The sequence below is a fragment of the Moraxella sp. I5G genome, from assembly GCF_055193055.1.
The window spans coordinates 1-57671 of record NZ_JBUXLH010000010.1 but is presented as its reverse complement, the minus strand read 5'-3'; the positions used below and the strand labels follow the sequence as shown (position 1 = coordinate 57671).

Here is a 57671-nt window from a genome sequence, read left to right as displayed (position 1 = left end):
GTTGATTGCATCGGCATTGGCTTCACCATCACTAGCAATTACACCATTGACATCCACCACTGCCAAATGCGGCTCATGAGCGCCAATTGGCAAGTTTGGCGAATGCGCTGTTGAACAACCGCGCCCAAACGCAAGTAAAATAAAAATAATGTAAGCAAAGGTTAATAATTTAAAAAAAATCCCCCATCGACGAGCCTTTCTTTGTTCATCAATGCTTGCCATCAGGGTTTTTTCCAATAATTGCCACTCCTTGCCAGCTGGTGGTGTTTGCAAATGTGAAAAAGGTTTTTGTCCAGATGCAGAATTATTTTGGGTGGGTTTATCGGGATTTGGAGGCCATGCCATAATAATATTACCTAATTAAAATGCTTATTTTACCAAAACCATCAAAAAATGACAGCCCACATTAGGGCAATATTTCTGCCATTATTTGTTGAGCTTTTTGATGATTTTGACTGGTATTTTTATCGGTAAACATCATACTGGCTGGATTTGCTCGCGCCAGTATCTCGGATGTCATCGCACCTTGAGTGTGAGTTATCCATACATCCGTACTGTCTATGCTGTTTTGGGCGGTTGGCACTGGACAAATTTTATCAAATATTTGCCAAACCTTCTTATCAGCCGCTCCATTGATAATAATCTGATAAGTTTGTTTATCATCCAAATTATCATGAATTATCAATGCATTTTTAATTGTTGGTTTTTGGTTACTGATTATTTTTAAACTACAGCCCCAAACCATTTGATTGTCAATCTCCTGCCAACCTGTAATTGCCCGCACACTTAAACCATCGCCTTGCCAAACTTGCCCATCAGCACAAGCACTCATTGCAAGTGTACTTTGATTTTCAAAAGCGCCTGCCTGCCAATAACGGTGAATAGGAATCTTTGAGTTTAATTGATTGATAACATCAAAAAACTGCTTACTTGGCGTCTGCATTACTACCCCTGTTAGGTGCGTAATCCCTTGCTTTTTAAGATTTTCTAATAAAATTTTTCCATGCTTGGCATTAATACGTCCTGAAAAATCTGCCACAAATAACCAAACCGCCTGATTATTGACACTGGCAGGGTCAGCGTCTTTTTGACGCATTAAGATTTGACTAATACCATAGTCATCACTTGGCAGCACCTGAATGTCAAAGTCGCTTATTTGAGTTGGTTTATTTATTGCCATCATTGCCAAAACTGATAATGCAATCCAAGTAAAACGCTTATTAAAGATTGGTATGACAAAAGGTATGATTGCCAACACACCAAATAAAATAGCAATACTGCCCAGTTGATGATAAATCCATAAATCTTGATTAAAGGCAGTTAAAAACGCCGTTATATCGTGAAACTTACCCAGTATTAATGCTGATAAATCCCATAATAAAGTCGCTAAAGATGGCATTACACTATAAATCATTCCTGCCATAAGATTGATAGGCACAATGATTGCGCCAAACAAACCCACCGCGAATAAATTAACCCCAAGTCCCCACAAAGACACCTTACCAAATAGCAATACTGATATTGGTAACATGGTGATAAAAAGCCAGGTTTGCAGTTTTATTAAATCCACAACTTGCTGTTTGATATTAAATGCTTTTTTATCATTGACTGTATTATTTTCATAACGCATCAAAAGCAGTACTGCTACAAAAGACAGCCAAAATCCCGCCTGCCACACCACAAATGGGTCTAACCATATCATCACCAAAGCGGTTACCGCCAAAATTTGATGTGTAGCAAAAGGCATTGCCAAACGTCTAGCCATCACTGCTGCAATCAGCATATAAACCGTGCGCATTGCGGGAACTTCAAAGCCTGTAAACATTGCATAAATCAGACTCACCCCTATCATGACACAAAGTCTAAGTGTATTACTAGAAACAAACAGATACAAATTATAAAACCATTTATTGGTTACAAAAACAACCAATAAGGCCAAACAAATTGCCAAAAATACCACATGGGTTCCAGAAATTGCCAGCAAATGTGAAATACCTGCTGTTTGGTACAAATCTTTTGTATCTTTATTAATTAACGCTCTATCGCCTGTTAATAGACTTAATGTTACAGCTTTGGCTTGACGCTGGTCTTCTGATAGGTTATGCCAGCCTTGATAAAAATGATTGCGCAGTGTTTGACGCAGTGTTTGCAAATAAATATCTACACCTGATGCTTGTGCAGAAACTATCTTATCTTCAACCGATAAAATTTTTGCATTGGCGTGAATATGACGAGTTGCCAACCATCGATAGCCATCAAAACCTGTTGCCCCAATTTCTTTGCTAACAGGCGAGATAACTAGCGTCATCGTCGTTTGAGTATTTGGAACTAGCTGATTGAGTACCAAAAATTCTGATTGAGATTTTGCTGTGTTTGATTTTTTATTTGAAAGTTGGTCTTTTTTAGCATTTGCCGTCAAAAGCACTGTAAGTTCTTTGGGCAATGTGATATTTTTCTTAACGTTAGGAGCTTCTGGCGTATAAAATGGATTTTCGCTATTATATGCATTTTGAGCATATCGATGGGTATTATCAGCAAATTTTAAGTCGCTAATAACCGCTTTTTGACGATAATGAGTGCCTAATTTTTCATCATACACACTGTCGCTAATTTCTAAGATGCGGACAGTCGCTGTAACAGTATAACTTTCTTTGGGAATTTTTTGATAAAAGTCTTGGTAAATAACCAACGTCTGAATGACAAACAAGCCCAAAAAACCAAGCATGCTAAAAATAAAGCCACCAAACGATAGATTTTTTATCAAACCTACAGTTGTTTTACTTTTTTGCCAAAATTTTTGTGATAAAAGCGCACAAACTATCCACAAAAAGCTTAATAACCAAAATACACTGTTTGTTTGGATAACGTCTGATGACAAAAAACCAATGGTTGATACACCCAAATCAGCTGATGCTGTTAATACGCCAAAAACCAGTAAAACCACCAAAATAAAGATAAGCCAAATCATCTTAATCCTGTGTCAATAGCGCTTGTATCAGCATCAAATCCTGTGGATAGGTCAATTTGATGTTTATATGTTTGCTAGGCACAATTGCGATTTTTTCACCCATCATTTCAAAACCGCTGGCTTCATCTGTAATTATAAGATTTTTAGCAATGACGGTTTGTAGCATTTTTTCTAAGGCTTTAAGGTGGAAAATTTGTGGAGTTTGCGCTGCCCATAATTGACTTCGGTCAATGGTATGACTGATGGTATGATTTTCAACAAACTTAATGGTATCTGTAACGGGGCTTGCCAGTATTGCACCTATCAAATTAGGAGTTTTTTGGATTTTGGCTATCAAGGCTGCTAAATCAGGCAACGCCAAACAAGGACGGGCTGCATCATGAATCAGCACCCAGTCATCATCGCCCGCCCCACGCTCAATAATGGCTTTTACACCATTTTGAACTGATAAAAATCGCTCACAGCCACCACAAGCAAAATAAATTGGGTGGGAAAACTCAAAAGATAGGTTTGAGGCAACTTTATCATCTGGAGCAATTACAATTGTTAAATCAGTAATCTGGGGGTGATTTAATCGGGCGACACTGTGCTGCAAAATGGTTTTGTCTTGTGTTTTTAAATATTGTTTTGGAACCTCTGTCCCAAAACGACTGCCTTTACCTGCAGCAACAATTAAGGCGTGAATTGGGGTAGCAAAATTTTGGGGAGAATTTGGAGGGTAAAAATTAGTTCTCAGGTTTGTCATCGGTTAACGTATCTTCATCAATAGGTTCATTAGCAACCGATGTATCAGCACTCGGCTCATCATCATAAACTACCGATGAAGCGACAGAAACCTGTACAAATGTTTCTCCGGGTTTAATAAAACCCAAATCCATACGTGCATGTTCTTCAATGGCAGATGTGCCAAATTTTAAATCAGAAATATCTGCCTGAAGCGCATGATTGATATACTCTTGGCGTTTGTTAATAGCTTCTTGCCTTCTAACTTGTGATTTTAATTCTTCTAATTGAAAGTAACCAAACTCACCACGCCAATATTGATACTGTAATAATAAAACTGCCAGTATCGCGCACGCAATCAGCAAAGAATACCCAACAAAACTTGGCAACAAACGAATTTTTTGCCGTTTTTTAATGGATAATTTTTCGCCAACTAAGCCCAATACTGGCAATTTCATAATAGTTAGCCTCGCAAACCAATAAACTCAAGTTTACCGCGGAATGCTGCTGTTACTTGCTGTTCAATACGAAGTAATTGATTGTATTTAGCAACACGGTCAGAACGGCACAGTGAACCTGTTTTAATTTGACCAGCTGCTGTTCCAACTGCCAAATCAGCAATGGTAGCATCTTCTGTTTCACCAGAACGATGACTGATGATAGTGGCATAACCATTTTGTTTGGCTAAATAAATGGCATCCAATGTTTCACTTAATGTGCCGATTTGGTTAAATTTAATTAAAATCGCATTGGCAATATGTTTATCAATACCTTCTTGTAAAATTTTAGGATTAGTAACAAACAAATCATCGCCAACTAATTGAACTTTATCACCAATCAGTTTGGTTAGATACGCCCAACCATCCCAATCACTTTCATCAAGTCCATCTTCAATAGAAATAATTGGATACTGACGAGTTAAGGATGCCAAATAATCAGCAAAACCTTGACTGTTAAAGGCTTTATTACCTTCCCCTGCCAAAATATATTGACCATTTTTATAAAATTCAGAGGCTGCACAATCAAGTGCTAGATAAATATCTTTTCCAGCAGTATAACCTGCTTTTTCAATCGCTTGCATGATGACTGTAATGGCTTCTTCATTGCTGCGTAAATTTGGAGCAAATCCACCTTCATCGCCAACAGCAGTATTAAGTCCTTGAGCTTTTAAAACAGATTTTAGACTGTGGAAAATTTCCGTTCCTGCACGTAATGCCTCAGAAAAGCTACTAAAACCAACAGGTTCAATCATAAATTCTTGAATATCAACGGTGTTATCTGCATGAGCCCCACCGTTTAAAATATTCATCATTGGCACAGGCATGGATAAAGAAGTCTGCCCGCGTAAATTAGCGATATACTGATGCAAAGGCAGATTTTGAGAAATTGCAGCAGCTTTAGCGGCAGCAAGTGATACAGCAAGGGTTGCATTGGCCCCAAGATTACCTTTATTATCTGTACCGTCCAGGTCAATTAAAATACGGTCAATTTCACTTTGATTGGCAGCATCAATATCCAAAAGCGCGCTACGAATCTGGCTGTTGGCATTAGTTACTGCTTTTTTGACGCCTTTACCCAAATAACGAGATTTGTCGCCATCTCTTAACTCCAATGCTTCTCTTGAACCAGTAGAAGCCCCGCTGGGCGCAGCAGCACGCCCACACACGCCATTAGCTAGAATAACATCCGCTTCAATCGTAGGATTACCACGGGAGTCTAGAATTTCACGAGCTACAATATCTTTAATGGTGGCAACGTTTTTGGTGTCTTCAGCGTACATAATTTATCCTTAACACAAGTTTAAGCATCATAAATAAACCTAAATTATCTGGATTTATTCTAACACAAAAATCCATTAAAATCACGAAACAATGCCTAGGTGGACACCTAATAAATTTAGCTGCTTGCTTATTAAGTAATCAAAACCATTTATCAAGCAATCAATCAATAAAATCATTGGGTGTCAAGTACTTCAAAACCTTTTACCAAAGTATCTAATTTTTTGATTTGACGTAAAAACGGTTCAAGTTGAGACAAACGCAGTGCGCAAGGTCCATCACATTTGGCTTTATCAGGGTCAGGATGGGCTTCTAAAAACAGTCCAGCTAGTCCTGTTGCCATACCTGCTCTGGCAAGTGTGGTAATTTGATGGCGTCTACCGCCTGCACTGTCTACTCTCGCCCCCGGCTCTTGTAAGGCGTGCGTTACATCAAAAAACACAGGCACATTCATCGCCTTCATGGTGTCAAAGCCTAGCATATCCACCACAAGATTATTATAGCCAAAGGCACTACCACGCTCACACAAAATCACCTTATCATTGCCTGCTTCTAGGCATTTATTAATGATGTGCCGCATTTCATGCGGGGCTAAAAATTGAGCTTTTTTGATGTTGATAATTGCCCCTGTCTTTGCCATTGCGGCTACCAAATCTGTCTGACGACTTAAAAAGGCGGGAAGCTGAATAATATCGGCAACTTCAGCAACGGGTGCAGCTTGATAAGGCTCATGTACATCTGTAATAATTGGTACGCCATATTTTTCTTTAATATCATTTAGCCAAGTCAAACCTGTATCCATTCCAGGACCGCGAAATGAATTTAAACTTGAACGATTAGCTTTATCAAAACTGGCTTTAAAAACATAACCAATATTTAATTTTTGACAAATTTCAATATAGCACTCAGCAATCTCAAATGCCAATTCCTTGCTTTCTAATACGTTCATACCACCAAACAACACAAATGGTTTGTCATTGGCAATAGTAATGTCATTGAGCTGGATTTGAGATTTTGCAGTTAATGAATTCATTGTTTAAATCCCTTGGTATGTGTTGTTAATAAATCTAAATAGCGGTGTGTTGTTATTTTAAAAAATGGTTTTTTTAATAATGAGTTTACTTTATGCAAAGCGTCAATTTGATTTTGTTCGATTCCTGTAAACAATAAATCATTATTATCAATCTCAAAAACATCAGCAAATTCTTCTAAAATTATATTCAGTTCTGGATTATTTAAATCATCATCTGTTAAACAGCTTTGCCCACAAAACATTCGCTCATACTGAATTAGATAATGAATATGATTGTTCATTTTTTCATTATTAAAAAATACGTCTTTGCTATCCACTAATAAAGGTGCAGCATTATCTGTATAATAAGAATTTGGGCAATATGGATAATATTTATCATCCATACCATCATACAAATCAAGCCCAAACCTTTCTTTGTTTAGTTCTTCTTTATGAATCAAATCAACACCAAAACGATGACCGTTCATTTTATCCAACAATGTCATAAAATCATCGTCAGATAGCTTTTTGATCGTATCAAAATACGCTGGGTTTTTTTCAAATTCATAAACAAAATCATTGAAATTATCAAAATTTTGATTAAGTGTTTTATTTATCCAATCAAGACAATCATCGCTGATTTTTTCATAACAAGTATCACCAATATCGCAAAAAGCACTACGCTCTTTGTATATCCATGTTGTTTTAGCAAAATCAAGGCTGTCAAAAGCCTTGATAACTGTATAGTTGAATGTATCAATGACATAACCATCGTAATCGTTATGATAATACTCAAACTCTTTTAAAATATAAAAATCCAAAATAAATAACCTATTTTTGGCAATCGATTGCTGCCTTAATAAAACTATTAAATAAAGGATGCCCCCCGCGTGGTGAACTGGTAAATTCTGGATGGTATTGCACCGCAATAAACCAAGGGTGACCATCAAGCTCAACAGACTCTACTAGATTCTGTTTGGTAGAATAGCCAGAAATTTTCATACCCGCCTGCTCTAAAGGCTCAATGTAGCGATTATTCATCTCATAACGATGACGATGACGCTCATTGATGGTATTTGCTCCATAAATTTTAGCAAGATGGCTACCAGTAACCAATTTGGCTTCTTGTTTGCCCAATCGCATAGTACCACCTAAATCGCTGTCATCACTGCGGATTTGAAGCTCACCTTTTTCATCAAACCACTCGGTAATCAGCCCAATAATAGGATTGGCAGTTTTGCGATCAAACTCAGTAGAATTGGCTTCCAATCCTAAAACATTGCGCGCGTATTCAATGACTGCAAGCTGCATACCCAAACAAATACCTAAAAATGGTTTATTGTGCGTACGCGCATACTCAATCGCCATCATTTTACCAACAGTACCACGCTCACCAAAGCCGCCCGGCACCAATATCGCATCACACGATTTTAATTCATCCATCAAATGGCTTTGGGTTTCTAATTTTTCAGCATCAATGTAGTGAATTTTAACTTTGGTTTTATTATGAATGCCCGCATGGAGCAGTGCCTCATTAACTGATTTATAAGCATCTGGCAATTCCACATACTTACCAACCATTGCCACTACAATTTCACCTTGGGCATTTAAAAGCCCTTCAATCACTTTATCCCAATCAGACAGGTCAGCTTCTTTTGCATTGATGCCAAAGCGCTCACAAATCAAATCATCTAAATTTTGCTCATAAAAACGACGTGGGATTTGGTAGATGCTTTTTGCATCCTCACACAAAATTACCGCGCGTGCTTCTACATTGGTAAATAACGCAATTTTTTGACGGTTGTCTTCAGAAATTGGCTGCTCACTACGGCAAATCAATACGTCGGGTTGTAAGCCAATGGAGCGGAGTTCTTTTACAGAATGTTGGGTTGGTTTTGTTTTAGATTCGCCAGCAGATGCAATGTAAGGCACTAGCGTTAGATGCATTAACATAGCATTATCTCTGCCAAGTTCAACTTGCATTTGGCGAACTGCTTCCATAAATGGTAAACTTTCAATGTCGCCCACTGTACCACCAATTTCAATGATGGCAATATCATAACCTTCGCCCGATGCACGTATTTTATGTTTAATTTCATCAGTAATATGAGGGATGACTTGTACCGTTCCACCCAAATAATCACCACGTCGTTCTTTGGCAAGTACCGTTTGATAAATGCGCCCTGATGTAAAATTGTTGGCACGTGTCATTTTAGAATGACGTAAAAAACGCTCATAATAACCCAAATCCAAATCAGTCTCTGCGCCGTCTTCGGTAACAAATACTTCACCGTGTTGAAAAGGACTCATCGTACCTGGGTCAACGTTAATATAAGGGTCCATTTTTGTCATGGTAACTTTTAATCCACGAGCCTCCAACACCGCTGCCAAAGAAGCTGCAGCAATGCCTTTACCCAAAGAAGATACCACACCACCGGTTACAAAAATAAATTTCGTCATAGCTATTCATCAATTACTGGTAAAGCCGAATTTTACTAAAATTTGTCAAAAAAATATAGGGGCTAGGAAGATTTTAGCCAAAAAGATTCACAATCAAATAAACAATTCAGTGCTGTCATACATACAGAAGTAAAAAAAGACTTGCCAAATTTAGCAAGTCTTTTTAGTTGAGTTGAAATTTACCGAACACTTTAATCATCGCGTTGCTCTTTGATGATTTTTAAAGTTGGGTACGATAATACAATGTCATATCTGTAGCCATTTTTGCGAGCAGCGATTTCTAAAGCTTTTTGACCCAAATGTTGCTCTGCATCAATTTTTTCTACTTGATAGCCACGCGCCTGTAACATACTGCGTGCTCTAGCAACATTGCCTTGATAATCGTGGTCGCCACGAATCTCTTGCTTTATAGAGTTGCTAGCGTAAACTGGCTGCACCATCAAAGGCAAACATAAACTTACAGTTAAGGTGCTGGTGGCTAAGGTGTTTGCAAATAACTTTTTCATAATTGCCTCCAATAAAAAGTGTTGTAAGTATCTGCTAACTGCCATTCTAACAAGGAAAAATAGCCACCTCAAGCTAAACTACATGATGCTAAACATTTGTTACCTAAAATAACAAAACCCTTATAAAACAATCGTATAGAACACAAATTTTAGCCAAAATTTAGGCAATTTTTTGGTGTTATTCAAGACTGGCAAACAAATCATATTCGCTTGCTTCATCAATTGTAACGGTTAAAAATTGACCAACTTTTACACGTTCATCAATATTATCTACATACACATGACCATCAATTTCTGGTGCATCAGCATAACTGCGACAAATGGCGATGTTTTCTTCAACATCAATTTCATCCACCAAAACAGTGAACGTTTTACCAACTTTTTCCTGTAATTTTTCTTCACTGATGGTTTGAGCAACCTCCATAAAACGCTGATAACGTTCCTGTTTAACCGATTCTGGTACAGGATTTGGTAAGTGATTAGCCTGCGCCCCCTCCACTTCTGAATAAGTAAAGCAGCCCACACGGTCAAGACGTGCTTTTCTTAGCCAGTCTAAAAGATATTCAAAGTCTTCTTCGGTTTCGCCCGGAAAACCCACCACAAAGGTTGAGCGAATGGCAATATCAGGACAAATCGCTCGCCATTTTTCAATACGCTCCAATACATTTTCACTATGGGCTGGGCGCTTCATTGCCTTTAATACGGAAGGACTTGCATGTTGAAATGGAATGTCTAAATATGGCAAAAGTCCGCCTACCGCTCTGGCGTCTGCCATTAACTCAACCACATTATCCACGTGTGGGTAAGGGTAAACGTAATGCAAACGCACCCAAATGCCCAATTTTGCTAGTAGCTGGCACATATCCAAAAATTTGGTTTTTACAGGTTCGCCCTGCCAAAATGTCATCTTATATTTTAAATCCACGCCATAGGCTGAAGTATCTTGAGAAATGATTAACAATTCTTTAACGCCAGCATTTTTTAAGGCAACCGCTTCTCGCATTACCTCATCAATTGTGCGTGAAACCAAATCGCCTCGCAATGATGGAATGATACAAAAGGTACAGCGATGATTACAACTTTCAGAAATTTTCAAATATGCGTAATGACTTGGGGTAAGTTTAATCCCGGCGTCATTGATAAGGTCAATTTTTGGGTCATATGTTTTATCTTTAACTGGTTTTGGAACATGGAGTGTAACGGCACTAATCACCTCTTGATAGGCATGGGCTCCTGTTACTGCAAGCACAGCAGGGTGCATGCTACGAATTTTTTCGGCATCTTTACCCAAACAGCCTGTTACAACCACTTTGCCATTTTTATTAATCGCCTCACCAATAGCATCAAGGCTTTCTTGCACTGCAGACTCAATAAATCCACATGTATTAACCACCACCAAATCTGCCCCATTGTAATCATGGGCGACTTGATAGCCTTCTTTAGTAAGCTCAGTGATAATACGTTCACTATCTACCAATGCTTTAGGACAACCCAAAGACACAAAACCTATTTTTGGAGCTTTATGGCTACCTGCCTGTGTAATAAAATCACTGCTTTGGCTGATGGTACGATTTTGATTATGGTTGGCTTTATGATGAGATGAGTTTGGAATGTAAGTTTCTACGGTCATGGCGTTTAGCTAGAGATAAAATAAAGGCGGATTTTAATAATTTTGGGGAATTTTGGCAAGTGTTATGATTTTTAGAATTGTAAGAAAAACTTAATGTAATATTAAGGATTTTAATAAATTATTGAATGTTGTGGAATATGATTTATTTGTTAGTATTTTCAATTTTTATGTTAACTTTGTGAGCTTATAAGCCACCTATGCGGTGTATAACAACTAAGCCAATAAATTCACCAAATGTATTGGATACATATAACTTAGTAGGTTCATTACCAATTCCTACATAAGTCATAAGTGCCTCTGGTAAATTTGATACTACTCTGAAAGCATATTTACAATACTCATCTTGTACGATTAGTTCGTAATATCTATCAGTCGTAATAATCTTATTATTTGGGAATAGATTGACTACGTGATTAAACATTGGGTTAGTAGAGAAGGGTAATAGGTGTTTATCTCTAATAGGTTTAAATAAATTACTTTTAACTATCTTAGCAATACATTCTTCGTATTCTCGTTTACGGAGTAAGATACTATCTAATAGGTCATTGTATAATAACCCATATAGGGTAGCATCATCATAAAGTAGTTCAGTATCATTCAATATTACAGAGAGTTTCTCTAGGTAATGTTCACCGAATTTACCACTATGAGTAAGTCGTACTAGTATGTACGTAAACCCATTAGTTAGTGTATACTTAATACCATTATTAATATTAGCATTATAGAATATTAAGTAATAGGCTTCTTCCTTATCTACTAGATAGACATCGCATAAGTCAAGGATATCGTTATCATTCACATGACGAATTACTAGGTCATGGGGATTAGCAAATCCTTTACCATGTAGCGAATTAAGATACCTAACGAATATCCAGTTTAACTCTTCTGGAATATCATTATCTAATTCGTTCTCAGTTCTAAAGTAAGCATCAATCTCTATATCTAAAGAAATTAAACTGATATCATCATCAGTATTTAGGATACAGATACGTACGATATATCTACCTTCTTTATCTTCTAAGGTGATTCTATCAGCACCTGTGTCAATATATATCTTATTAGCTATAGCATAGTCTGTCGTAGCTTCTAATACTGCTGTAGGGACTGGTATATAAACCGTTTCTGTGGATAACATGTTAGGATTAATAGTCATAAATAAACTCCATTGAAAAAGAAAATTAATGTTAAAAAAAAAACAAGAGTACAATGTATTTCTACTGTACTCTTGTCTGATATTGTTAAGGATTGTTGTATACGGGTAGTTCTCCATTTACCTCTGGAAACAAATCGTTCATGCGTAGTTCAGGGAACTCCCACATATTTGTAACTAATGTTTTAGTGTGTTTAACACCTTCATTAGTAACTTCGATTAGTAATCGATTATAACTATTAGTATTGTATACAAAATGACGTTGCTCAAAAAGCATTTCTAAGCCACCTATGTGGTGTATAACATCGCTGAACTGCAAAACGCAAACTCTTACCGTTTTCTAAGCCACCTATGCGGTGTATAACTTCATTTCCGTGCCATCGTTTTTATAGACTTTGTTTTCTAAGCCACCTATGCGGTGTGTAACACCGTCACCATGCACAGAAATTTCGGATATTTTTTCTAAGCCACCTATGCGGTGTGTAACCAATGCTTGTGTTATATGCTGTTTCATGGTTTTTTCTAAGCCACCTATGCGGTGTATAACATCTTTCGTCTTGATTATATCTACCACAAAAACTTTCTAAGCCACCTATGCGGTGTATAACAGAGAGCGAGCCAACCAATTTTTAGTTTTGAGTTTCTAAGCCACCTATGCGGTGTATAACATCAAGACGGTTACGATTAGCAAAACCGCCACATTTCTAAGCCACCTATGCGGTGTATAACGTACGAACAAGGCGTAATCTCATACCCTAGAACTTTCTAAGCCACCTATGCGGTGTATAACAGTTATCCACCCCATCAAGAAACCGTCTTTATTTTCTAAGCCACCTATGCGGTGTATAACAACAGTTACAAAAATGCACTATGTGAGCAAGCATTTCTAAGCCACCTATGCGGTGTGTAACCAACCAACAAACACGAGATTACAGGCTTACAATTTCTAAGCCACCTATGCGGTGTGTAACTTAGCCCTAAAAGCAATCATTGCTGATTCAAATTTCTAAGCCACCTATGCGGTGTGTAACTATATAAGCACTGTTAAGATATGTTCCAGCAGTTTCTAAGCCACCTATGCGGTGTGTAACACATATTCATAAATTATTCACCGTGATTAATATTTTCTAAGCCACCTATGCGGTGTGTAACGAAATGGTTATTGAAACTAAAGTACCAATTAAATTTCTAAGCCACCTATGCGGTGTGTAACCCGGAGAGTCAAAGACTTTCCGATTATAGAAGATTTCTAAGCCACCTATGCGGTGTGTAACCCAGTGCGTACGCGTATTTCAGAACCAGTTGTTTTCTAAGCCACCTATGCGGTGTGTAACGATGATAATGGTCTGATGACTACACTTACATATTTCTAAGCCACCTATGCGGTGTGTAACCTCTACTAACGAGAGAGTAGAATTACCAATTCTTTCTAAGCCACCTATGCGGTGTGTAACGAAAAGAACGAAATGTTCGAAGCCCATACGTTTTTCTAAGCCACCTATGCGGTGTGTAACCAACAGAAGTAGATATGATTGTAGGTATGATTTTTCTAAGCCACCTATGCGGTGTGTAACCGATGGTAGTGTAAACTGTAAAACCCTTGAGCTTTCTAAGCCACCTATGCGGTGTGTAACACAATCACGTATGCTTATTTCGTCACCACTAAATTTCTAAGCCACCTATGCGGTGTGTAACAAATGTAGATCTAACTGAGCAAATCCGTGTTTTTTTCTAAGCCACCTATGCGGTGTGTAACATCTATTATAGATTTAATATTCAAACGCAGTCTTTTCTAAGCCACCTATGCGGTGTGTAACGGCCAAGACTATGCTAGGGGTTTGGGTAAAGTATTTCTAAGCCACCTATGCGGTGTGTAACTCGAATCTATCGTGTTATATGACCCCCGAAGATTTCTAAGCCACCTATGCGGTGTGTAACATCCGTGTATCCATTATATCGATGGGTTTGACTTTCTAAGCCACCTATGCGGTGTGTAACTTTAAACGTAAAGTGAAGACAATTCTAATATCTTTCTAAGCCACCTATGCGGTGTGTAACAAGAACAGGTAAAAGACATACAAGCATACATATTTCTAAGCCACCTATGCGGTGTGTAACGAGTCGAACGAAATGTTCGAAGCTAAAACACTTTTCTAAGCCACCTATGCGGTGTGTAACATAGATTCTTTAGTTATCGTCATTCCAACTATTTTCTAAGCCACCTATGCGGTGTGTAACAAAATCCAGCCTGCTGATACGCTTGTAAAACATTTCTAAGCCACCTATGCGGTGTGTAACGTCCGCTCGCCGCTTGTATCTTGATGATGGATTTTTCTAAGCCACCTATGCGGTGTGTAACCTATACGTTTGACCATAAAATTATTGAGACAGTTTTCTAAGCCACCTATGCGGTGTGTAACGCGGGCGTTTTGCTCAGCAGTTAAAGCCGCTTTTTCTAAGCCACCTATGCGGTGTGTAACTGAAGAGATACGCGTTTCAATACCTTTGCTATTTTCTAAGCCACCTATGCGGTGTGTAACGGCAAGGGCGATAAGCCATTTTAAAATTGCAATTTCTAAGCCACCTATGCGGTGTGTAACTTTTTCCCACTGCAGGCTTATTTAGACTCATCTTTCTAAGCCACCTATGCGGTGTGTAACAACTGCCAGTATCTCCTCAAATCGTTTTGCGTTTTTCTAAGCCACCTATGCGGTGTGTAACTCAGTACGAATTAAAAGCACAAAGACAGTCTTTTTTCTAAGCCACCTATGCGGTGTGTAACTTAGAAAAAATGTAGATGACACAGAATCAGTACTTTCTAAGCCACCTATGCGGTGTGTAACGTTACCCGCAAGGACAAAAATGAAATGTTCGATTTCTAAGCCACCTATGCGGTGTGTAACATTCAGTTTATTTTTTTTTGGTTAGGTATCTTTCTAAGCCACCTATGCGGTGTGTAACATACATCAATCTCCCAAACCATTTCGGTATTATTTCTAAGCCACCTATGCGGTGTGTAACTTTGATGTACGTCAAGTGTTATCATCCCATGATTTCTAAGCCACCTATGCGGTGTGTAACGCATACGCGTATTTCCTTACTAATGATGGTAATTTCTAAGCCACCTATGCGGTGTGTAACTGCAGTGGATTCCTGCAATCTTTGTCAATGGTTTTCTAAGCCACCTATGCGGTGTGTAACACGTGAAATGATGCAGGCGTGGGCAGATTATCTTTTCTAAGCCACCTATGCGGTGTGTAACAGCGTCTCATCAAGTCGGGCGCGTTTGGGTTTTTTTCTAAGCCACCTATGCGGTGTGTAACGTGCAAACAATACTTTAAAGACATTACCCAGTGTTTCTAAGCCACCTATGCGGTGTGTAACTAATTCGGACGAACAAAAGGTGATTTTAAAATTTTCTAAGCCACCTATGCGGTGTGTAACGCGTACTTCCGAACAAAAGATGGAAGAGAGTTTTTCTAAGCCACCTATGCGGTGTGTAACATCTAATATCGTAGCTGCGATATTGATAAATATTTCTAAGCCACCTATGCGGTGTGTAACAGCCACCCATTGGGCAGGCGTGCCAGCTTTAGCTTTCTAAGCCACCTATGCGGTGTGTAACAAAACTAAAAAATGTGTATGACAACATCTCATTTTCTAAGCCACCTATGCGGTGTGTAACATCCAAGCTGGCGATGATTATCGCATCACCTTTTTTCTAAGCCACCTATGCGGTGTGTAACATCCATGTTTGGGCTTGAGAACTAGACAAGATTTTCTAAGCCACCTATGCGGTGTGTAACGTTATCGCGTACGCTCACTTTGTGACTCGCGAATTTCTAAGCCACCTATGCGGTGTGTAACATGGGTTGGGTTTTTCATCATGCCAGAGCGTGTTTTCTAAGCCACCTATGCGGTGTGTAACGTTAATTAGCTGTTGGCGCTCGTACCAAAGAGCTTTCTAAGCCACCTATGCGGTGTGTAACTGTTTCAACTAGAAACTACCTTAAGTATTACTTTTCTAAGCCACCTATGCGGTGTGTAACTTAGCGAGCATGTCAAACTGACAAAACGCTCGTTTTCTAAGCCACCTATGCGGTGTGTAACATGCACTGATAAGCCAGACGTCCAAAAAGACGTTTCTAAGCCACCTATGCGGTGTGTAACAGTGATTATATCAAAAAAACTTCAATAATATCAAGCCTGAACATTGATTTTAAGTAATTTAACCAATGATTTTTTGTTTATTTTTAAGTTATTGATTCTTAAAAAATTTTTTTATAGATAAAATTTTTTGGTAAAAATAAGTTTTATAGAAACATTTTAGGTAGACGAAAAAAAACCTGCTCTAAAGCAGGTTTTATATATGGTGGGGACGGAGAGACTCGAACTCCTTAATAACTAAGTAAACAGTTCACCAATTAATCGTGTTGCTAATAAATCATCACTTACATCTAATCCCATAAATATACTAGAATCTAATGGATTACCAAATCTATTAATCCAAAGTGAGTTCATTACACTTTCACTTCCTAAACTTTCAACTAGATTATGTTGTAATAAAGCTGTAATAGGTGCTTTTAAAATTAGTTTACCAAGCATATATTGGATTCTTAAATAATACTTAGTAAAGTTTGCTAAACCAATTCTATTTAAATAATCCAATGTTTTATTAGTTGGTACATCATAATTAATAAAGGATAGATTGGATTGATAAATGGCTTTATCTAAGTCCATACCTTTTTGTTGTAAATGATTGGCTAGAACATACTTAGCAGACAAATCACTAAATGATGTAGCTTCTGTTAAAAAGTTATGTACTGTAGAACCTTTATTAATTACTACTTCATTAAATACAGTTTTTAAAGGTGTAGGAATTTTTTTAGTGTATTTTTCTATGTACTCTTCAAAAGGTGTTTTATATTTACCATCATTTTCTAAATCGGTATTTATATCTTCAACAATCGTACTCATCAAACCATATTCCATATACTTGTGCATTGGATTTTTTTCTAATAATTGATTAAGTGTTTTAATCTGTCTTTTTATCTGACCAATATTAATATTACTTCTTTTGGTTTTTAATTCAGCTTCTAATTCAGATAATTTAATAGCATATTTTTTGTAGTTTTTAATATTACGCCAAGCAAATGTAGTGTCTGTGATTACTTTGATTGGATTAATACCCTGTAACATCAATAAAGATAAATTAGATAGTATGTTACCTAAAGCTACTTTACCACTTCTAACTACAATAATATCTTTAATTAAAGTCATCAGTTTTTGTACAACTTGTTCAAGTTGTAATACTCTTTTTCTAGCATTTTCTTTAAATAACATTTTAGAAAAATCAACTAATAATTTTTCAAATAAATTTAATCTTTTTTCTGGTTCATATACTTTATCAAAAGACTCAACTAATGAGTATGCTTGAAAACCAAAGGTAGCGTTATACATATTCTTATGAATAGGTATTAGATTACCCCTACCATAAGCCTTTTGTAGTTCTTTTCTAAATGTATAAGGTATCATTCTAACCATTGCTTGTACACTAGGGTCAATACTTTCAAGATTTAAGAAAATATACTCATCAGGTGCTTTACTAAAGTGTTCTTTAGTATCTTTCACTAATGCTTTAGCAACATCAATCTGATGGTTTCTGATTGCTGGTTTAAATACCAAATCACTTGCTTGTGTTGCTAGTAATAAATCAAAATCATTATTACGTTCTAAATAGGTATCTTTAGTTCTACCTTCCATCTCATAATGGTAATTTAAAATACTACCATCACTTCTATAAGTTGCTTGTAAACTACCTGTAGTTGTTCTTGGATTAACATCTTCTACATTAAATTTAGCTCTATGTCTGCGGTACTTCAGAATATCTTGTGTAGTGTCTGAAATTTTTTGATTATCAACACCTGCTGTATAGACAATAGAACCTTTACCATGTGTGTCATATAAATCCAAAGCACCTGATACATACTTATTAGATGAGTAGTTGGTGTGTATCATTAAATATCTAGGTATTGATTTGTCATTGTTATCTTGTTTTAACTTTGTTGTGTGTACAAAACCTTGTTCTTTTAATTGGTGTATTTCATCATCAGTAGTAGCAAATACTAACTTTCTATTAGGGTGTGTAATTTCAACAGTATAGCCTTTAACATAGTTATACTTATTGTATTCAAAATCTTCTTTAGACTGCTTAACAAGCTGTTCATGCAGTCTCATGGTATCTATTAACCCTTGTTTTTCATTTTTGGTTAATAAAGTTACATCAATAATATGATTTTCTTCTACATGGTTTAGAGCATATAAGGTACTTAATATATCTACAACTTTATAAATATCTTTATTAGGTTGTTCAGTTTCATACCAACTACCAAAACCCATAGCAACACCATAAGCTGATTTAACTAATCCTTTAGCAGTTTCATCAGTAACCATGTTTAAACCAAGAGAATTGATTTGATGTAACATATCATTGTATATTTCTCTATCCTTTACTAACTCTTTTAATTGTTTAGAGTATTCTGTAATTGCTTTATTTCTGTTGGTTTCATTTAGCATTGATAAAGTTTTATCTGCACTAAAACCTTGTGTAAGTAAGCTAGATAAATCAGTTCTTATAACTGCATAAGTAATTGCTGTTTTCTGTTTTTTATCTAAAGGTTTACTAAATACTTGTTGTAACTGTTTAAATGTACTGTCTTTAACACGTTTTCTTGCTTGTGCTATTGCTTGAGTTTTACTTACTAATTTATCTATTACGTTACCCCTAATACCTTGATGAAGTACCTCATTAATAGTTTCCATTAGAAATTTATTTGTTGTATGTCTATCATTAGCTTTAGCATAAAGACTGCTAATGTATTCACTTGGATTGATATTTGAGTTTATTATCTTACCTACTCTACCAACATTGCGTAAAAATCTAATATCACTGTTTCTTAAATAGTCATTATCAAACAAAGTACCTAGTACAGTTTTAAATGGTCTATCACCAAAGCTATATAAAGTGCTTCGTAGCTTTTCATAAGCTGACTGTATTTTATCTACTTGATGATTTCTTGCTTTAATTTCCAATGAGCTTAAAGAGTTTACATAAGCACTAATCATACCTGTGTTATCTTTAGAATCAGCTCTAAACCAAGTATTATTCATACGTCCTGTAATCTCTTCACTAATACGCATTATCTTATCAAACCAAGTACCATTAGCTTTAGTATCATTGAATTTATGTTTATCTAAGACTTCTCTAAACTCTTCATTAGTTAAAGCCATTGCAACAAATCTTGCTACATTATCTTGTTTAGTTTTGTTATTAAATAAATACTGAAACATTTTCTGTAAGCGTTGTTGTTCAGATTTACTTACAGACGTATATTGTGGGAATAAGTCTTTAACTGACTTAAAGTGTTCCTGTGCTTGTGTGTAGAGCTTATTTAACCCATTAAAAGCTAATGTTCCTTTATTGTGGTTTAAATACTCATTAACCATAATAGTCATAGCTTCATTGACATAGTTCTCTTTATCAGACGTTACAAATCCTTGAACTACAGCAGTGTTTTGTAGCAAACCATCAGTTAGTTTAACAAATTTTGTATTACTACTATTTTTATAAAAAACTCCAAGAAATTTATCAATTAAATTGTCTAAATGTTTATTATGTTGTTCAGTAACATTTCCCTTATTAAGCTCTTTAAAAACATCAGTAACTTCTTTAGCATTTACTTCTGTTTCAACACTGCTTGCTCTGTAATCAGTTTCAACAAACCCTGTAATAGTTGAGTCATAGTTCTCAATGGATTGGTTTACTCTATCTACAAAGGTTTTATAGCTTGTGTTTTTATTTAAACCAAGCATGGAATAAATAGCTGATAAGAAAGTATCTATTACTTTAGTTAGTTTACTTTTAGGTTTTATACCTAGTTTCTTTAAATCTAAATTATTACCAATAAAACTTGCTACAGTTTTATCAGTCAAACCATAAGCAACAAACTCATACACATTTTCTAAGGCTTTATCAATAATTTCATGTTTATCTAATGATTGTTTATAAACTTCTTTTAACTGTTCAAACATTGCTTTAATATCCTTACTGGCTTGAGTATCTTTAGTTAAACCAGTCTCAGTTAAAGCATGGATAAGTTCATGATTGATTGCTTTTAATTTAAGCTCATCTTGAACGTCTTTACTCTTAAATAATGTTTCATTTAATTCTATTTGGTTATCTTTGTTATAAGCTCCATAATGTTTTTCAGATAATTTAGAAACTTTAATTAATAATTTAGGATTATGTTTATCTATCAAACCAGTAAGCATAGTAAATACATCTTTACTTGATTGGTTTGTCTGTAACTTATCTACAGATAACTTTAAACTATTGAGATTAAATAACTTAGTATTAGTATTAGTATTAGTAACTTTATCTGGATTAAAACTATTTTTAGTTGGTTTGAATATTTCTTTATTTATATCATCAACCATCTTGTGTAGTTCTTCTCTATTGGTTTCAATAACTATAAATTGCTCTTCAATCGTATTTCTATCTACTTCAGTTAAGTAATATTCACCACCTTCACCACTATATTGATGGATGCTTTCTACATCTCTATATAAACGTATTTTATTAATATCATGTTCTAAGGCTGTATCCACTAAATTATCTAATGATGTTAGTGTAACTAAACCATTATCAATTTTTAGGATTTCACCAATTTTAATTTTTGTTTGAGTGATAATATTATTCTTTTCTAACTCAGTTAGTAAATCACTATCTAAGATACCTTGTAGTGTTCTCAACAATCCAAACATACTTTCAGAAAAGATATGAAAATTAACTGTGTTATTAAAGAATGCTTTGTTTTGGTTTATTACCATGTCATTGTGGTTGTTAATTCCAGTACCATTAGCATCATGGAAATTCTGGGTTACTACACCTGCTGTACTAGCTTCAGATGAAATAACACTGTCTGTACTTTGGATATGTTGTGAGTGTGGTCTTACACTGATATTGGTTTCTTGTTTACCTTTAATAAATGGACTATCTTTAACAAGTCTTAAATCACCTTGTTCTGTGTACTGATAAGTCTTACTTTCAGTATTTACTGGTAATAATGTATTCTCTTCCTTAGAAATTTCTAAAGCATTATCTAAACTATCATAATGACTATAAGCGTCATGTATTTTAGGAAGAATATTTGATAAAGGTTTTTCAATAAACTCTTTAATTTCATTTGTTGTTAAGGTTTCATAATCCAGTAAATCCTTTCCAACTTCACCATACTTTTCTTTTAATCTTTGTTTATGTAGTTCATTAGCTCTTTCTACAATGATGTCTTTAGCTCTAGTGTAGGCTTCATGAGCAGTGTTGCTGATATTTACGTTTAATGTCTGTCCTTGAACAATCTTACTACCATAAGCATTAACAGCACTTGTTAAGGCTTTACCATAAGTTTTAATGTAAGTTTCTTTTAATTTATTAATTTCTGCGTAAGTAAACTCATGGGATAATAAATCTTTATTTAACTTAAATTTATTACCCAATATTTGTTGCAGTGCGTGTTCTATTTCATTTCTTTTTAATTGTGCTAGTTCAACTACCTTAGAATCACTGGATTTAAGGTCATTAGCTATACTCTCTAATTGGTCAATAATATCTTCATACATACGATTTGATGCAGAAATTTTAAGTGATTTATTACCTGCACCATAACCAAATGGAATAAGTAATGCTTTTAGGGTTTTACGACTTGTTAGACTGGTATTTAATACTTTGTATGCTTGTGATACATTGGTCTTTTCAACTAAGTTAATACTATTTAATAAAATAGGTGCTAAACCAGTGTAATAGTCTGTAACTTCTGGGTCTGAACGTGTACTAAAGTAATTTCTATGGTTACTAACTGATAAAAATATACCTACTCGTTCTAGTAACCTATTGTCTATAATACCCATTAGAATAGCACCAATACCAGTACCATTATTTAAACCATCAGAAGATATACCAAATGATGTAGTAAATGATTTACCATCTTTTAAGGCTTTCATAAAGTTAGTTAATTCAACTAAGGCTCTAAAGGATTGTCCACCCATATCCCATTGTTTTACTAAAGTAAGTATTGCTTGTTTTTGTTCTTGGGTTAAATCTTTACCTTGTTGTAAATCCGATACTGCTGATACTGCTTGAATTACTTTATCATCAGTAGTTAAGTATTCCCAAGCCAAAGGAAGAATATTAGCACTAGATACTTTATCTACAGTAGCACCTTTAGATAAACCCTTATCTATAATAATTTGTTCAAATATTTTTTCTGTACCTTCTGCATTCTCAAGAACAGCTCTTAAAAATAAGGTATAGTCTTTTGGTTTACCTTGTTCATCGTATAAATTATTAATATCAAAGTTAGATAGGTCTATAGTAGTTTTAAAGTTCTTTAACTCTACTAATGCTCTATGTACTTTAGAACTCTGAAAATTAATTACATTACTAACATAGTGCATACGTCTATTGACAGCGATTTTAATTCTGTCATAAAAAGAAGTGTCTTCGCTAGGTAAACTTAGTTTCCAATCAAAATAGTTCTCTAAGTCTCTTAGATTACCTTCTGCACTTGCTAATTTACTTTCTTGTCTAGTTATATGTATTTTAGATAATTGTTCTGGTGTAACCCTAGCCTTAAATAAATCCAGTAAAAAATCTTTATCACTTTCCTTTAGTTTTTGCATAATTCCAGACATATCTTGATTTATAACCATAGGTTCATCTTGCATTTTCTGGATTCTTTCTTTTTGGGTTTTAGATATTTTAGATTTAGTTTTATCTATCTTATTAGTAGCTTCTGGTGGTGTTAATGTAGGGTATTTCTTAGAACTCTGTAAACCAAACAAATCATTTAAATACCCTTTAGTTCCTTTACCTAATTTACTTATCTGTAAAGCTAATTGACTTGGATTTTTACCATCAAATTCTACGTAAGAGACAAATCTAACTGATTTATGTTTATCTTCATCAGTAACTGGTTGGTTTGTATCTGCTTTATACATGTCCATAGGTACTGTGTGAATATATACTAAATCTGCAACTTGCATAGCAGATACAACCCAGTTACCTAAACTAGCTTCTAAACGAGCTAAGGTATCCTGTGGTACATCATTATACTGTTTAAACCCTAATAACTTTGATACAGTCTTACCCATATCCACTGTTACAGAACCCAATGAATTACCAATAAAAGTGTACTTCTTAGCTACTTTATAATCCAATGAAGTAGTTTCTTCATCAATACCTAATGCTCTATATAACCCTTTCTTATCATGTCTAGCCCTAGAACCATTAATTACTGTGTAGTCATAAGCAGTTAAACTAAGTGCAGTTAATAAGTTTTCATCAAACTTAGGATTATCATGTGTTCCTATATTTAAAAATGATTTTAAATCTTGATATTTATATTTGGTTTCTTTATCAAAGAAAGAAGCTATTAAATATTCAGAAAATTTCTCACGAAATTCAATAAAGTGTTCTAACTGTTTTTGCTGTACTTTATTTGGTTTATCTTGGTTTAATCTACTAATTTCAGAAGTACCGTATAATTTGATACGAGTTACTAAATCTTTTACTTTAGATAAATTAGTAGTATTTTCTTGATGTATGCCAGAAACTAATACATTTCTTTCTTTGTATGGTTTATTAAGCTCTTCTTTTCTAGTCTCTTTAGTTACACCATCAAAGATTGATAAATTACCATTGTTATCTGGTTTTTGTATCTCAATAGCTAAAGCAACAGCATTAAGCAGTTTTTCATAGTAGTTATTAATTTCTGTTTTAGCAGGAATACCTAAAAAAGATTGTAAGCCATTAATGAGCTTAGTGAACAAATTAGAAGTAACTTTACCTTTAGTTTCAATGGTTTTTAAAAACTTACCAAAACCATCTTGATTAATACCTAAAGCAATTAGATTTTGATAACTTTGAGTTGCTTTAATTACATTATCAGACTGTTCTTTACCTAAATTATTTAAATTTTTTAATGTATTACTAATTTGGTCTAATTCATTTTTTAAGGTGATTAGTTTACGAGTTTGTTTAGGTAATTCTTTAAAATCTTTTGAAGTATCATACTCTAATTCATTTAATTGGTTTAAAGTATCTTTAGTAGCAAATTCTACTAAATTAACCATAAAATCGTCTATAGTCTTAGCACTAACATCTGCTTTACTACCATCAAGACTAGCAGTTAAATCAGGATAACTTTGACTAATAGCATTTACAATAATCTTCTGTTGTTCATTTAAAGTCAGTGAATCCAATATTTCGGCTAAATTATGTGAACCTTTTAAAGTATTATTTACACTACTGTCTTTAAGTGCTTTAGGTGTAATTTGTTTTAAACTCTCTACAGTTTTTACCCTATTACTAACTGCTTTTGATTTACTAACAATAGCACTTCTTGGTTTTTCTTCAATAATATTAGGTAAATCAGTCTGCTCATTTACAGGTTCTGCTGTAAATGTCATGTCATTTTCATAAACTTCATCTGGTATGGTAAATATACTTGTTTCTTGGTTTCCTGAAGTATCAGTGTAGTTATTCTCTGGTTGATAACCAGAAGTATCAATATAATTTTCTTGTTGATTATCTTGGATTTGTCTTTGTAAATCTAGGTTAGCAAATTTTTCCAATTCAGCATTATCCATTTGTCCTGCTGTTTCTTGTAAATCATTTAACCATTCATCAACACTCTGTGGTTCTTTAGTTTTAGGTACACCTTGTTGTGTTGTTTTATTTACTGGTTTAGTCTCTAAAGGTGTACTGATATTCTCTTTATTACTTGGTTCTACTTCAGTAGGTGTTTCTACTGCATTAGGCTTTGTCTCAATAGTATTAGCGTTACTGGAAATAGTATCAGCTTTAGTAGCAGTATCAGTATTATTAGTTACTGGACTAGTAGTAATTGGTTTACCATTAGCATAAAGTTCTTTACCTACTAAAGATAGTTTCTGTTTAGCAAAGTTAATCTGTTCATCATGTGGTAAGTCTCTAGTAGCTTCTACAAACTTTTTAATAAAGAATGGAACATCAGTATTTGTTCCTTTACCATCAGTATTTTTCTTAAAATATAAAGTTTTATCTCTAAGATTATCTACTTCATTTTTAAACCAACTATTATCAACATATTTATGGGTAAATAACTCTATATACTTTTCAGTAGCTTCTTTTTGATTTGCTACTTTCCATTTTTTATTAGTGGTTTTAGTATTAAAAGGATTACCAAATTGTCCTAATTTAGTCTTACCTTTTCTTATATTCATAGCTAATGAAATTGTTGTATTGTAATCAACCCAAATACCATCAGGGTCTATTTCTTTCATTTTTCTCCAAGACTCTACACCTTTAAACTGAATACCTTTACTGCTAGGTTTACTAGGTGTATAAGATGTTTCTATTGTTTTAGACTCTAAACTATCAAAAATACTTTGATAAGTTTTTGTAAATTCATCTAAGAGTTCTGCTTCTTTAAAAATAGTTTCCATTGCTTTATTTGGATTTGATGTATTTACTACAAACTTACGAGAATTGTCTGTAAGGATTGATGGGTCATCAATCTCAATCCAACTATTCTTATTGCCAGAGTAAGCCAATGTAATAGGTTTACCATCATACTTAGCTAAAGCATTCTGAATAGCATTAGCTTTACTTACATGGTCATCTCTAAACCGAGTTAAATAACCCATATACTTTAATTTAGTATCTTTATTGCCATGAGCAAATATCTCATCGTATTGGTCAATACCTAAGTTATTTTCTAAAGTCTCATTACCACCTTTAAAACCATGAATAATATGACTATGTACCCTATCTGCATCATCTGCTTTAATTCTCATTTTAATGTCTAATAATTTGATTAAATCATTAGCTTGAGATTCAGAAATAACACCATTTTTACTTAATTTGCTAATACTTTCTTTAGATTCTTCTACATTATCTAAAGTAACTGTAGAAAAACGTTTCATTAATTCTGGGATAACTTCTTCTACTTTACTTTGATTGGTTTGTTGTTGTTGTTTGGTTTGTTGATTAACCTGCTGTTGTTGTTCTAACTCTAATTGAGCTTTTTTATTCTGTAACTCTTGTATCTTTAAATCTTGTTGGTTCTGTTTTAACTGTTCTTGTTGAATTTTTGTTTGGGTATCTTGTAGATACTGTTCATCGGTATTAACTGGTACTGTGTTTAAACCAGTAGTAAAACCATCACCATCATTGACAATATCTTCATAATATTTTCTATTAGATGTTCCGTTATGGTCTTTAACTGTTTTACCAGACAATAACTTACCAACACCACCAACACCACTAATATGTGCTGTTTTAAGAAGTCCTAAAATCTCTTTAGGTGATTTACCTTTAGTGTACCCAGATTTAATCATCTGGCTTAGGTTGTTCATTGTTCCGTTGGCAAAAGCCTTATCTTGTAATTCATGTGAATTTAAAAACTTCTGTAAATCTAAACCATGATTCCAGTTACTAGGGTCATTTAATGCACTCCAACCATTTGCTTTTTTTACAGCTTCTGAACCACCATACTTTTTAGTTGTACCTTGTTTTAAGAATCCAGCAGTTTCAAGATACGCTACACCTGCTTGATACTTACCAATAAACGGTGTTCCTTTAGCTTCTTTAATATCTAACTTACCACGACTTTCTGTGTATAATGTACTAGCAATATATCTTTGCCAATCATCTTTAGTTAAGCCAACAGATTCACTAGCTTTACTAAAATTTTGCATAAATACATCTGCTGATGTATTAGCCATATCCCATACTTTTTGTCTATTTGGGTCTAAAGAAACTTTAACTTGCTGTGTAGTTTGTTGATTGGTTTGTGTATTGCCATGAAAGGCTTTTACTTTATTTATACCTGTATCATCTTGATGACCAATACGAATAGTTACACCATCAGTAAAGGTAATATCTGTATAGTTACCATACCCTGTATGATTACCTTTTTTATCCTTACCTGTAGATTTACCATAACTAATACTTTTAACTTTATCAGCCCATTCAGGTGATACTAATAACTCTTTACCTGCTTTACCACCAAAGTGTTTATTAATACTAAAATCATAACCCCTATGCCCACCATAACTTCTTTTAGCTCCATATACCTGTTCTGGTTTAAAACCAAAAGTATTAGCATAATGGTTTAAAGTTTTACCATCTACAGTAAACCTATCAAAATAACTATTTGGATTAACATTTGCACTGCGTACAGAGACATCAAAGTGGTCTGCTGAACCAGCACCAACTTGGTCTCTTGCTTTAGTATAACTACCCATAATGGCTATTGGTTTGTTTTTATTAAAACCAGTTGTATTAGATTTAGTTGGGTTGATATAACTATCTACTAAATCACTTAAAGTTTTAGAACCTACATTGGTTTCTTGTAAATTAATAGTTGTAGTAATAGGTTTAATATGTTCTTCATAAAAACTGTTTCTAAAGCCAATTAACTTTGCTTTATTTTTTTCATCAGTTTCAACACGGATTCTTTCATCAAGTGAAGTTAAGTAAGTAAATGCTTCATCTTTGGCTTTATTTAAGTGTTCTTTAGCTTTGGTTTTACTAGCTGTATCTTTTGCATTATGTAATTCTGTATAAGCTCTAGTAAATGCTTTAGATGGGTTATACTTATCATGTTGTGGGTCTAATAACTGCTCATAAGGCACATATAAAGCGTTATCAGCCTTTTTAGTGGCTTTACTACCTAAAACACTAGGTGCTTGTAATGCTCCACTCATAGCACCAGATAAAGCCATAGCATGACCTATGTTTTTACCTGTATCTTGAGTTAGTTGTTTACCACTCATAATATTTTGGTTTACTGTAGAGTTTAAAGCAATTAGACCTTCTTCACCCATATCTACAGCAGTTCCTTTAATAGCACTACTTAAACCAGTAGCTCTTGATAGTGTAGATATATCACCACCACCTAGTTTATGAGCTAATTTACCACCTGCATAGGTTATACCAGCATTACCTAAACCAGAAGCTAGTATATGAGCCTGTACCTTACTATCATTTAAATCTAGGTTATTTTGTTGTGCATAATCTTTTGCTTCACCATATCCAGATATTCCTTCTGTTAAAGAAGCTACAGCTAATGGGTTTTTAGTTACAGAAGCCAAAGCCATTGATGGTAATGATTGTACTGCTTGTTGTGTAGCTAGATAAGGGTTATCAGCAAATAGTTTTACACTTTCCCATAAATCCCCTACCTGACTTCCTGTATTAATATTATGGAATTTTTCATTAAAATCATTTTCCATTTCTCTTAAACCAGTGGATTTATTACTATTTAACCATTCTTGTCTTTGTTGTTTTTTAGTTGCTTGGTTTACTTCCTGTGCTAATTTGTTTTTATCAACTGTAGCATTACCTGTAAGCATACCTACAGCCAGTTTACCTGTTTGAGTATCTGGATTTACTTTATCTAACCCTATAAGTCTATTAAATGCTTGTCCTGCTTGTATATACTGTCCTACTGGATTTCTACTGTCTGCTATCTCACCAATTTTACTATACCCACTAAAACCAGTTTTATCAGCTAAATAATCACCTACCTTTTTCATAGGTGTAATAGTTCCATATTCAGCTATATTACTAGCAGTATCAGTAGCAACAGCAACAGCACCATCAACTAGATTATTCAAACCAACACCGAAATTAGTTAAAGTATCTTTAACTGGGTTGGTTACATTGGTAGTTACCTTTTCTACTGGTTTTGGTTCTTCATAATATGATGTAAAAGTCATATCATTTGGATTTCTTTGTTCAGGTTGATGTACTCCCATATTTTCTAGTTTTTGGTTTACTCTAGCTCTAGCTCTTTGTAATGCTTTATCGTAATCACTCATAATATTCTTCCAAAAAAAAACACTTAATTCGCATTAAGTGTATATTATTTTTATTTAAAACGTTAAAAATTATGTCTTACCATTTCTCTACTTACAATATCCAAACCATTTTCTAAAGCATAAAGGATACATAACATCATACCCAAAAATAAAGCAAAACGAACAAAATTATCAAACATAATAAGCATACGACTACTTCTAGGATTGTTCTTTTGAACCCAATAGTTAAGCCAAAACAACAAAACCAAAGGGATTAGCAAACCTAAACTAAACATACTAAATAATACCCCTGTAAGGATAACTGTTTTAGTTTTTTGAGTGATGTACATAAATAAACTCTAAATCTATGATTATATAAAATATCTGTATTATTAGTTATAAATTTAAAAAATACTTACTATAAAAATTTAAAATTTGACAAGATAAGTTTCTATGCTACCCTTATTTAAAATAGTTAATTATTAGATACTTGTTCCGCACTCTGTGCGGTTCTGTGAATAGATAGTAAATGATAAATTAACACTTTCAACAAACCACACTTTGTGTGGTTTTATAGTAAATGAAGAAATTGAAATGAATGACATTGAAACATCTAGTAATGCAACCTTAGACGAAACTGTTGATACCTTACTAACTAAACCTACAATCACTGAAAATACAACAGAAGATATAACAACAAATACAACATCTGAACTAGAAAACACTCAACAAGAATCAGCAATAAATCAGCATACTCATTGCATATACATAAACGAAAATACCTGCGACCCAATAATACAAAGAACGGTTACTAATACACAAGTTACAACAAACCTAAAAGGGAAAGAGGATTATAATGCTCGGCTTGATAGAGCTAGGGATAAAATAAACCAAAGACTAAAAAGCATGGGAGTACATCAACCTGAACAAAGAAATCCAAATGATATGACTTTTACATCATATTATGAAGAACCCAAACCTATAACAATAGAAAAGGTAACTACAGTAGAAGTACAAGCAGACAAAAATCATCTGATAAGTTTTAGTATAGTTATTATGATTGTTTTGGTGGTAAGTTTACTCTTCATTAAGGATACTTATTTTCTACAACCCTTTGTCTTAGCTAATATTAGTGCTTTAACTATTTTAGTGGCTTATGGTATGCTTGATATTTTAGGGGCATTTTTTAGTGCTGTATGTGTTTCGTTATATTGGTTTATTATGTTTATGACAAATAGAATGGATTTTCTAAATACATTTGATGATTACGATTATATTCAAAAATCTTAACCAAATAAAACCAAGTCAATGACTTGGTTTTATTATTCTACTTCTTATTATAAGATACACCATCTATAACAAATTGTAGTTTTTTTGGTAACATTGGATATACCCCCAATTCTTTTAGTGGTTTAGCATAACGCATAGCAAATTCTTCATCTGATAAGTTCTCTGCACTAGCCATAATATTAATACGATTCATTACATTATTTAAGTTACTTCTTTCATTTTTTTGTCTATTGTTATCTCTAAAAGTAGTTAGACCTTTATCAAGTTTTTCAAAAGTATTATTACCCCACCAATCTGTGTCTTGGTAATTTCCTGACAATGCTTGGGAAATTATGTACTGTTTTTCAGCATTAGAAACATTATGTTTATCAAAGAATACTGGTAAGTCTTTTAATGTTTTTTGAACATCTTTTGGTAACTTATCAAAATTACTTACAACATTCTTAGAATACCACCTAGAAAACTCATCATTAGGTATATCTTGATTTTGACTGTTATTGGTTTTATAAATAAATTGTGATAATTCATTTAACCCTTTAGGTATATTAATACTACCATCTGGATTAACTAACACATTACCATAACCATCAGGTAAACCAATAGCTTTAGCTCTAGCATTAATGGTTTCGGTATTAAATTTAGCACTCTGTTGAACCATATCAGCACTAGCTTTTAAATTATTGGTTTCAGCATTTTGTTGTGCTATATCTGCCTTTTGTTTTTCTATACCATTTAGAAATACTTGCTGTTCTCTTTTATCTTTATAAGATTCATATGCTTTAGCAACTGCATTATAAACACTTTGAGAGATTTCGGGATGAACACCATATTCTGTAATTAGTCTTGCAGTATCTGTATTAAGTAATTCAATCTCTTTACTTGCTTCTTCTCTTTGTTCTGGTGTGCTATTTGGATTAGTAAGAACATCTTTATAACGCATACTTTGGTCAAAATTATAAGATAGTTGATTTTCAACCATTGGTTTTACAGAATTAATCTGATTAGCTAGAGCTTGGTTATACTTAGTATCATAACCCATACTGCTTAGTAAAGCCCCTACACGAACATTAGCATTAGCATTAGCTACATTTTGTTCGTAAGCCAACTTAGCACTATCAGCTTCATCTTGGTTGGTACTGTTATTAGCGATATAAGACAAAGAACCCAGTAAATTACTGTCATAATTTTCTTGGTTTTCTTTAGCTTTAATGTTGTTCATAGAAGCAATAGCAGTATTATTTGTATTGGTAATCTCATCACCAATACGCTTATTTAACGTATCTTTTCTATCATCTAAATACTTATAAATGGTGTTATCTACCATGTTACCAGTATCTTTATTCATCTGATTAATGTAGTTATTAATACTTTGTTTGGTAGTATCTGTGTTTAATTCTTCTGGTTTAAATTGATTTATAAAATTCTGAACTAAAGCAGTATTTTTATCTTTAACTGCTTTACTAAAATGATTTAAGGTATCTTCAGCCGATTTAAAGGTATTTTGTCTTTGTAGCTCTGCAAGCTGTAGTAAACCATTACCATTACTAAAATCTGTTTGAGGTACTGGATTAAATCCAACTACTCTAGCCATAACTATACTCCGTATTTTCTCATATAATCACCAACAGACATTGTAGTTCTACCATTAGCTTTAGCTTCTTCTACACGTCTAATTTGTCTATCTTCTAATTGACTATTAGTCATTTTACGCTGTATATCCCAATTTCTGTTGCTATTATTAATTTGATGTTCTAACTGTTGTTTTGCTAGCTTATTGGTCTTATGTGCGTTATAAGCATTTACAAGCGTTCCTACAGTACCTAGAACTAAGTTAGCTCTATCTGTAATGGGTAACTTACCCCAACCATCTAACGCTTGATTCTTAGCTTCTAAACCCCTATTGTAAAGACTGTATGGGTCTTGTTTTTGGTTTTGAATATAATTATTTAATTTACTTTGAAAACCAGTAAATAAATTACCTACAGTATTTTTACTAGGTAAACCAGTAGGATTGTAATAATAAGGACTATCAGGTGTAATGGTTTGAAAGATTGTATCAGGCGCAATCATTTCATAATTTGGATTATTCCAGTTTAGTTGTTCAGTCATAAATATACTCTCTAATTGATTAATAAAATATCGTCTATAGATTCACTTGGTTTTTGTTGCACTTGTTTATTAGCTAAAGTCATTTCTACATAATTGCTAATCAAACCATGACTAATATCTACAACATTAAAACCAAAGTGTCTAGCATAGAACATATCTACAGTTTCAAAAACATCTACAGTAGTTGTATAGTTACTTCTTAGTAATTCATCTTGTGGATTATAGACTTTAGTAAGCAATAGTTTTTGTCTTGAAGCCAATAATTCAGATTGTTTTTTCTGGATTGTGTTAAATTCATTTTGCTGTTGTATGATGTCTTTAGTCTCTGTAATTAATTTACTATTGTAAGCGTCAAAAGATTTATTAACAAATTTCATCAAATTAGGTGCAGTTAATAATTTAGTGAAATCCCAGTTATTTTGTTTTGCTTTAAACAGAATTGCACCAACAACTAAAATAACTTTTGCTACATCTTCTTTTAAACCAAACACTTTAACAACTAGCTTAACTGTTTGTTGTAAAGCCATTTTGACTAAATAACTCTTTGCTACACTAAATAAAATTGTTCTTAAAGACTGTACAACTGAACCTGCTAAAGGTGAACCTGCAATGCTAATAGCAAAGGTAATAGTTTGTAAAACATTTCTGAATGCTTTGGTTTGATACCATTTAGTTTTAACCCACTGTCTCATATAAATCATGATATGAAAACTTTTATGTAATAGGTATTCCTGTTCCTTATGGTTTAATTGAGCAATAATATCCATATCTAGGGGTATATGGTCAGGTAAATAACCACCTAAAGTGTATGTGTTTATTGTAGAACCACCAAAGTAATTAAAAATAAATTCTATATAGTCTGTTTCTTGTTGATAAACCAGACGATAGTATTTTTTAGATTGTAAAACATTTATTTTATCTTCTTCATATTTAAAATAATATTCACCTACTTTAAGTTCTTTAAACTTTCCTTGTTTGGTTTCTTTTGTTAAGCCTACAACACTACTACTACTAATTATGAAATCATCATCTAGTCTAAGTGTTACTGAACGTTTATCTTCTACAGTGTTGTGTGCTTTAGTTAAAAATTTAAAAAGATACTCTAAAATTACTTTATCTGATTGGTTTATTTCATCTATATTAATACTGAAGTTTAAAAACATATAAGCAACATGTTGATAACCATCACCCATATTCTTTTGAATCTGCTTAGTTACTTCGTCTAAATCTAAATTAAGTTGTTTAAAAAGTTCTGTTATTTTAGTTTTAGTTTTTTCATCATGGTTTAATATATCTGCAAAATTTGCTCTTATATAAAGTCTAGGATAAAACTTACCATCATATAATCTCTTTACTATAACATCATCAGATATTTTCTTTTTAAACCAGTAATACTGATTATCCATAATGTAGTTAGCATAAAGGTAACTGTTATTATCAAGTGTAATATCTAATTTGATAGACTGTTCATTATCTTTGTCTTTAGCATAGACTAAAGTAATTTCATGTACATCTGATACAGTAATATTATCTTTTCTATTAATATCTAATTCTCTATCAAAATAAGTATTATAGTTAAAAGGTATGCTTTGGTTTCTTTGATTTTTAGTTAGTTGAAATCTAACTTCTTTTAAATAAGCATTATCTAATTCTTTTAGTTGGTTTGTTTCACTGTTATACCCATATTTGTTTAATAAAACAAACCAAGTGTCCATAAAAATATCAGATAAATCTAAAGTAAAAAATGAATGTGTAATGGTAAACTTTTTAGATTGATTTAAATTCCTTGACACTATATCATTAATATTAACACCTAGTTGTTGGGTGAAACTAGCTTTAGGTATAGCATTCGGATAATTTTTATGACACCACTTAACAACCTTTTTTAGTTTTTTAGGTAATGAATGTTGTCTTCCTTCTATTAAATATTCTGATAGTTCTTGTTTGTCATTATCCCATAAGTATCTGCTAACACTTTGTTTATGACTTGGTTTAAAGTTTTCATCTGATAACATTCTTTGATTAAAACTTTGGTCATGTATATCTGTACCCATAATTAATCCAATAAAAAAAAGAGTTAGATTATTCTAACTCTTTTTAATTTAGTTGGTTATTCCAACACTCTGTAACACTTGGCTTACTGCTCTACCAATAGTAGGGTCATTTAGTTTATTGGTTTCTGTTACTGGTGCTTCATCAGGGTCATCATTACGTCTAATCTTCCAAGTATCAACTAATATGTTAGTCATCTTAATTTTAGCATCATTTTTATAAGATATTGCTTGTTCATGTAATACTGCATTATTTCTAGCAATAACAGAATTATCACCAATAACTGTACTATCTGTTTGTGCTTTTTCAGTAACTACTTTTTGTGCATACAAATCTGCTTGCATTTGTATTTGTTTAGCTTCTAAAGGTGCTTTAGTATCTAATTCATATCTAGCTAAAGCTAGTTGCTGTTCTTTAATTGCTATGTCTTTTTCACCTAGTTTAATTTGGTGTGTTTTAACTTCTACATCTTTTTTAGCTAACTCTAATTGTTGTGTTTTAAGTTGAAGTTCTTTTTCACTATGAGCTAACTGACTTGGTTTAAGGTGCTTTAATTCGTACTCTTTTAAACTAATATCCTTGTTAATAGTATCAATATTTGCTTGAGATAACTCAGTTTGCTTTCGCATATTTTCTATTTGTGCTGGTTTAAAATGAATTAAATCAAACTCTTTAGAAGCAATATCTTTACTAATATTACTTATATTAGCAGTCATAACATCAATTTCTTTCTCTTTGATGGCAGTACCTTGTCTAACATCAGCTATATTGGCTTCTAATAGTGCAAGTTCTTTTGGTAATTTGTGTTCTATCTCTTGGTTTAGTTTCTCTGCTTGTGCTACTTCTGTGAATATTTGAGCATCAATTAAACCACCTTGTTTAGTGGCTACTACTGTATCGGTTGCTAACTTTTGTATTTGTGCTTCTAATAACTGCATTTCTAAGCCAATCTTAGCTTTACTTAAAGCATAATCACTGGCTTTATCTAATACAGCACTAATAAGATTAATATAAGCGTTAGCATAGTCTGTACCCCTAATACGTTCTGCTTCATACTCTTGATGTAAATGCAGTCTAACTGTTTTTAACATTGTGTCAAAAACACCAGTACCGTCAATAGTACCAGTGGTAAACTCATCAATATTAAAACCATTTTGAACACTAGTACTACTGATAGTTACCACAATTAATCTCCTAAACTGTTTTTAGCTTGTTGCACTTTAGCTAATTCTTCAATTTCTTCTTTAGTAGGTAGTGGTAGTTCTTGAATGTTGTAAGCAGGTAGCATAATACTTTCTACAACTTCTTTTCCTGAATTATCTGTACGAGTGCTTAAATATTGGTATTCTTTTTCTTTAATCATCTTATAAAGAATATTCTCAATTAACCACTCTTTACCAAATGGAATAACACGAGTAATTGTACCTAAATAAGCATTACCTACAGCAAAAAGTTCATTTTGCATATTACGCTTCATTGGGTCATTAGGTGTAATAATTACTTTAACTAATTTTAAGTTATCTTCTTCTAACTTTTTATAAATATCATTTTCACTTTCTTGGCTTTCAAAATTCTCAATTAATGTTTTTAATCTATTAGCAGTAATATTCTTAGGATATTCAATCCCTAACATATCTGCTTGTTCTTTTAAAGAACTTAAATCATTTGTGTTATTAGTGTCAGTCATAGTGTTTCTCCAAACAGAATTACCCTAGATTAAACTAGGGTAATTATTAATCACATTTTAACAGTTACTTTAAGAACAGCGATACGTTCTACATATTGTGGCATAAAGCCATAGAACCATTTAATAGAACTAAAACCAGTTTCACCGTATGGGTCATTTTTATTAGCAGTTTCTTCACTTGGTTTTTTGTGAATAACATGAAACTTTTGAGATTTACCATCAGTTTGAAAACCAACTGTAGTAAAAGACTCATCACCAACAACTAAGAAAGGAAATACATCATATTTGTTATTGGTTTTGTAAAAAGCATTGTTAGTAGCATTAGCTCCTTTACCTGCCCATCTAAGCATATCAGGAACTACCACAATACGAAAACCAGCAATACGACCTACTTCACCTTTTAGTAGGGTAGTACCAGAAGCATATTTATGTGCAGGAATAAATGCAGGCATATTATGATAGTCTTTCATAGCCTCCAAAGTTGGTAGTAGTTCTGAACCAACATAAGCAACACGACAATCAGGAATGGTTTTGGTATCAATCATTCGTGTACCAGTAATGATTTTGGTTTGTTTAGGTGTTTTATTTTTATCTAAATCAATACCTAATTTAACTAAATCACCATAAGTAAGTTCCATAGTGTCTGTTAATTCTGCCATTTGAGTAGCAGTACCTGCATACTTAACCAAACCAGCATTTGTAAGTAAATCTACTTGTAGTTTATCTTCATAAACTTTAACAGATGCGTTCATGAGTTCACGGTTAATATTTGCTACTAACTCAACATCAGAATCAAAACGTTCTAAGTCTGCTGAGTATTCATGAAACATACCAAATTTTTGTAAGTTAGAAGTTAGTTCAACACGAGTATAACCAATACGGTTTACACGTCCACCTGCTTCACCTAGCACTGGAAATTTAGTCGTAATTAAACCAACGTCTTTAGATGAACCGTATAAGTTACCATTGGCATATTTAGCACCAGAAGCATCTAACCCCATTTCATTACGGTTGCGGTCATCAATAGCAGGAAGATAACGATATTGTTTAATGGCTTTGCCTTGATTCTTAGGCATATTTTTTACATCAGCTAACTGTCCAAAGTAACTCTCTTGGATAGCTTCAATAAGTGCTTTACGTTCATAAGCATGTTTATTAATTTGGTCTGCACCAAGTGTTTGTGTACCATCACCATAAGTCATAGTCATAATATAAATCCTTAAATAAGAAGTTTCATTAACTCATCATCAGATACTGTTAATGGATTAAAAGGTTGTTCATGTACTGTTGTACTATTATTAGGTAAACTAGCTTGTTTCTTTTGGGTATTATTATCTACATTTGGTTTATTTGGTCTAGGTGCAGTGAAAGTATTTGTATTGGTTTTAGTCTCTTGAGCTAATAACATTGCTTCTACTTCACTATAAGCCTGTAAATAAGGTATATCAAGCATACGACCAAACATTCTTTGATTGTCTATGTAGTTAATAATCTTATCATACATACCATTAGCTTTTTGTTCTGCAATAGCTGTAATAATTTTTGGTTCACCATAAATAGCTTGTTTACTGAAATTATCCCATGATGTAATATCTTCCATCACTGTACTCATTTCTGGGTTAGTTAGTAAAACATCAGATAACACATTTTCAAATAAAGTAGGTTCTTGTAAATCCAGTGTAGGTTTATATTCATTAGCTTGTTCAGTGTCAAAATCATATAAATCAATTTCACTTTCTTTAATTAACTTAGCAATAGCTTCTGGTTTTTTATTTACCAAATCCACTAAGTAACCTAATTGTTCTTTATTATCTAAATTATGTTCTTCTAACACTTTTAATAATGCTTGTTTAGGTTTTAACTGTTCCATCTTTTTAGAATAGTTAGCACCCATTTGCATTAATCTAACTGCATCATCAGCATTTTCTACTTGTATTTCACGACCATTGGCTTTAAATGGCTTAGTCATAGTTTTGTAGAATGCTTCATAGTCAGGTACTGTAAGCTCTTCTGGTTCTTCAGCTTGACTTTCTTTATCTATATTCTCTTTAGAGTTTGCTTCAGAATTATCATCAGTAGTAGTTTCTTCTACTGTAGTTTCTTCTAATTCTGTTGAAGTAGTTTCTGTTGTTTCTTCTTCAACACTGGTTTCAAAGTCATTGGCTAGCACTTCATCATCGCTTAGGGTATATAAATCAGTCATATATAATCTCACTTTCAGGGATAGCTAATAACTCACTTAATGCTTGTCTTGCCATTGCCCCATTGGTTATTACATTACTTATAAAGTTTTGGAAACTACTAATAGCAGATAATTGTCTTACAATGTCTCTGTATTCTGTAGTATCTTCACTATGTTCATTGAGTTTACTAACTAACTGTAATACATAGTCTTTGCAGTAATACTCTTTAAATACTAATATAAAATCTGTATTAAGTGATAATTTTTTTAAACTATCATATAGTTTTATATTTAGTTCAAGTAATTCTTTATCTTGTTTAACATCATTATAAGAAATCATTATTTAATTCCTTATCTAAAAACTTATTAATTAATTGTTGTTCTTGTCTTTGGTTTTCTAACTGTAGTTTGTTATCTGCCTTTAATCTTTCAACACTATCTAAACCAGTGTTAATTAACTCTTGCTTTTCTAACTGTCTTTGATGTTGTATGCCACTATCACGTTCAAGAAAATCTAATGCTTTACTATCCGCTTCACCTTGTAAGTTTTCTGCTTTAGCATGTTCAACACTTACCTTAGCTGATTGTACTTGTGATTTGGCTTCTCTTTCCTTAGCTTCAGCCTGTATTAATGCTATTTGTGCTTCTAGTTTAGCTATTTCCAATTCTTGTAGTTTTTGTTCTAACTCATTTGGTTCTGGTTTGTAATTCTCAATAGCTTTAGCTAAATCAGGCATTTTACGCAATTGTGCAATTTGAGATAATATCATTTGAGTTACTTCTTGACCTAATGTATTACCTATGGTCTGTAACATAAAACTTAGTTCTTGGGCTTTAGCTTCATCAGCTTCAGCAGTGGATATAGACAAACTAACATCAAATTCACCTAGTAAATCATCACGTCTTACGGTAATAAATTGGTCATTTGTAATTCGTACAATTTCTTGCTCTGATAGAAAAACACTGTTCATACTCATTATCTTACGACCCAGTATCTTAAAACCATGTGAAATACGTCTTAATATACTCATTTCTCTTTTAGATACGGCATCTAAGACACCACGAACACCTACAGCAACATCACCAAGATTACTAGCACTAATACCAGTTCCACTAAATGCTTTAACACCAGATAAACTTTCAGCTTCATTATTCATCATCTGAACCATGTGTAAGGCACTATTAGGAATTTCTGGGTATTTATGGGTATATACATGCACTCTTGGGTCAAATCCTTGATTATATTCATAATCCATACCCTTTAGGAATTTTGTCTTATTAGTTGCATCTAAATAATTTTTAGCAAAACCAGTTTGACTGTTAGCACTCTTACCCATTAAATCAATCATACCGCGTGTAATTGCACCTAGAATTTCTTGGTTATCCCCTAATAATTCTGCATTAGGAATACCATACAAACTATCTTCTTCAGGTAAATAATTAAAGATAACAAAAGGTGGTTTACTATCTGGAAATGGGTTTTCTTGAATAGACAACATAATATCGTTACACCATGTAGCAACAATAGGAGTTGTCATACCTTTACCATCAATATCCCAATAACCCCAATACTCATAAACAATTAATTTTCTTCTAGCTTTATCTGTAAATTTAAATTCACTTTGCCCAGAATAACTATCATCATTGTTGTAAATACTTTGTGTTAATTTATCTAAGTTTTTATATTTACCAGATTTTTTTAAATCAGATAGACTGCTTTCATAACCATGTATAATAAACTGTGCTTTATCTAAATTACTTTTACAAGTTGGGTCAATATAGATATTTCTAATATCACAAACTTCTACAGTTGGTTTATTAACTATTGGTTTTGTTATTCTTTCCTTTTTAAAACCAAGAGAATTAGCTTCAAGTAAAATACCTTTTTCTAAACTCATCTCAAAACCTGCTTTAATATCGCTAGGTAATTGTTCATAGGTATCTGGTTCTTGTTGTTGTATTGCTTGGATTTCTTGATACTTACTTTGTAGTATTTGTTGGTAGTTAGGGTCTTGTACTTGGGTATATTCAAACTGTTCAATATCTTCAATAACTTCTTTTTCTTGATATTCCCAACCACATCTAACAATAGCAGTACCTTTTTTAACTAATTGCCTGATAATATCATCAACTAATTTAGTCTTATTGATTTGGGTGTTAAACTGTCTATTAAGAATAAGAGCATTCTGTTTAGCTCTATTAACATCATCAAAGGTAATAGGTTTAACTTCAAATAAATTATTAGTAGATAGAAATGGTTCAGATAATGCAGGTATAGCCCATTCAGCTTGTTTCCTAATTAATTTTGGATTAATCCTACTTCCTTTATGGCTTTCATTACCAAACTTAGGGGCATTGTATAATTTTTCCCAATAACTAATATCAGCAATGTGTTTTGATTGGCTTTGTTTAGCTTGCTGTAAATCAGCTTTTAATTGGTTTAAATCAGGTTCATAAAGCCAGTCAGTTAAACCAGTAGATACAGAATTATCCATTAAATAAATCCCCTTTGTTTAAATAAACTATTCTCATATAAATTATCAACATCTATGCCTTGATTTGTTAGCATACTAAGTTCTTCTAAATACTTTTGAGTGTATCTAACACTCTCATTTAAATCACCATCTAATTGATTAACAATAGACGTATATAACCTACTAGCACTAAAATAAAGTAATAAATTTAAATGAGATGTAGGTAACTCTATGTTGGTATCATTTTCTATATCTTGTTTAGTAATTTCTTTATGATTGGCTCTATATATAACTTCTACACTTGAGTTGTTACTTATTGAATGTAATAGAATAGTTTTATAATTAATTAATGTGTAATCAACATTAAGGGTTAATTCATAACCTTGTGAATTGATTTGAACTATTTCAATTAAATCTTCTTGGTTAATCGTGTAGTATCTTTGGTCTTCTTGTAGAGTAACAATAACTGATTTTCTTTTTAAGAAAAATCTAGTATAGATGTCTGTTAAACCAAGATTAATAGTTGCTAATACTCTATCTAATTTATCTGGTTTAACTGTTAGCTTGTCATTAGCTAAGAATAGGTTAGATAATTCACCTGTAGCTAATGCTTGTAAAATTGTAGATATTTTCATAATAATCACACTATATAGCTGTTTAAATAATTTTCTTCTACTATATCTTGTATATCCCAGATATGGTTAGTTTGTTTAAACTTTACTTCTTGGCTTGGCAACCATATAGTCATCATTGCTAACTGGCTTATAGTATCTAACCCATCATCATGCTTAGACCTAAACCCTGCTACAGATGCTTCACTAATTTCAGTCATTAATTCTTTTAAAGCAACTGTATGTTTTTTATCAAAAGGAAAGTAAAATCTTTTTAACTTAAAATCAGGTACAACTAAGTTAAATCTTTCTAACTTATTATTGTTTGGCTTTAAACCAAGTGTTCCATCTTTACTATTTGAAGCCAGATTAAAGAATATGTTTCTATCAAACATTTCTCTTTGTATCCAGCTTATAAATCCACCTTGTTGTCCTGATATTTCTATACCTACCGATTGTGGGTTATATTGTGAAACCAGTCTAAATAAGTCATCAATATTTTTATCCATTGTCTGTCTTGCACAAATACCATCAACCCAAAAGTAAAAACCTTTATGATTTACTGCCCAAACAGATATAAAAGAATAATCTGCTGATTGTTTTTCTGATGTAGCAAAATCTGTTGTAATATAAAAATTAAAACTAGATTGTTTATCTAATAAATGTGTTGAGTTATACCACTGTATATCGCTATCTAAAATTAATCTGTCATCATCACTTAAAATCTGTAACATAAGTTCTTGGTAAAAACTATCAACTTTACCCAGTGCTAATGCTGTTTCATATTTTTCTTTAACAAATTCATAAGTAAATCTATCTTCCCAAGCTCCTTTAAATTCTTCTTTACTACAAGGAAATCTTTCACATACTGGAAATACATTTACTTTCCAAGCACCACTCTCTACTACTTCATATAAAGGGTCATTTGCATTAAATGGTGTACCTAACCATATCTTTTTAAATCTAGTTGGGTGTAACGCATACTCTACTGCTTTATGTACTGTATCTTTGATACTCTGTAATACAGTAGGACTTCTAGCGTCATCATCACTAACCAAGTCATCTAAGACTGCTAATCTAGGTCGTTTACCTTTTTCTTTAGTACCACGAATACCTGATTTACTACCATAAGCCTTAACAATAAAACTCTCACCAGATAAGTTAGTAAACTCCCAACGAATGTCTGTAAATTTTATTTTTGGTATATATTTTTTTAAAAATTCACTATTTTCCCATCTATACTCAATATTTTTACGCATAGATTTAACACCGTTATCAATACTATCAGTAACATAAATTGCTAAATCCACTTTACCAAAATTAGGTAAACAATTAAAAACACCCAAATATAGAAATAAATACTCACCAAAAAGAGTGCTTTTACTAGCTCCACGAAAAATCATATTAGCAATTTGAGTGTCATCTGAAACCATACTGTCTAACATTTTATAATGGATAACAGGTGTTTTATTTTCTTCACCTTCATTTCCATTAACCAATTTAATAAAATTTACAAACTCAATAGCAAACTCACTAGGAACATAAGTATCATCTAGTTTATAGTTTACTTTAGCTAAATACTCACTTACTTTCATAATTAAACCAATAAAAAAGAGATTATTTTAAATCTCTTTATGTTCAATAACTAATTTGGTTTCTAAAGTATCTTTAACATTACTAACACCACTTTGTATTAATCTTCTTTGTTGGCTTGCTAGTTCTGCTGTAATCAATCTTAACTGTTCTATATCATCATTCTTTTTAACACCAATATCTAATTCTAATTTCCTTACTTCTGGTGGTTTTAAATGTATTAATAAACTATTTGCTGAATCACTCCTAACTTTCTCACTCTGTGCATTCATCATTAAATCTGCTTGTACATTAATTGCTTTTTGATATAAATCTTGGTTTAAAATCCAAGTAGGTATCATAGCTTGTTCTAATATTTTAGTAACTAACTTTGATTTATTATAAACCGTTACATAACTATTAATATCTTTAACTGGATACCCTTTATTTAGCATAGCTTGGTATCTATCAGGAAATGTTTTAATAAAGCTATCAATATTACTATGACCCATTAACTTATGCGTACAGTATTTAACAGCACTAATATAATCTTTAATTTTATATTTACCATCATTTAATATATCCATATAGCCTATAAAGTTTTCTCTATAGGTATCAAATAATTCTGGTTCAGATAAAACTTGACTGATATTATCTAATAATTCTTGGTTTACTTTATATTTCTTTGGTAAACATCTTTGTAATACTTCTTGTGAAATCATTGTATATACTCATATAAACGCTGTAGTTAAACATTATATATCAGCATATACAATTACACCATTTTATTTCTAAAACCCAACACAAGGCATTACAGAAGCAATTAGATACTATCCCATAAAGAACATAAATCATCATACTGTTGTGGATTAATGTACATTCTTGGATTAAGTATATAAGTTAGTTTTTTATATTTTTTAACTATATCAGCTTGGTTTAATTCTTTAAATCCATTACTAAAATCTTTTTTCTGTGTATTGGTTTTATTGGAACTAACCACTACACTAAAACCAGTAGAAGAAGAATAACATTGATGAAGTTCTACAAATGTTCTAAAAGCCAATGAAGATAAACCAGATAAAGTAACCAATAAATCTTTACCCTGTTGTGTTGTATATTCACTGTCTTTATACTCACCACTTAATGAAATCATTCTATACATAGGAACTCTTATCTTACGTCTTTTACGCATATAACTTACTGTCTCAAATTCTATATTGATATTTTTGGCTTTAGGTTGTATCATAAGCGTTATCCATAGTTGGTTTGGAGTTGATTAAGTAAAGAAAATTATACCAAATGTGGTAAAAAAGCAAAGAGATTTATACTAATTACGGTATAAATCTCTTTTTATTTATATAATAAAATCAATCACTTATAACAATAAAAATATACATAACGTTATATTAATTATAGAGTAACTTACCTTATAAGGTAATAAAGCGTACTTCGTACGCTTTTGTGGGTTTGCTTAATATTTATTATGTAAAATAGCCAAAAAAATAATAACAACTTGAATAGCTGTAACAATCCACATTAAAGGGTAAAAGAAACCAATTATAAAAGATATTAATAAACCAAATAAACCAGTACCAAAACAAAAAGAAACAACAACACACCAACCAAGAAACTCAATCATAAAAACCCTTAGATAAAACTACATTGTATTGGTTTAGTGTATTAAAGACTATAAACCAGTATAAATAGAGTACATAAGTATATTAAATATCCAACTTTTTATAGAGTATGTAATATAGGTTTATAGTCAGTCCTTACTGTCTTGTTCATTCTTTGGTAAGTTATCCCCCCTATGGTAGCTGTATAAAAGGATTCTTATTCCCTATCGTTATCACTCTGTATATAGCGATTTTGCTATAACGTTTAATGGAGTCCACTATGGATATTCTTATCTTTATCTTTGGTATTGTTTGCTTATTTGTAATCGGTAAACAAATCTTTAACCCTATTCGCAGAATATTTAACATCGTTGATAAATCACTTGAAGTGATTGAAACTGAAGTTGATAATTGGAGAGATGATATTAAAAAGCAATCAAAAACTAAATAAAATAAATACCCTAATCCTTTGGATTAGGGTATTTTTATTTATTTAATAATACACAATAATTTATTTCTTAACACAAACACAAACACAAACACAATTACAAACAGTACAGGTTCGTTTCCTTGTTTAAAAACTTCCTTAAATTCCCTTCATTTTGGTTTGTCAGTTCCTTTAGCCTGTACTGTTTGGTGTAATTGTATTTCCTATCGTTATCGCTCTCTAAAAAGGTTTGGCAATACAGCTAAACTGGCAGTTATTTAATTAACTGTATATCACTAAACTTAATATAGGAACATACGTATGGCACGTAATACACAAAAGCAATTCACTGAAACTGAAACTGAAACTACTAACGGTAAGAAACCAGCTAATGACCTTATTGTCTACATCCAGACTAAGCAAGGTTTAAGAACATTAGGACGTATCGGATTGTTTGGTAATAATAACATACAATCCAAAGTAGCAAACGCTACTGAAGAACAATTATCTAACCTAACTAAACTACTGTCATTTGAAGTAGTTGAGCATGGTGAGCAAGGCACTCAAACTGAAGTTGAGTTTGATTGGTAACATCAGCAATAGCAACATAACTGTAGCAATACGGTTATGTTTGCTATTTTAGTATAAATAGTTTATTTATTTATTTATTAATAAGGTTTTATATGAAAAAGTTAAAAGAATTTTTAGTTGTGCTTAATAATGGAATCGTTTGTTATGAATTTGCACATAACAAACAAGAAATCATCAACAAGTACAAAGACAATGATTATATGTATAAAATATATGTAATAAGAGAGCTAAGTATATAAAATTAAAAACCAGTGATTAATTAATTGCTGGTTTTTTTTTTTTATTTTATTTGGTTTTTGTTTATAAAGGAACAGTTTATTATGTTAGAAGATAAAGGTAATATGCTAACCATGTTTTGTAATGCCTTATGTGTAACAACCAATGGGTTTGTTAAGCGTAATGGTGAGTGTGTTATGGGTAGGGGTATAGCCAAACAGATTAAGAGTTATATACCCAATATATCACACGATTTAGGTAATTTAGTCCTTAATGAAGGTAACAAAGTACATCTAATTTATGAAGAAACAGATAATAGACCAGCAATAATTTCCTATCCTGTGAAACCAATATCTAAAGTATGTACATCGCATGATGACTATGTAAGACACATGAAGTTTAACATAGGCGATATTATTGCTGGTTGGGCTTGTAAAGCTGATATATCTATTATAGAAAAATCAGCACATGAATTAGTAGAACTAGCTAATAATCATGACTGGGAAAAGGTAATACTACCTAGAGCAGGTTGTGGTGCAGGTGAATTAAATTGGATTGATGTTAAACCAATCTTAGCAGATATATTAGATGATAGATTTGTTGCAGTAACCTACTAAACTACTAGATAATAAACCAGTGAATTTATATTTACTGGTTTTCTTTTATTTTGTTGATAGGAACAGTATATGAATATTGAACACTTACTACACCCTATACATATTAAAAAAGATATTAAACAGTATATATTAGATAATTACATAGATGATATTAATCTATGTACAGATAACCTAGTAGATTACTGTAACACTGACCATTGGGAAAGTAAGAATAACAGATTATCTCAATTAGAAAACCATCAAGAATTAATATTAAATATATTAACTACATTGGTTTTAATTGCAGATGATTATATCCCTTTAGTCAATGTATGTTGTGCTATTGAGTATCCTAACATGGATAAAGCACAATCAATACAAACCAATGCAGATATATTACACTGCATGGATATAACTGATTTAATTATATGGGATATTACCCATGATAATAAACGTATAATTAAACATGGTTTAGAATTACCTGAAAGTATATTAAGTAGAATATACCATCAATGTGTATTACCACCAATTACCTACAAACCAAGAAAATTAATACATAATAATTCTTCTGCACTAAAAACAGTAAGTACATCAAAACTAATACTAGGTGATAAAGAAAATTATCATGATAAATGTATTAGCCTAGATGTATTAAATACTTTAAATAGAACAGCTTATAAACTGGATTTATCAGTATGCAGTTTAGATACTGATAAAGAACATGAAAGCACTAAAGAACAATTTGAATACTTTGTTGAGTATTTAGATACACGGTCATTTCATTTCACACATGCAGTAGATAAACGAGGTAGAGTGTATTCAAAGGGTTATCATTTCAATACACAAGGTACAAGTTTTGATAAGGCTTGTTTAACATTAGCAGTAACAGAATATGTAAAAGGTGATTTATGATTTATAAATTTGTAAGCTATAAAAATATTTCATTATTAGCAGATATTATATTACTTAATGGATATTCAGTAAGTATATTAAAACCTAATGAAACTATAAACCAAGCATTAGAAAGAATTGGTATATCATTTGATGATATATACCCTGATTATATTATTAAATAAACCAGTATTTATTTACTGGTTTTAATTTATTAAAGGAAATTAATTATGCACTTAAATAAAACATTTAATCCAAGACAATACTTAGCCATTGATATAGCTAATCATTATGGTTTAGATAAATTAACCTTTGAAGAAAGAGTTAATTGGGTTAAAACCAATATAAACAGATTAGAAGCATTAGAAGATAATGCAGAAGAACCTTTGTTATATGCTAAAGCAGTAACAGCATTAAGAAATTCATACAATAAACCAATAGGTCATATAGTGGCTTTAGATGCTACTTGTTCTGGTTTACAAATTATGAGTGCTTTAATGCGTTGTCATAAGGGTGGTTATCTAACTAACCTAATAGACCCAGATAGTCGTAAAGACGCTTATACGCTTATTACAGAGCGTATGAACACCTATTTGAATGAGGGTATTACTGTATCAAGAAAAGATGCTAAAGAAGCTGTTATGACAGCCTTCTACGGCAGTAAAGTAGTACCAGAAACAGTGTTTCCTAATCCAAAAGCATTAAAGGCTTTTTATAAAACTTTAGAAACAGAATGTAAAGGTGCTTATGAATTATTAAATATATTATTAAATTCATGGAATCCTAAAAGAGATTATCATGATTGGTATTTACCTGATGGTCATTATGTATATTGTCCAGTAATAGAATCTGTAAATAAAAGAATTAATTTAGATAGTTGGGATTATATGCCTAATGTAATTATTAGAGAACAAAAGAATAAATCTTATGGTTTATCTAATCCTGCTAATGTAGTTCATAGCATAGACGGTTACTTATTGCGTACATTAGTGCGTAGATGTAACTATAATCCAACGGAAATCAAAAGAGCATTATTAGCTCTTAAATCTGTGTCTAATCCGACAGTAAATAATAGCTTAGGTATCGTAATTAGATGGAATAAAACACAGATGGCTGATATAACTGAATTAAACACTATTACAGATAAAGCCAATGAATTACCTAAAGAATTGATTGATAAACTCATACATATTCTTGAAATGGTTCTAACACATGAACCTTTTGACATTGTATGTATTCATGATAGCTTTGGTTGTCATGCTAACCACTGTAATCAATTAAGATTTCACTATAAAGAGATATTAGCTGAATTATCTGAAAGTACCGTAATTGAAGACATCTGCAATCAATTATATGGTTCTGAAGATACTATTGATAAGGGAGAAAGTATTGCAGAATATATAAGAAATAGTAACTATGCTATTTGTTAAATATAACCACAGGGCGAACTTCGTTCGCCTTTGTGGTTTTTTTTTTTTGGAAACCAATTTATTTGGTTTCCTTTTTTTTTTAGGAGCAATTATGCAAGTTACACCAAAACAGCTTACAGAACTTTTACCTACTGTATTAAAGAGTAAATTAGTACCCTTCATCAAAGGTAGTCCAGCATTGGGTAAATCCAGTATTGTTAAAAACATTGCTGATAAGTTTAATCTTAAACTAATTGATGTACGTTTAAGTCAATTAGAACCAACAGACTTAATTGGATTTCCTGTATTAACAGGCAATAAAGCAACCTATAAACCATTAGACACATTCCCTATTGAGTCTGACCCTATTCCAACAGGGTATAAAGGTTGGTTAGTATTTTTAGATGAATTTAACAGTTGTAACCTATCTGTACAAGCTAGTGCTTATAGACTGGTTTTAGATAGAGAAATAGGACAGCATAAACTACACAATAACTGCCTAATTGTATCTGCTGGGAACTTAGAGACAGATAATGCAATTGTTAATCCAATGAGTAGTGCATTAATCTCAAGATTTGTTCATTTTAATTTAGAATTAAATATTGATGATTGGGTTGAATGGGCTATTACAAACGACATTGATAAGCGTATTATCTCATACATCAATTTTAAACCAACAGCACTATATACATTTAATCCAGATAGTACAGAACCTTATGCTTCCCCTAGAACATGGGAAATGTTAAGTAAAGTCCTTTCTATTGCAGAACCTAATAAAATTATTTGTTCTGGTTTAGTAGGTGATGGTGTAGCTAATGAATTTATTGCTTACACACAAATCTATAAAGATTTACCTACACTAAAAGAAATTATTGATAATCCACTAATTGATTTACCAAATGAATTAGGTACTAAGTGGGCATTATTATTAATGGTAGCTGAACAAGTAGATAGAACCAATGCAAACACTTTACAAACATTCTTTGAAAGATTTCCAATTGATTTACAAATCATTGCTATGCGTACAATTAAAGCTAATGATGTAAATATCTTAATTGAACATATGTATGATTGGTTTACTAAAGTGAGTGAAAAATTATGCTAGATGAAATTAAAGCTAAAATATTATTAGATAATAGAGTAGTATTTTTAGGAACAGTATTAAGTCAATTAGATACTAGCTATAGCACCAGTGTACCTACTGGTGCTACTAATGGTAAACAGATATTAATTAATGAAAAATTCTTTAAACAATTAAACCAACAAGAACAAATATTCTTATTACTACATGAAGTAATGCACGTTGTATTACATCATGTTAGTAGAATCCAAAAAAGAGACCCAATTAGATATAACAAAGCAGGTGATTATGTTATTAATGAATATTTAATTAAACAAGGCTTTATTATGCCTGATGGTGGTTTATACGATGAACAATACACTGGTTTATCTACTGAAGAAATATATGAACTATTACCAGAAGAAGATGACAATGAATTTAATCAAGATATTATCCCAAATCCAGATGAAGAAACAGTTGATGAAATTATTACCCAAGCTAGTCATATCACCTGTATGCGTGGTTATTCAGATAGTATTCCAAGCCAAGTAAGAAAGTATTTAGATTCTAAATTAAAACCTTTAGTTAATTGGAGAATTGTATTAAGAAAGTTTTTACAAGAACTGTCTAAAAATAGATACAGTTTTAATAGACCTAATAGACGTTTCTTACCAGTATATTTACCATCTCTTTATTCACAAGATTTATCTAAGATTACTTTTGCTATTGATACATCAGGAAGTATTACAGATAAACAGTTTAATACATTTATACATGAACTAAAACAGGTATTTAAACAAGTTAAACCAAACAGATTACAGTTAATTCTTTTTGACCATAAGATACAAGTAAATAAAACACTCAAGAATGCTTCTGAATTGCGTTATATTGAATGTAAAGGTTATGGTGGTACAAAACCATCAGTAGCTATTGAAGAGTTCAATACAAGCGATTCTGTGGCTTGTATTGTTATCACTGATGGTGAGTTTAATACTAATACTGTTATTAAACCAAATAAACCAGTTATTTGGTTAGTGTTTAATAATCCAACATTTAAAATTAAATATGGAAAAGTAATTTATGTTGATTTACCTAGATGATTCTGGAGAACTGTTAGTCAGTAATTACGATGACCCTACTGGGTATATATTCAATCAAGTACCCTATATTAGTGGTAATTGGGTATATAGTTATTCATCTGATTTACAGTACCACACCACTATGCTTAATAAAACATTTAACCTTACCAAATGGGCTAAAGAGCAAGCATTGCGAATAAAACAAGCAAAGTTACTGGGGAAATTATGAAACTAACTGAAGAACAAAATCAAGCAAAAGAGCAAATAGTTAAATTACTGTTAGCTGATGAACCTTATATAGTTTTATCAGGTATAGCAGGTAGTGGTAAAACAACTACTATTAGACATATTATTGCTGATTATAAAAAGAAAATTACTTTATTAAATGGTTTAAGTAATACAAAACCTAAAAATATTGTTTATTTAGCAACAACCAATAAAGCATGTAAAGTATTAGCAGATACTTTAGGTGTACCAGTACTAACGGTACATAGATATTTCGGTATTTATTTTAAACAAAGTATCCCAAATCACTTAAAACTATTTTCAGACTGTTTATTTGTTATTGATGAATGTAGCTTTATTGGTAGTGGTTTATTCTCTACTATAAAGTCTATTACCAGTAACTGTCAGTTTATATTTATGGGTGATGAAGCACAGTTAAAACCAGTAAATGATGAAAGTGTTGTGTTTAATTGTGGTTTCCCTTTGGTTAGACTAACCAAACCAATCAGACAAGAAAATAAAGAAATAGGTGATTATGTATGTAAGATAAGAGAATACATTATTGACCCTATTAGAAATAGTTTTCCTAAGATTAAAGAATCAAATAGTTTTGTACGTTTAGAAAGAAAAGAATTTAAAGAAACTATTAAGAATTTAGCTGATACTGATAAAGTGATTTGTGCTACTAACAGTAAAGTTAAAACCTATAACACTTTTTTATTTAATAAAAAGATGAATAGAGACCACTATGAAGTAGGTGATACCTTAGTAATGAATACTTACTTTCAAGGTATTAAAACAGATACTGTTGTTGAAATTGATACCATAGAACAAGGCTATTTAGCAGGTGTTAAAGGTGTAGAACTAACCTTTGTAGGTTATCGTGATGTTGTTGGTTTTATCCCAGATAAAGGACAACAAAGCATTATAGATTATCGTAAGAATTTCTTTGAAAAGTATATTTGCGATGTTAGACCTGCTTATGCTGTAACAACCCACAAAGCACAAGGTAGCACTTATAATAAAGTTTATATAGATTTACAAAATTTTAGTCATATTAAATCTACACTGGATTTAGCACGAATGTTATATGTTGCTATTAGTCGTGCTAAACAACAAGTAATTTTCACAGGTGATTTATGAAAAGTAATACAGTATTCTGTAAAACAGTATGCAGGTATATTTGTAAACCATATAAAGAACATATTGATAAAACTTTACAAGAAGTTCTTAATGAACACGGTTGTGCATTTATACATGGTGGTGAATTGTTTGGTAGTGGGGATAATAAACCACTACCGAAACATTTAAAACATATTTTAGATGACTATATTGAAAAACGAGATAAATATACAGAAATGGTTAATACTATATTTAATTACATAGCAAGTAAATCTTATTATGACTATTCAGAACTACAAAAATGTTTAACACCTAGTTTACAAGAGAGTGTATTGGGTAAAAACCCAATTAAACCTAATGATGATATACCAAAAGAAGTTTTACAGATATATAATCAAATGGAGTTATTAGAAAAGCTATGAAACATATACAGTATTCAGCTACACCAAGTGTAGCTATTTTTATTAAAGAAAATGCTTTAGATGATACTGAACTAAGAAAGTACTATCCTATAGATGAATCTATTGTTTTTGGTTTACCTGATGATATAGATGTATATAAATTACTACCTTATATTACTGGTTTAGGAATAAATACACTGTATGTATTAGATGCTAAATTATTTAAGAAATTAACTAAGCAAACCAAAGCAGATGTACATATAGGGTATGTATTGCCTTGTAAATTGAAGGGATTTGAACATTTAAAAGTAATTTATGGAGTAAATTACAGACAGTGTTTATATAATCCAAACCAGTTAGATAGATTGAATTTATCTGTAGATACGTTAAATAACCATTTAAAAGGTACTTACACTAATCTTGGTGATAATGTCATACAAACTGCATATTATGATGATAATCTAAACAGACTACATCAATACCCTATGATTGTTTGTGATATTGAAACCACTGGATTAAAGTTAGGTAGTAAGATACTGTCTATAGCTTTTGCTTGGGATAAACACAGTGGAATGGTATTTAAAGTTAATGATACTAAAAAGATAAAAGAGTTCTTTGAAGAGTATAAAGGAATTGTCATCTATCATAACGCTACTTTTGATATAAAACATATCATCTACAACTGTTTTATGAAGAATAGTCATGATATGTTTGGATTGATATATGGCTTAAAAACCATGTGTAAACAGATACATGATACTAAAGTTATCACTTATCTAGCTACTAATAACACACAAGGTAATCAACTTGGTTTGAAAGAACTAAGTCATGAATATGTAGGTAATTATGCGATTGACTTTAACCAGAACTGTCATGCTGTACTATTAGAATACAACTTATTAGATACTTTAGCTACTTGGTTTGTCTTTGATAAGTATTACCCACTAATGTGTAAAGATAATCAAGAAACTATCTATAAAGAGCTTATGATACCTTCATTAAAGGTAATCATTGAGATGGAATTGATTGGTTTACCGATTGATATAAACCAAGTCAAAAAAGCTAGAGATGAGTTAGAAGGTATCTTTGATATACATTATAAAGCGATTATATCTGATAAAGCAGTAATACAAGCTAAAAAAGATTTACAGTTACTGGAGCTTGTATCTATTAATTCTAAACTTAAAACCAAGCAACATACATTAGATAAAGTAAAAGATTACCCATTTAATGCAAATAGTAATAAGCACTTACAGCATTTGTTATATAAAGTGCTTGGTTTACCTATAACTGATTATACAGATAGTAAACAACCATCTACATCAAGTTCTACTTTAGAGAAATACAAAGACAAACATACAGTTATTACACATCTATTAGAGCGTAATAAATGTAAAAAGATACTGACAACCTATATACCTGCTATGCTTGAAGCATTTGAAAGAGATAACCATCACTACTTACAAGGTAGCTTTAATTTAAATGGTACAGTAAGTGGTCGTATGTCTAGTAATAGCCCAAACCTACAGAATATACCTAGTAATAGTGTATATGGGAAAGTCATTAAAAAATGTTTTAAAGCACCAAGAGGTTTTATATTTGTTGGTGCTGACTTTTCTAGCCTAGAAGATTATGTAAATGCTTTAGTAACTAGAGACCCAAATAAACTTAAAGTATATACTGATGGTTATGATAGCCATTGTTTAAGAGCATATTACTATTTTAAAGACAGAATGCCAGATATTACAGATACTGTAGAGAGCATTAATTCTATTAAAACTAAATATCCAGAATTAAGACAACTATCTAAAGCACCATCATTTGCTTTAGCTTATGGTGGTTCTTATCTTACATTAATGGACAATGGTTTTAGTGAAGAAGAAGCCAAACAAATAGAAAAGAACTACCATGAATTGTATAAGCAATCAGATAACTGGGTTAAAGATAAAATCCAATTAGCTACTAAACAAGGCTATATTGATAGTGCTTTTGGTTTAAGAATAAGAACCCCTGTATTAAGTAAAACAGTATTAGATACTACTAAGACACCTAAAGAAGCCACTAAAGAAGCTAGAACACTAGGTAATGCAATTAGTGGACAATCTTACGGTTTATTAACTAATCGTGCTGTAAACGCATTTATGGAGCTTGTATGGGCTAAATATCCTACAGACATATTTCCAGTAGCACTAATTCACGATGCTATTTATCTTTTAATAAAAGATGATTTATCTATTGTTAAATGGGTAAATGATAATTTAATTAAATGTATGCAATGGCAAGAATTAAAGGAATTAAAACACGATACAGTAAAATTATCAGCTCAATTAGATTTATATTACCCTGATTGGAGTAATCCAATTACTTTAAAAAATAATATGAGTAAATTAGAGATTAAACAGTTAGTTAATGATACACTATATAATCTTTCATAATTGGAGAATATATGTTTCATAGACTAAAACATAAATACAAAGAATTTGAAGGGGATAAAAATGTTATTGTAGGTAAAGGTGAATTAGTATATTCACCTAAACATAATGGTTGGGTGAATATAGATGGAAAAGTAATTAAAGATAGAAAACAAGCTGAATTACTAGCCAGTAAAATAAATGAAATATATCAATACAATTTACAGAGAGTGTCTAAATGAAAGTATTGTGTTTAAATAGAAATGATTTACCAAATGAAGTGGGTATTATTCATATTGAAGAATTACCTAGTAATCATTATTGGTTTGATAGAACCATTGTAGATGGTAAAAAACCTAAATATTTTGATATTGGTGAACAATTTCCACAGTTATTACCATATATTATTGTTAAATGTGGTGATAAATATTTATCTTATTATCGTAAGGGTAAGGAAGATAGATTGCTTGGTAAGCGTTCTATTGGCTTTGGTGGGCATATAGAACCAGAAGACATAGAAAACTACCTAGATGTAATCAAACCTGCTTGTAGGGAATTACAAGAAGAATTAGGACTATCTATTAAACCAGTAAACTTAAATAAATTAATTATATCTAAATATGATAATGTATCTAAAGTTCATATTGGTTTATTAATGATGGTTGAATTAGATAATCCAGATATGATTAAACCAGATAAGAATGAAATAATTAATCCAGAATGGTTATCTATAGATAGTATTAGAGCTAATTTAGACCAATTTGAAACATGGTCTAAATTAGTAGCAAAGTATTTAGATAAATAAAATAAAACCCTAGTAATAACTAGGGTTTTTTATTAAGACTCAGATAAACAATCTAAAAATTTATTAGCGTAACTAGCAATTAAACTGGATTTATCCATACCATTAATAATCTTTCTTGCTTGTTCATAATCTTTACTGGATTTAATCATATTTAATGATTTACCAGTAAATAGACCTTCTAACATACCAATACACATAATATCACTGGCATGCTTAGGGTCTAATGCTAATTCTGGTTTATTTACTAAGTCTATGTTTAGTTTCTTACCTAATTTTACATAATTAGTAAGCCAAGTTAGTTGTACATATCCCCTACCATAATAAATATGTTTTAAACCAGTATAAACAGTACCATTGATGTCTATATGCTTACCATAACGCTTACCACGACCTTTACCATACTCTTCTATAGGTTGCATGGTTTTAGCTGTTTCATGCCATGCTGTAGCTAAAATATAAGCTGTTTTTACTGCGTTTATATTATAACTATTAGTGCTTTCTATAATATGATTAAAACCATCTACTTGTTTTTGGTTTAATTTACCAAAATGTTTTCTTAATTTAACCCAATCAATATAAACCATATAACACCTACTTAATGATATTCTTAAATGTTGTTTTAACTTCTTCAACAATTTCTGATAGCTTTTTACGATGAAATGTTATTAATAGTGATTGATATACAATACCTACAACTAACATACCAAATACAGACATCATTAAAGAAATGAAAGATTGACCCATTACAGAGAGTTCCCATGTAATAGCATTATCTACAATAAATTCACCTGTAGTTAAACCAAAGAAAGCACTGAAAGATAGTTTAGATATAACTGATAAATTTAAATGTAGTCGTTGTTTTTCATCTATATCACCTGTCAGAGTTAAAGCAAATATAGCCCCTATAATAACCCCAAACACTTTTATACCCCATGCTAAAGATAAACTATGATGTTCCATAATCTCTCCTAAAAATAAAAACATTATAAGCATAAATGGTTGATATAATAAAAAAATCCTTACCAAATGGTAAGGATTCATAGATTAAATTATTACTAATAACTAGCTAATAGACAAGAATTAAATTCATGTAAATCTTCAAATCTCAATAAATAATTTAATATGTGTTCAGGGAAATATGGTAAGTAATTCTTATCAATCTTGTTTAGTAAATGAACTGCTTCAGATGTCCATTGTAATCTAGTACCCATAAAGAGTAATGGAGAGTGTTTTCTGGCTAAAGCAACTCTTATAGGTGCTTGAGCTGAACCTGTAGTCGCAAAATAACTAAATGGGAAAAAGATTTTACAGATGATAATAGTACGATAGTTATCAGCATTGCTATATAAATCGTGCGGAAATGATAGTGTTGGTAAATCTGAGTCATAAATTAATTCACCATTTTTATTAAATATTTCCAGACCCAATCCTGTTTGTCTAATTGACGGGTTTATATCAAAAAATAAAATCTTAAATGGTTCTTTTGTGCATACATCAATTAGTAAATCCTGATGGCTTTTATTATGACTATATTGCGGATAATGTTTTAAAAACTCTTTTTTATGTATTGCAATAAATACCCTTGCAATACGTTTATTATCTTGTTTAAATGATAACTGTGCGTAACCAACACCGTATTTAAAACTAATCCCCACAATTGGATGCTTAATATGATTGGGTACTGGTATATCCCACACAAATCCAAATTCACTGTTG

44 protein-coding genes and 1 CRISPR repeat array (1 of these 45 running past the window's edge) are annotated in these 57671 nt (G+C 32.0%); of the genes, 14 read left to right on the top strand and 30 right to left on the bottom strand.

The window, feature by feature from the left end; all coding sequences use genetic code 11:
- The 13 genes from sppA to ACZBKJ_RS06660 form a co-directional block, all read right to left on the bottom strand.
- Window positions 1-345 carry the 5' portion of a signal peptide peptidase SppA gene (gene sppA / locus ACZBKJ_RS06720; RefSeq protein WP_463200207.1) on the bottom strand. It extends 702 nt beyond the left edge of the window, so 345 of the gene's 1047 nt are visible here — the first part of the coding sequence; it begins with the start codon at window positions 343-345; its stop codon lies off the left edge, out of view.
- 61 nt (window positions 346-406) lie between these two features.
- Window positions 407-2968 carry a ComEC/Rec2 family competence protein gene (locus tag ACZBKJ_RS06715; protein ID WP_463200206.1) on the bottom strand — a complete coding sequence of 854 codons (2562 nt, stop codon included), beginning with the start codon at window positions 2966-2968 and terminating at the stop codon, window positions 407-409.
- A 1-nt stretch (window position 2969) separates the two neighbouring features.
- A complete protein-coding gene (gene ispD, locus ACZBKJ_RS06710) occupies window positions 2970-3713 on the bottom strand; it encodes a 2-C-methyl-D-erythritol 4-phosphate cytidylyltransferase (protein WP_463200205.1) in 744 nt (247 codons plus the stop codon).
- A complete protein-coding gene (locus ACZBKJ_RS06705) occupies window positions 3694-4149 on the bottom strand; it encodes an FtsB family cell division protein (RefSeq protein ID WP_463200204.1) in 456 nt (151 codons plus the stop codon). The genes ispD and ACZBKJ_RS06705 overlap by 20 nt, the downstream gene beginning before the upstream one ends.
- Window positions 4150-4154: 5 nt before the next feature.
- Window positions 4155-5471 (bottom strand): phosphopyruvate hydratase, encoded by a 1317-nt coding sequence (eno, locus tag ACZBKJ_RS06700; RefSeq protein WP_463200203.1) that lies wholly within the window; start codon window positions 5469-5471, stop codon window positions 4155-4157.
- Window positions 5472-5644: 173 nt separating this feature from the next.
- Complete coding sequence (gene kdsA, locus ACZBKJ_RS06695) at window positions 5645-6502, bottom strand: 3-deoxy-8-phosphooctulonate synthase (RefSeq protein ID WP_463200202.1); 858 nt, start codon at window positions 6500-6502, stop codon at window positions 5645-5647.
- Window positions 6499-7302, bottom strand: a complete 804-nt coding sequence (locus tag ACZBKJ_RS06690) for a hypothetical protein (protein WP_463200201.1) — start codon at window positions 7300-7302, stop codon at window positions 6499-6501. Before ACZBKJ_RS06690 ends, kdsA begins: the two co-directional genes overlap by 4 nt.
- Window positions 7303-7312: 10 nt before the next feature.
- Complete coding sequence (locus tag ACZBKJ_RS06685; RefSeq protein ID WP_463200200.1) at window positions 7313-8941, bottom strand: CTP synthase; 1629 nt, start codon at window positions 8939-8941, stop codon at window positions 7313-7315.
- A gap of 191 nt (window positions 8942-9132) precedes the next feature.
- Entirely contained in the window at window positions 9133-9447 is a 315-nt protein-coding gene (locus tag ACZBKJ_RS06680; RefSeq protein WP_463200199.1) for a PepSY domain-containing protein, read from the bottom strand.
- 178 nt (window positions 9448-9625) lie between these two features.
- On the bottom strand, window positions 9626-11077 hold the full coding sequence (rimO, locus tag ACZBKJ_RS06675; RefSeq protein WP_463200198.1) for a 30S ribosomal protein S12 methylthiotransferase RimO: 1452 nt from the start codon (window positions 11075-11077) through the stop codon (window positions 9626-9628).
- A 184-nt stretch (window positions 11078-11261) separates the two neighbouring features.
- The gene (locus ACZBKJ_RS06670) at window positions 11262-12230 is read right to left on the bottom strand and encodes a hypothetical protein (RefSeq protein ID WP_463200197.1); all 969 of its coding nucleotides are present in this window, start codon (window positions 12228-12230) and stop codon (window positions 11262-11264) included.
- A 273-nt stretch (window positions 12231-12503) separates the two neighbouring features.
- A CRISPR array of direct repeats spans window positions 12504-16397; the repeat unit is 28 nt; unit sequence TTTCTAAGCCACCTATGCGGTGTGTAAC.
- Window positions 16398-16631: 234 nt separating this feature from the next.
- On the bottom strand, window positions 16632-29150 hold the full coding sequence (locus ACZBKJ_RS06665) for a hypothetical protein (RefSeq protein ID WP_463200196.1): 12519 nt from the start codon (window positions 29148-29150) through the stop codon (window positions 16632-16634).
- Between the two features lie 62 nt (window positions 29151-29212).
- Complete coding sequence (locus tag ACZBKJ_RS06660; protein ID WP_463200195.1) at window positions 29213-29479, bottom strand: hypothetical protein; 267 nt, start codon at window positions 29477-29479, stop codon at window positions 29213-29215.
- 244 nt (window positions 29480-29723) lie between these two features.
- On the opposite strand from ACZBKJ_RS06660, the gene ACZBKJ_RS06655 reads away from it, so the two are divergent.
- On the top strand, window positions 29724-30419 hold the full coding sequence (locus ACZBKJ_RS06655; protein WP_463200194.1) for a hypothetical protein: 696 nt from the start codon (window positions 29724-29726) through the stop codon (window positions 30417-30419).
- Window positions 30420-30456: 37 nt separating this feature from the next.
- Here ACZBKJ_RS06655 and ACZBKJ_RS06650 read toward each other — a convergent pair whose 3' ends face one another.
- The 14 genes from ACZBKJ_RS06650 to ACZBKJ_RS06585 all read right to left on the bottom strand — a co-directional run bounded on the left by ACZBKJ_RS06650 (window position 30457) and on the right by ACZBKJ_RS06585 (window position 44745).
- Window positions 30457-32010 (bottom strand): hypothetical protein, encoded by a 1554-nt coding sequence (locus tag ACZBKJ_RS06650; protein WP_463200193.1) that lies wholly within the window; start codon window positions 32008-32010, stop codon window positions 30457-30459.
- 2 nt (window positions 32011-32012) lie between these two features.
- Window positions 32013-32528, bottom strand: coding sequence for a hypothetical protein (locus ACZBKJ_RS06645; RefSeq protein WP_463200192.1), 516 nt, complete (start codon window positions 32526-32528; stop codon window positions 32013-32015).
- Window positions 32529-32539: 11 nt separating this feature from the next.
- Window positions 32540-34582 (bottom strand): hypothetical protein, encoded by a 2043-nt coding sequence (locus tag ACZBKJ_RS06640; protein ID WP_463200190.1) that lies wholly within the window; start codon window positions 34580-34582, stop codon window positions 32540-32542.
- A gap of 48 nt (window positions 34583-34630) precedes the next feature.
- Entirely contained in the window at window positions 34631-35764 is a 1134-nt protein-coding gene (locus tag ACZBKJ_RS06635; RefSeq protein WP_463200189.1) for a zinc ribbon domain-containing protein, read from the bottom strand.
- A 2-nt stretch (window positions 35765-35766) separates the two neighbouring features.
- Window positions 35767-36267 carry a hypothetical protein gene (locus tag ACZBKJ_RS06630; protein ID WP_463200188.1) on the bottom strand — a complete coding sequence of 167 codons (501 nt, stop codon included), beginning with the start codon at window positions 36265-36267 and terminating at the stop codon, window positions 35767-35769.
- 50 nt (window positions 36268-36317) lie between these two features.
- Window positions 36318-37475: a N4-gp56 family major capsid protein gene (locus ACZBKJ_RS06625; protein ID WP_463200187.1), complete on the bottom strand. Its 1158-nt coding sequence runs from the start codon at window positions 37473-37475 to the stop codon at window positions 36318-36320.
- An 11-nt stretch (window positions 37476-37486) separates the two neighbouring features.
- Window positions 37487-38470 (bottom strand): hypothetical protein, encoded by a 984-nt coding sequence (locus ACZBKJ_RS06620; protein ID WP_463200186.1) that lies wholly within the window; start codon window positions 38468-38470, stop codon window positions 37487-37489.
- Complete coding sequence (locus tag ACZBKJ_RS06615; RefSeq protein ID WP_463200185.1) at window positions 38463-38789, bottom strand: hypothetical protein; 327 nt, start codon at window positions 38787-38789, stop codon at window positions 38463-38465. The genes ACZBKJ_RS06620 and ACZBKJ_RS06615 overlap by 8 nt, the downstream gene beginning before the upstream one ends.
- Window positions 38776-40944, bottom strand: a complete 2169-nt coding sequence (locus tag ACZBKJ_RS06610; RefSeq protein WP_463200183.1) for a portal protein — start codon at window positions 40942-40944, stop codon at window positions 38776-38778. The genes ACZBKJ_RS06615 and ACZBKJ_RS06610 overlap by 14 nt, the downstream gene beginning before the upstream one ends.
- Window positions 40944-41558, bottom strand: a complete 615-nt coding sequence (locus ACZBKJ_RS06605; RefSeq protein ID WP_463200182.1) for a phage adaptor protein — start codon at window positions 41556-41558, stop codon at window positions 40944-40946. The genes ACZBKJ_RS06610 and ACZBKJ_RS06605 overlap by 1 nt, the downstream gene beginning before the upstream one ends.
- A 5-nt stretch (window positions 41559-41563) precedes the next feature.
- Entirely contained in the window at window positions 41564-43129 is a 1566-nt protein-coding gene (locus ACZBKJ_RS06600) for a hypothetical protein (protein ID WP_463200180.1), read from the bottom strand.
- A 27-nt stretch (window positions 43130-43156) separates the two neighbouring features.
- Entirely contained in the window at window positions 43157-43828 is a 672-nt protein-coding gene (locus ACZBKJ_RS06595) for a hypothetical protein (protein WP_463200179.1), read from the bottom strand.
- Window positions 43829-43929: 101 nt separating this feature from the next.
- Window positions 43930-44352 carry a hypothetical protein gene (locus ACZBKJ_RS06590; RefSeq protein WP_463200178.1) on the bottom strand — a complete coding sequence of 141 codons (423 nt, stop codon included), beginning with the start codon at window positions 44350-44352 and terminating at the stop codon, window positions 43930-43932.
- 225 nt (window positions 44353-44577) lie between these two features.
- Window positions 44578-44745, bottom strand: a complete 168-nt coding sequence (locus ACZBKJ_RS06585) for a hypothetical protein (protein ID WP_463200177.1) — start codon at window positions 44743-44745, stop codon at window positions 44578-44580.
- Between the two features lie 257 nt (window positions 44746-45002).
- Here ACZBKJ_RS06585 and ACZBKJ_RS06580 point away from each other — a divergent pair, with 257 nt between their 5' ends.
- From ACZBKJ_RS06580 to ACZBKJ_RS06520, 13 genes are all read left to right on the top strand, one after another.
- Window positions 45003-45173: a hypothetical protein gene (locus tag ACZBKJ_RS06580; protein ID WP_463200176.1), complete on the top strand. Its 171-nt coding sequence runs from the start codon at window positions 45003-45005 to the stop codon at window positions 45171-45173.
- 297 nt (window positions 45174-45470) lie between these two features.
- Window positions 45471-45740 carry a hypothetical protein gene (locus ACZBKJ_RS06575; RefSeq protein ID WP_463200175.1) on the top strand — a complete coding sequence of 90 codons (270 nt, stop codon included), beginning with the start codon at window positions 45471-45473 and terminating at the stop codon, window positions 45738-45740.
- A 320-nt stretch (window positions 45741-46060) separates the two neighbouring features.
- On the top strand, window positions 46061-46573 hold the full coding sequence (locus ACZBKJ_RS06570) for a macro domain-containing protein (RefSeq protein WP_463200174.1): 513 nt from the start codon (window positions 46061-46063) through the stop codon (window positions 46571-46573).
- Window positions 46574-46642: 69 nt separating this feature from the next.
- Entirely contained in the window at window positions 46643-47464 is an 822-nt protein-coding gene (locus ACZBKJ_RS06565; protein ID WP_463200172.1) for a hypothetical protein, read from the top strand.
- Window positions 47461-47628, top strand: a complete 168-nt coding sequence (locus ACZBKJ_RS06560) for a hypothetical protein (protein ID WP_463200171.1) — start codon at window positions 47461-47463, stop codon at window positions 47626-47628. The genes ACZBKJ_RS06565 and ACZBKJ_RS06560 overlap by 4 nt, the downstream gene beginning before the upstream one ends.
- A 45-nt stretch (window positions 47629-47673) precedes the next feature.
- Window positions 47674-48873, top strand: coding sequence for a DNA-directed RNA polymerase (locus tag ACZBKJ_RS06555; RefSeq protein WP_463200170.1), 1200 nt, complete (start codon window positions 47674-47676; stop codon window positions 48871-48873).
- 91 nt (window positions 48874-48964) lie between these two features.
- A complete protein-coding gene (locus ACZBKJ_RS06550; RefSeq protein ID WP_463200168.1) occupies window positions 48965-49957 on the top strand; it encodes an AAA family ATPase in 993 nt (330 codons plus the stop codon).
- Window positions 49951-51012, top strand: a complete 1062-nt coding sequence (locus tag ACZBKJ_RS06545; RefSeq protein WP_463200167.1) for a vWA domain-containing protein — start codon at window positions 49951-49953, stop codon at window positions 51010-51012. The genes ACZBKJ_RS06550 and ACZBKJ_RS06545 overlap by 7 nt, the downstream gene beginning before the upstream one ends.
- Window positions 51013-51216: 204 nt before the next feature.
- Window positions 51217-52359, top strand: coding sequence for an ATP-dependent DNA helicase (locus ACZBKJ_RS06540; RefSeq protein ID WP_463200166.1), 1143 nt, complete (start codon window positions 51217-51219; stop codon window positions 52357-52359).
- The gene (locus ACZBKJ_RS06535) at window positions 52356-52760 is read left to right on the top strand and encodes a hypothetical protein (RefSeq protein WP_463200165.1); all 405 of its coding nucleotides are present in this window, start codon (window positions 52356-52358) and stop codon (window positions 52758-52760) included. Before ACZBKJ_RS06540 ends, ACZBKJ_RS06535 begins: the two co-directional genes overlap by 4 nt.
- Complete coding sequence (locus ACZBKJ_RS06530) at window positions 52757-55174, top strand: DNA polymerase (RefSeq protein WP_463200164.1); 2418 nt, start codon at window positions 52757-52759, stop codon at window positions 55172-55174. Before ACZBKJ_RS06535 ends, ACZBKJ_RS06530 begins: the two co-directional genes overlap by 4 nt.
- 11 nt (window positions 55175-55185) lie before the next feature.
- The gene (locus ACZBKJ_RS06525; RefSeq protein WP_463200163.1) at window positions 55186-55392 is read left to right on the top strand and encodes a DUF1317 family protein; all 207 of its coding nucleotides are present in this window, start codon (window positions 55186-55188) and stop codon (window positions 55390-55392) included.
- Window positions 55389-55955: an NUDIX domain-containing protein gene (locus tag ACZBKJ_RS06520; RefSeq protein ID WP_463200162.1), complete on the top strand. Its 567-nt coding sequence runs from the start codon at window positions 55389-55391 to the stop codon at window positions 55953-55955. Before ACZBKJ_RS06525 ends, ACZBKJ_RS06520 begins: the two co-directional genes overlap by 4 nt.
- 32 nt (window positions 55956-55987) lie before the next feature.
- Here the strand turns inward: ACZBKJ_RS06520 and ACZBKJ_RS06515 are convergent, their stop codons facing one another.
- From ACZBKJ_RS06515 to ACZBKJ_RS06505, 3 genes are all read right to left on the bottom strand, one after another.
- Window positions 55988-56539 (bottom strand): hypothetical protein, encoded by a 552-nt coding sequence (locus tag ACZBKJ_RS06515; RefSeq protein WP_463200161.1) that lies wholly within the window; start codon window positions 56537-56539, stop codon window positions 55988-55990.
- A 7-nt stretch (window positions 56540-56546) separates the two neighbouring features.
- Entirely contained in the window at window positions 56547-56915 is a 369-nt protein-coding gene (locus tag ACZBKJ_RS06510; protein WP_463200160.1) for a hypothetical protein, read from the bottom strand.
- Window positions 56916-57010: 95 nt separating this feature from the next.
- Window positions 57011-57671 (bottom strand): hypothetical protein (locus tag ACZBKJ_RS06505; protein ID WP_463200159.1); only part of this gene is annotated, 661 nt, incomplete at its 5' end.

Excerpts from the sequence above, each read along its gene's own strand:
- ACZBKJ_RS06715 (WP_463200206.1), bottom strand. The coding sequence starts at position 2,968 with ATGATTTGGCTTATCTTTATTTTGGTGGTTTTACTGGTTTTTGGCGTA.
- ispD (WP_463200205.1), bottom strand. The coding sequence starts at position 3,713 with ATGACAAACCTGAGAACTAATTTTTACCCTCCAAATTCTCCCCAAAAT.
- ACZBKJ_RS06705 (WP_463200204.1), bottom strand. The coding sequence starts at position 4,149 with ATGAAATTGCCAGTATTGGGCTTAGTTGGCGAAAAATTATCCATTAAA.
- eno (WP_463200203.1), bottom strand. The coding sequence starts at position 5,471 with ATGTACGCTGAAGACACCAAAAACGTTGCCACCATTAAAGATATTGTA.
- kdsA (WP_463200202.1), bottom strand. The coding sequence starts at position 6,502 with ATGAATTCATTAACTGCAAAATCTCAAATCCAGCTCAATGACATTACT.
- ACZBKJ_RS06685 (WP_463200200.1), bottom strand. The coding sequence starts at position 8,941 with ATGACGAAATTTATTTTTGTAACCGGTGGTGTGGTATCTTCTTTGGGT.
- ACZBKJ_RS06680 (WP_463200199.1), bottom strand. The coding sequence starts at position 9,447 with ATGAAAAAGTTATTTGCAAACACCTTAGCCACCAGCACCTTAACTGTA.
- rimO (WP_463200198.1), bottom strand. The coding sequence starts at position 11,077 with ATGACCGTAGAAACTTACATTCCAAACTCATCTCATCATAAAGCCAAC.
- ACZBKJ_RS06670 (WP_463200197.1), bottom strand. The coding sequence starts at position 12,230 with ATGACTATTAATCCTAACATGTTATCCACAGAAACGGTTTATATACCA.
- ACZBKJ_RS06665 (WP_463200196.1), bottom strand. The coding sequence starts at position 29,150 with ATGAGTGATTACGATAAAGCATTACAAAGAGCTAGAGCTAGAGTAAAC.
- ACZBKJ_RS06660 (WP_463200195.1), bottom strand. The coding sequence starts at position 29,479 with ATGTACATCACTCAAAAAACTAAAACAGTTATCCTTACAGGGGTATTA.
- ACZBKJ_RS06655 (WP_463200194.1), top strand. The coding sequence starts at position 29,724 with ATGAATGACATTGAAACATCTAGTAATGCAACCTTAGACGAAACTGTT.
- ACZBKJ_RS06650 (WP_463200193.1), bottom strand. The coding sequence starts at position 32,010 with ATGGCTAGAGTAGTTGGATTTAATCCAGTACCTCAAACAGATTTTAGT.
- ACZBKJ_RS06645 (WP_463200192.1), bottom strand. The coding sequence starts at position 32,528 with ATGACTGAACAACTAAACTGGAATAATCCAAATTATGAAATGATTGCG.
- ACZBKJ_RS06640 (WP_463200190.1), bottom strand. The coding sequence starts at position 34,582 with ATGGGTACAGATATACATGACCAAAGTTTTAATCAAAGAATGTTATCA.
- ACZBKJ_RS06630 (WP_463200188.1), bottom strand. The coding sequence starts at position 36,267 with ATGACTGACACTAATAACACAAATGATTTAAGTTCTTTAAAAGAACAA.
- ACZBKJ_RS06625 (WP_463200187.1), bottom strand. The coding sequence starts at position 37,475 with ATGACTATGACTTATGGTGATGGTACACAAACACTTGGTGCAGACCAA.
- ACZBKJ_RS06620 (WP_463200186.1), bottom strand. The coding sequence starts at position 38,470 with ATGACTGATTTATATACCCTAAGCGATGATGAAGTGCTAGCCAATGAC.
- ACZBKJ_RS06615 (WP_463200185.1), bottom strand. The coding sequence starts at position 38,789 with ATGATTTCTTATAATGATGTTAAACAAGATAAAGAATTACTTGAACTA.
- ACZBKJ_RS06610 (WP_463200183.1), bottom strand. The coding sequence starts at position 40,944 with ATGGATAATTCTGTATCTACTGGTTTAACTGACTGGCTTTATGAACCT.
- ACZBKJ_RS06605 (WP_463200182.1), bottom strand. The coding sequence starts at position 41,558 with ATGAAAATATCTACAATTTTACAAGCATTAGCTACAGGTGAATTATCT.
- ACZBKJ_RS06600 (WP_463200180.1), bottom strand. The coding sequence starts at position 43,129 with ATGAAAGTAAGTGAGTATTTAGCTAAAGTAAACTATAAACTAGATGAT.
- ACZBKJ_RS06595 (WP_463200179.1), bottom strand. The coding sequence starts at position 43,828 with ATGATTTCACAAGAAGTATTACAAAGATGTTTACCAAAGAAATATAAA.
- ACZBKJ_RS06590 (WP_463200178.1), bottom strand. The coding sequence starts at position 44,352 with ATGATACAACCTAAAGCCAAAAATATCAATATAGAATTTGAGACAGTA.
- ACZBKJ_RS06585 (WP_463200177.1), bottom strand. The coding sequence starts at position 44,745 with ATGATTGAGTTTCTTGGTTGGTGTGTTGTTGTTTCTTTTTGTTTTGGT.
- ACZBKJ_RS06580 (WP_463200176.1), top strand. The coding sequence starts at position 45,003 with ATGGATATTCTTATCTTTATCTTTGGTATTGTTTGCTTATTTGTAATC.
- ACZBKJ_RS06575 (WP_463200175.1), top strand. The coding sequence starts at position 45,471 with ATGGCACGTAATACACAAAAGCAATTCACTGAAACTGAAACTGAAACT.
- ACZBKJ_RS06570 (WP_463200174.1), top strand. The coding sequence starts at position 46,061 with ATGTTAGAAGATAAAGGTAATATGCTAACCATGTTTTGTAATGCCTTA.
- ACZBKJ_RS06565 (WP_463200172.1), top strand. The coding sequence starts at position 46,643 with ATGAATATTGAACACTTACTACACCCTATACATATTAAAAAAGATATT.
- ACZBKJ_RS06560 (WP_463200171.1), top strand. The coding sequence starts at position 47,461 with ATGATTTATAAATTTGTAAGCTATAAAAATATTTCATTATTAGCAGAT.
- ACZBKJ_RS06555 (WP_463200170.1), top strand. The coding sequence starts at position 47,674 with ATGCACTTAAATAAAACATTTAATCCAAGACAATACTTAGCCATTGAT.
- ACZBKJ_RS06550 (WP_463200168.1), top strand. The coding sequence starts at position 48,965 with ATGCAAGTTACACCAAAACAGCTTACAGAACTTTTACCTACTGTATTA.
- ACZBKJ_RS06545 (WP_463200167.1), top strand. The coding sequence starts at position 49,951 with ATGCTAGATGAAATTAAAGCTAAAATATTATTAGATAATAGAGTAGTA.
- ACZBKJ_RS06540 (WP_463200166.1), top strand. The coding sequence starts at position 51,217 with ATGAAACTAACTGAAGAACAAAATCAAGCAAAAGAGCAAATAGTTAAA.
- ACZBKJ_RS06535 (WP_463200165.1), top strand. The coding sequence starts at position 52,356 with ATGAAAAGTAATACAGTATTCTGTAAAACAGTATGCAGGTATATTTGT.
- ACZBKJ_RS06530 (WP_463200164.1), top strand. The coding sequence starts at position 52,757 with ATGAAACATATACAGTATTCAGCTACACCAAGTGTAGCTATTTTTATT.
- ACZBKJ_RS06525 (WP_463200163.1), top strand. The coding sequence starts at position 55,186 with ATGTTTCATAGACTAAAACATAAATACAAAGAATTTGAAGGGGATAAA.
- ACZBKJ_RS06520 (WP_463200162.1), top strand. The coding sequence starts at position 55,389 with ATGAAAGTATTGTGTTTAAATAGAAATGATTTACCAAATGAAGTGGGT.
- ACZBKJ_RS06515 (WP_463200161.1), bottom strand. The coding sequence starts at position 56,539 with ATGGTTTATATTGATTGGGTTAAATTAAGAAAACATTTTGGTAAATTA.
- ACZBKJ_RS06510 (WP_463200160.1), bottom strand. The coding sequence starts at position 56,915 with ATGGAACATCATAGTTTATCTTTAGCATGGGGTATAAAAGTGTTTGGG.